Source organism: Paenibacillus sp. FSL H7-0735 (genome assembly GCF_038008505.1).
Taxonomy (GTDB): Bacteria; Bacillota; Bacilli; order Paenibacillales; family Paenibacillaceae; genus Paenibacillus_AQ; species Paenibacillus_AQ odorifer.
The window spans coordinates 5824825-5882495 of record NZ_JBBOZH010000001.1; the positions used below are offsets into that span (position 1 = coordinate 5824825).

General features: G+C 44.9%; 41 protein-coding genes, 2 tRNA genes, 1 pseudogene and 1 other annotated feature (2 of these 45 only partly in view). Of the genes and pseudogenes, 12 read left to right on the plus strand and 32 right to left on the minus strand.

All coding sequences use genetic code 11. From position 1 onward, the window contains the following. The 8 genes from lonB to NSS82_RS26470 all read right to left on the minus strand — a co-directional run. Window positions 1-1406: the 5' portion of an ATP-dependent protease LonB gene (lonB, locus tag NSS82_RS26435; protein ID WP_076224629.1), read on the minus strand. 304 nt of this gene lie to the left of the window's left edge; 1406 of the gene's 1710 nt are visible here — the first part of the coding sequence; its start codon is at window positions 1404-1406; its stop codon lies off the left edge, out of view. A 1303-nt stretch (window positions 1407-2709) separates the two neighbouring features. Then, window positions 2710-2985: a hypothetical protein gene (locus NSS82_RS26440; protein WP_340960845.1), complete on the minus strand. Its 276-nt coding sequence runs from the start codon at window positions 2983-2985 to the stop codon at window positions 2710-2712. Beyond that, window positions 2963-3634, minus strand: a complete 672-nt coding sequence (locus tag NSS82_RS26445; RefSeq protein ID WP_076272805.1) for a BlaI/MecI/CopY family transcriptional regulator — start codon at window positions 3632-3634, stop codon at window positions 2963-2965. The genes NSS82_RS26440 and NSS82_RS26445 overlap by 23 nt, the downstream gene beginning before the upstream one ends. 202 nt (window positions 3635-3836) lie before the next feature. Continuing rightward, a complete protein-coding gene (ispG, locus tag NSS82_RS26450; RefSeq protein ID WP_036685055.1) occupies window positions 3837-4964 on the minus strand; it encodes a flavodoxin-dependent (E)-4-hydroxy-3-methylbut-2-enyl-diphosphate synthase in 1128 nt (375 codons plus the stop codon). Window positions 4965-5076: 112 nt separating this feature from the next. Continuing rightward, entirely contained in the window at window positions 5077-6333 is a 1257-nt protein-coding gene (clpX, locus tag NSS82_RS26455) for an ATP-dependent protease ATP-binding subunit ClpX (RefSeq protein WP_036685052.1), read from the minus strand. 12 nt (window positions 6334-6345) lie between these two features. Further along, on the minus strand, window positions 6346-6936 hold the full coding sequence (gene clpP / locus NSS82_RS26460; RefSeq protein ID WP_036685049.1) for an ATP-dependent Clp endopeptidase proteolytic subunit ClpP: 591 nt from the start codon (window positions 6934-6936) through the stop codon (window positions 6346-6348). A 386-nt stretch (window positions 6937-7322) separates the two neighbouring features. After that, window positions 7323-8657, minus strand: a complete 1335-nt coding sequence (gene tig, locus NSS82_RS26465) for a trigger factor (protein WP_036685045.1) — start codon at window positions 8655-8657, stop codon at window positions 7323-7325. A 98-nt stretch (window positions 8658-8755) separates the two neighbouring features. Then, window positions 8756-9601, minus strand: coding sequence for a hypothetical protein (locus NSS82_RS26470; protein ID WP_038573064.1), 846 nt, complete (start codon window positions 9599-9601; stop codon window positions 8756-8758). Between the two features lie 279 nt (window positions 9602-9880). Between NSS82_RS26470 and NSS82_RS26475 the strand changes: the two genes are divergently transcribed. Further along, window positions 9881-9954, plus strand: a tRNA-Arg gene (locus NSS82_RS26475). Window positions 9955-10956: 1002 nt separating this feature from the next. Here the strand turns inward: NSS82_RS26475 and pstA are convergent. From pstA to NSS82_RS26495, 4 genes are all read right to left on the minus strand, one after another. Continuing rightward, the gene (gene pstA / locus NSS82_RS26480) at window positions 10957-11838 is read right to left on the minus strand and encodes a phosphate ABC transporter permease PstA (RefSeq protein WP_036685040.1); all 882 of its coding nucleotides are present in this window, start codon (window positions 11836-11838) and stop codon (window positions 10957-10959) included. Next, window positions 11835-12782, minus strand: a complete 948-nt coding sequence (pstC, locus tag NSS82_RS26485; RefSeq protein ID WP_036685038.1) for a phosphate ABC transporter permease subunit PstC — start codon at window positions 12780-12782, stop codon at window positions 11835-11837. The genes pstA and pstC overlap by 4 nt, the downstream gene beginning before the upstream one ends. An 82-nt stretch (window positions 12783-12864) precedes the next feature. After that, complete coding sequence (locus NSS82_RS26490) at window positions 12865-13725, minus strand: phosphate ABC transporter substrate-binding protein (RefSeq protein WP_076272808.1); 861 nt, start codon at window positions 13723-13725, stop codon at window positions 12865-12867. A gap of 54 nt (window positions 13726-13779) precedes the next feature. After that, window positions 13780-15216, minus strand: a complete 1437-nt coding sequence (locus tag NSS82_RS26495; protein ID WP_076272809.1) for a stalk domain-containing protein — start codon at window positions 15214-15216, stop codon at window positions 13780-13782. 957 nt (window positions 15217-16173) lie between these two features. Here NSS82_RS26495 and NSS82_RS26500 point away from each other — a divergent pair. The 5 genes from NSS82_RS26500 (at window position 16174) to NSS82_RS26520 (ending at window position 22958) form a co-directional block, all read left to right on the plus strand. Then, entirely contained in the window at window positions 16174-16611 is a 438-nt protein-coding gene (locus NSS82_RS26500; protein ID WP_076272811.1) for a hypothetical protein, read from the plus strand. Window positions 16612-17007: 396 nt separating this feature from the next. Beyond that, complete coding sequence (locus NSS82_RS26505; protein ID WP_076129437.1) at window positions 17008-17739, plus strand: ABC transporter ATP-binding protein; 732 nt, start codon at window positions 17008-17010, stop codon at window positions 17737-17739. After that, window positions 17736-18785, plus strand: coding sequence for an ABC transporter permease (locus NSS82_RS26510; protein ID WP_036685018.1), 1050 nt, complete (start codon window positions 17736-17738; stop codon window positions 18783-18785). Before NSS82_RS26505 ends, NSS82_RS26510 begins: the two co-directional genes overlap by 4 nt. 57 nt (window positions 18786-18842) lie before the next feature. Beyond that, complete coding sequence (locus tag NSS82_RS26515; RefSeq protein WP_076272812.1) at window positions 18843-19532, plus strand: TetR/AcrR family transcriptional regulator; 690 nt, start codon at window positions 18843-18845, stop codon at window positions 19530-19532. Between the two features lie 81 nt (window positions 19533-19613). After that, entirely contained in the window at window positions 19614-22958 is a 3345-nt protein-coding gene (locus NSS82_RS26520) for a DEAD/DEAH box helicase (protein WP_076272813.1), read from the plus strand. A gap of 73 nt (window positions 22959-23031) precedes the next feature. Here NSS82_RS26520 and NSS82_RS26525 read toward each other — a convergent pair whose 3' ends face one another. The 3 genes from NSS82_RS26525 to NSS82_RS26535 form a co-directional block, all read right to left on the minus strand. Continuing rightward, a complete protein-coding gene (locus tag NSS82_RS26525) occupies window positions 23032-24450 on the minus strand; it encodes an exosporium glycoprotein BclB-related protein (RefSeq protein ID WP_076272814.1) in 1419 nt (472 codons plus the stop codon). Window positions 24451-24881: 431 nt separating this feature from the next. After that, a complete protein-coding gene (locus NSS82_RS26530; RefSeq protein ID WP_340960841.1) occupies window positions 24882-27266 on the minus strand; it encodes a collagen-like protein in 2385 nt (794 codons plus the stop codon). A 45-nt stretch (window positions 27267-27311) separates the two neighbouring features. Next, window positions 27312-27671 (minus strand): hypothetical protein, encoded by a 360-nt coding sequence (locus tag NSS82_RS26535; RefSeq protein ID WP_076099427.1) that lies wholly within the window; start codon window positions 27669-27671, stop codon window positions 27312-27314. Between the two features lie 570 nt (window positions 27672-28241). On the opposite strand from NSS82_RS26535, the gene NSS82_RS26540 reads away from it, so the two are divergent. Continuing rightward, on the plus strand, window positions 28242-29780 hold the full coding sequence (locus NSS82_RS26540) for a class I SAM-dependent methyltransferase (protein WP_076106016.1): 1539 nt from the start codon (window positions 28242-28244) through the stop codon (window positions 29778-29780). 138 nt (window positions 29781-29918) lie between these two features. Here the strand turns inward: NSS82_RS26540 and NSS82_RS26545 are convergent, their stop codons facing one another. Genes NSS82_RS26545 through NSS82_RS26555 form a run of 3 tightly spaced genes read right to left on the minus strand, consistent with a single transcriptional unit; the run spans window position 29919 to window position 32614 of the window. Continuing rightward, window positions 29919-30572, minus strand: coding sequence for an acetyltransferase (locus NSS82_RS26545; protein ID WP_076106018.1), 654 nt, complete (start codon window positions 30570-30572; stop codon window positions 29919-29921). Continuing rightward, a complete protein-coding gene (locus NSS82_RS26550; protein WP_076106021.1) occupies window positions 30569-31705 on the minus strand; it encodes a DegT/DnrJ/EryC1/StrS family aminotransferase in 1137 nt (378 codons plus the stop codon). Before NSS82_RS26550 ends, NSS82_RS26545 begins: the two co-directional genes overlap by 4 nt. Window positions 31706-31753: 48 nt before the next feature. Further along, a complete protein-coding gene (locus tag NSS82_RS26555) occupies window positions 31754-32614 on the minus strand; it encodes a glycosyltransferase family 2 protein (protein WP_076099423.1) in 861 nt (286 codons plus the stop codon). Window positions 32615-32750: 136 nt separating this feature from the next. Between NSS82_RS26555 and NSS82_RS26560 the strand changes: the two genes are divergently transcribed. Together NSS82_RS26560 and NSS82_RS26565 are read left to right on the plus strand one after the other, a co-directional pair. After that, window positions 32751-34277 (plus strand): glycosyltransferase, encoded by a 1527-nt coding sequence (locus tag NSS82_RS26560; RefSeq protein WP_076106023.1) that lies wholly within the window; start codon window positions 32751-32753, stop codon window positions 34275-34277. Beyond that, window positions 34276-34437, plus strand: a pseudogene (locus NSS82_RS26565) (transposase); the annotation flags it as partial. The gene NSS82_RS26560 and the pseudogene NSS82_RS26565, both read left to right, overlap by 2 nt. 119 nt (window positions 34438-34556) lie before the next feature. Here the strand turns inward: NSS82_RS26565 and NSS82_RS26570 are convergent. Together NSS82_RS26570 and NSS82_RS26575 are read right to left on the minus strand one after the other, a co-directional pair. Further along, window positions 34557-36203, minus strand: coding sequence for a hypothetical protein (locus tag NSS82_RS26570; protein ID WP_340960840.1), 1647 nt, complete (start codon window positions 36201-36203; stop codon window positions 34557-34559). Between the two features lie 493 nt (window positions 36204-36696). Further along, window positions 36697-37050 carry a hypothetical protein gene (locus tag NSS82_RS26575; RefSeq protein ID WP_076101005.1) on the minus strand — a complete coding sequence of 118 codons (354 nt, stop codon included), beginning with the start codon at window positions 37048-37050 and terminating at the stop codon, window positions 36697-36699. 272 nt (window positions 37051-37322) lie between these two features. Continuing rightward, window positions 37323-37541: a binding site (T-box leader), on the plus strand. Between the two features lie 40 nt (window positions 37542-37581). Here NSS82_RS26575 and NSS82_RS26580 point away from each other — a divergent pair. Continuing rightward, the gene (locus tag NSS82_RS26580; protein WP_076273629.1) at window positions 37582-39447 is read left to right on the plus strand and encodes an arginine--tRNA ligase; all 1866 of its coding nucleotides are present in this window, start codon (window positions 37582-37584) and stop codon (window positions 39445-39447) included. A 62-nt stretch (window positions 39448-39509) separates the two neighbouring features. Here the strand turns inward: NSS82_RS26580 and NSS82_RS26585 are convergent, their stop codons facing one another. From NSS82_RS26585 to NSS82_RS26615, 7 genes are all read right to left on the minus strand, one after another. Further along, window positions 39510-42854: a GH36-type glycosyl hydrolase domain-containing protein gene (locus NSS82_RS26585; RefSeq protein ID WP_076273628.1), complete on the minus strand. Its 3345-nt coding sequence runs from the start codon at window positions 42852-42854 to the stop codon at window positions 39510-39512. A 46-nt stretch (window positions 42855-42900) separates the two neighbouring features. Then, entirely contained in the window at window positions 42901-45069 is a 2169-nt protein-coding gene (gene bglX, locus NSS82_RS26590) for a beta-glucosidase BglX (protein ID WP_076273627.1), read from the minus strand. Between the two features lie 109 nt (window positions 45070-45178). After that, window positions 45179-46783: an extracellular solute-binding protein gene (locus NSS82_RS26595; RefSeq protein WP_076101011.1), complete on the minus strand. Its 1605-nt coding sequence runs from the start codon at window positions 46781-46783 to the stop codon at window positions 45179-45181. A gap of 57 nt (window positions 46784-46840) precedes the next feature. After that, window positions 46841-47740 (minus strand): carbohydrate ABC transporter permease, encoded by a 900-nt coding sequence (locus NSS82_RS26600; RefSeq protein ID WP_036686985.1) that lies wholly within the window; start codon window positions 47738-47740, stop codon window positions 46841-46843. A gap of 17 nt (window positions 47741-47757) precedes the next feature. Next, window positions 47758-48681: an ABC transporter permease gene (locus NSS82_RS26605; protein WP_036687012.1), complete on the minus strand. Its 924-nt coding sequence runs from the start codon at window positions 48679-48681 to the stop codon at window positions 47758-47760. 62 nt (window positions 48682-48743) lie between these two features. After that, window positions 48744-49493, minus strand: a complete 750-nt coding sequence (locus tag NSS82_RS26610; protein WP_076273626.1) for an alpha/beta hydrolase — start codon at window positions 49491-49493, stop codon at window positions 48744-48746. Window positions 49494-49517: 24 nt separating this feature from the next. Continuing rightward, window positions 49518-50531 carry a LacI family DNA-binding transcriptional regulator gene (locus NSS82_RS26615; RefSeq protein WP_038573079.1) on the minus strand — a complete coding sequence of 338 codons (1014 nt, stop codon included), beginning with the start codon at window positions 50529-50531 and terminating at the stop codon, window positions 49518-49520. Between the two features lie 443 nt (window positions 50532-50974). Here NSS82_RS26615 and NSS82_RS26620 point away from each other — a divergent pair, with 443 nt between their 5' ends. Next, complete coding sequence (locus tag NSS82_RS26620) at window positions 50975-51883, plus strand: serine hydrolase domain-containing protein (protein WP_076273625.1); 909 nt, start codon at window positions 50975-50977, stop codon at window positions 51881-51883. Between the two features lie 1451 nt (window positions 51884-53334). Here NSS82_RS26620 and NSS82_RS26625 read toward each other — a convergent pair. Further along, window positions 53335-53408, minus strand: a tRNA-Arg gene (locus NSS82_RS26625). Between the two features lie 209 nt (window positions 53409-53617). Continuing rightward, window positions 53618-53974: a hypothetical protein gene (locus tag NSS82_RS26630; RefSeq protein WP_036686975.1), complete on the minus strand. Its 357-nt coding sequence runs from the start codon at window positions 53972-53974 to the stop codon at window positions 53618-53620. 144 nt (window positions 53975-54118) lie between these two features. Here NSS82_RS26630 and asnB point away from each other — a divergent pair, with 144 nt between their 5' ends. After that, a complete protein-coding gene (gene asnB / locus NSS82_RS26635; protein ID WP_076129204.1) occupies window positions 54119-55963 on the plus strand; it encodes an asparagine synthase (glutamine-hydrolyzing) in 1845 nt (614 codons plus the stop codon). Window positions 55964-56076: 113 nt separating this feature from the next. Here the strand turns inward: asnB and NSS82_RS26640 are convergent, their stop codons facing one another. The 3 genes from NSS82_RS26640 to NSS82_RS26650 form a co-directional block, all read right to left on the minus strand. Continuing rightward, window positions 56077-56913, minus strand: coding sequence for an aldo/keto reductase (locus NSS82_RS26640; protein ID WP_076225256.1), 837 nt, complete (start codon window positions 56911-56913; stop codon window positions 56077-56079). A 155-nt stretch (window positions 56914-57068) separates the two neighbouring features. Beyond that, window positions 57069-57524: a cupin domain-containing protein gene (locus NSS82_RS26645; protein ID WP_036686965.1), complete on the minus strand. Its 456-nt coding sequence runs from the start codon at window positions 57522-57524 to the stop codon at window positions 57069-57071. Window positions 57525-57626: 102 nt separating this feature from the next. After that, window positions 57627-57671, minus strand: partial view of an SPFH domain-containing protein gene (locus NSS82_RS26650; protein WP_036686962.1) — the 3' end only. 891 nt of this gene lie beyond the right edge of the window; 45 of the gene's 936 nt are visible here — the last part of the coding sequence; the start codon falls outside the window, past its right edge; the stop codon is at window positions 57627-57629.

Sequence of the window (57671 nt, forward strand, 5' to 3'; positions counted from 1 at the left end):
GCTACAGTGTTATCCACGGGAAGTCCACGAATAGCAGATACGATTGCTACTGCCATCGCCACCCCTGCCGAAGGCCCGTCAATCGGTGTTCCACCTGGAAAATTCACATGTAGATCATAACGATCGGGCTCCAGATTCATCGTACGCAGTACGGTCAATACATTCTCAACCGAGCCCTTTGCCATACTTTTTCTCCGAATCGTGCGGGAGCCTCCACCGATCTCTTCTTCATCCACCACACCTGTCACGTTCAGTCTGCCCTGGCCGTTCACAGCAGGCGCTGCGGAGACTTCGATTTCGAGCAGAGTACCCATCCCCGGTCCATACACGGCAAGACCATTGACTAATCCAATCTGCGGTGCCGAAGGAATCTTGCGTTCCGTACGCAGCGGAAGCTGGCTGCTGCCCGCTACCCATTCCACATCAGCAGCATTTAGTGTATCTCTCTGTTCAGTTAAAGCTAATCCGGCAGCCAGTTGAATCATATTAACTGCTTCCCGGCCGTTGGTTGCATACTGCTGCACCACAGTGACAGCTTCCGGACTTGGTTTAAGCCCGATTTTCTGTATCGCGTCACGCGCGATGACGGCAATCTCATCCGGCAGCAGCGGGCGGAAATAAATCTCCATGCAGCGCGAACGCAATGCAGGTGAAATCTCATCCGGAGAACGCGTAGTAGCGCCAACTAGCCGGAAATCAGCAGGCAATCCATTTTGAAAAATATCATGAATATAAGCCGGAGTATTATTATCCTCCGAATTATAATAAGCGCTCTCTAGCAGTACCTTCCGGTCCTCAAGCACTTTAAGCAGCTTATTCATCTGAATGGGGTGAAGCTCTCCTATCTCATCCAGAAAAAGAATCCCGCCATGCGCCTTAGTCACCGCTCCCGGTTTCGGCTGTGGCACGCCCGCCACCCCCATGGCTCCTGCACCCTGATAAATAGGATCATGCACGGATCCGATCAACGGGTCAGCAATACCACGCTCATCAAAACGAGCGGTTGTGGCATCAATCTCTGTGAATTTGGCGTCACTTTTAAAAGGAGAAAGCACATTCTTTTTCGCCTCTTCCATGACAACACGCGCTGCCGCAGTCTTGCCGACTCCCGGCGGACCATAAATAATCACATGCTGCGGATTAGCGCTGCAAAGTGCGGCTTTCAGGGCGCGCAGCCCATCCTTTTGCCCGACAATATCTCCAATAGAAGCCGGACGTGTTTTCTCCGACAATGGTTTAGTTAATGTAATCATCCGCATTTTCCGTAACTTGTCCAGTTCCTTGCGCGACTCTCGTTCTACCGCTGACTTATTTGTCTTCTGACCCCGCAGCAGATTCCAAAAGTATACGCCGATAACCAGCGCGAAAAAGAGCTGCACGATCATCACAACTATACTTAATTCCATAGGTCATCCTCCTGTTTCGTTCAGTCTACCTTTCCACCCTTGGCTACTATTAGGTAGTATAGCCGTTTCGGTAATTAGTAAACGCGAATTTGCGGATTTGTTGAATTGTTGCCGTAGGATAGACTCTGATAATTAACTATAAGGGCAATAATGAGTGTGGGGAGTGCAAATGTAGCTTATGTAAATTTAAAAAAGGAGATTGTTGAGGTGGTTAGAAAGGAGATTGGAGAAGAAGGAATGCGGAGGAGTGCGGAAGTAAAGGAGGGATGAAGAGGAATGCGGAAAATCGCGGAGAAATACGGGAGAGATTAGTGGAAAGGGAATTTGAGGAACTGTGGTGATATGTCGAGCCGTTGAACTTAGTAACTGAGGATCGTGATCGATGCTATGTAGGGTGAGGAACCTAATTCTGCGACTTTACAGCTAAGGGTGAGGAAGTTGGGAGTTTCCTGTAGATGTTAGTTAGTTAGTTAGTTAGTTAGTTAGTTAGTTGAGTTCGTCGAGGTACTTTTAGAAGCTGAGTTACTCTAGAAACTGAGTCAACTGGGACGGTGAGCTACTTCTAGAGGTTGAGTCAGCTGGGAATGGTGAGCTACTTCTAGAGACTAAGTCAGCTGGGCACGGTGAGTTACTTCTAGAGGCTAAGTCAGCTGGACACGGTGAGTTACTTCTAGAGGCTAAGTCAGCTGGACACGGTGAGTTACTTCTAGAGGCTAAGTCAGCTGGGCACGGTGAGTTACTTCTAAGACGCAGAGTTAACTTAGTTTGCTGAACGTATGAGTTTTTATCTTCTATGTTCGTAGAAACAACCTATTTAGTACAAAATCTAAGTATCATTGGTACCCAGCCAAATAATTAGGGAAATACTCCCTATTTATCAGTGATTCACGACCTTTCAACTGCTAATTAGGGAAATACTCCCTGATTATCGGTCGAATCACACATAAATGGGAGAAATGCTCCTTTTATTAGGGAGTTTTTCCCTAAAAAGCTTGATTTCGAGCCATAATCGGCTTATTTCAGGGAGAATTTCCCTAATTGTTGGGTTTCAATTCATAACCGATTTCACATCAAGCTCCTTCACATACCTTCTTTTCAAATTCCCACTTTCAGCAAAAGTCATGGCCAAAATTGTTACGCCTATATGATCAGTCCCATCAAACTACTTCAGCTACACCTGCTCCATCAGCCACTTTTACTACTTTATCCATTTCAACATTAGCTACGTCATCTACACCAGTTACATCAGCTACAATAGCACCAACAACTCCATAAGTTCCACCAGATACATCAATTACATAGGCTAAACTGTTACATTAATTACTCCTACATAAACTACTTCAATAATATAGCCTCCATCAGCCATTAGCCACCAGCCACCAGCCACCAACCACCAACCACCAACCACCAACCACCAACCACCAACCACCAACCACCAACCACCAACCACCAACCACCAACCACCAACCACCAACCACCAACCACCAACCACCAACCACCAACCACCAGCCACCAGCCACCAGCCACCAGCCACCAGCCACCAGCCTTTACAATTATCAATCCCAGTAATAAAGAACATCACGAGCCAGCTTATACTCAACATTTTTGACGCCTATCCCCCTTCTTATAGGGGTTAGCCAGCCTTTTTCACAGAGATTCTTTAGCATCATGCGTACTGTTTTGGGATCTAGCGTGAAATAATCAGCGACTTCTTTAGGGCGTATCACCCCAGCTTGACGCACCACTAAACGCATGATTTCCTTCTCAGCGATTAGCAGTCTGTCACGTGGCGCATCTAAAATTTGGTAGCGGCTTAACGCCAAACGCAGCAGTGTAACACATAACTCAGGGCGCTGTTCAACATCATCGTAAGCAAATGAAATTACTTGATAACCCATTCCGTACAGAAAAGTTTCACGATTTAGCTCATTACAATACTTCAGCCTATCCATGTCTCTTACATGAGCTGCATACCCTTTAATCTCAAACAAGAGCTTGATCGGCCCCGGCAAAAAAGCAAAATCAGCAAAATAAGCCCGTCTCTGTAAATCCAGCACCTCATACTCCGGATGAAGATCATTGAAGTCACCACGAAGCGGCCACCAGACGTTCTGCAAAAATAATTTTTCTGCGTGGCCATGACCTCTCTCTAGCCTCCCCCACCGTTCGCCCGTTCTGCTTGCAAGATGCTGCGCAATAAATTTTTCATGGGCTTGTTCATAGTTCATGTTTACTCATCCCTTCCTCCAAAATGGAAATAAACGCAAAAAAAAACGCCCCATGGACCCCAGATTTACCGGAGCTGCACAGGGCGTTCTTCGCCACTTAGATCACCACTTACCTAACGTCACCCAAAATTACTATACGATGCTAAGAAGTGTTTATAATATTATGAGATTGAAAATTCTTATAAATACCATTCAGACCAAGTTACTTCGACTGCACCGGAGGTGCAAGGTTAGCGTGGGCGCGGCCTGGGATTTCGCCCGTTGCCTCGTAAGCCACCACGATCGCATCAATTTCCTTTTTCAACTCGTTTACGAGTTCTGCTTCAGGCACTTTACGGATCATTTGTCCGTAACGGAAAAGCAAACCTTCCCCACGAGCGCCAGCAATACCGATATCTGCTTCACGTGCCTCACCAGGACCATTAACAGCACAGCCAAGGACAGAAACTTTAATAGGCACCTTAAGCTTCGAAATGTATTCTTCCACCTCATTAGCGATGGAGAAAAGATCGATATCCAGTCGTCCGCAAGTCGGACAAGAGATCAGCGTCGCCGCGTTAGAGATCAGACCAAACGTCTTCAGCAGCTCACGCGCCACCTTAACCTCTTCAACCGGATCGGCACTAAGCGAGATACGCAGGGTGCTGCCGATGCCCATAGAGAGCAGTGCACCGATACCAGCGGAGCTTTTCACTGTACCCGCAAACAATGTGCCGGATTCTGTAATCCCCAAGTGTAGCGGATAAGGAATGACTTCCGCAGCCTGACGATAAGCTTCGATGGCCATTGGCACATCTGATGCTTTTAGAGAGACGATAATGTCGTGGAAATCCAGTTCCTCCAGAATACCAATATGGTATAATGCACTTTCTACCATGGCTTCTGGGGTTGGGTATCCGTATTTCTCCAAAAGGTGATTCTCCAAAGAACCGGCGTTTACACCAATCCGAATCGGAATTCCTTTTTCTTTACATGCTTTAACTACCGCTTCTACCTTTTCGCGGCGACCAATGTTCCCCGGATTAATCCGTACCTTATCGATGCCGTTCTCAATAGCCATCAACGCTAGCTTATAGTTGAAATGAATATCCGCTACGAGTGGGATATGAATCTGTTTCTTGATCTCCTTGATTGCGGCAGCCGCCTCTTCATTGTTGACAGTTACGCGTACCAGCTGGCAGCCTGCTTCCTCAAGCCGCAATATTTCAGCTACAGTAGCCTCCACATCAGCGGTTTTGGTTGTACACATGCTTTGAATCGCAACCTCGTTGTTTCCCCCAATAATGAGCCCGCCAACATTGACAGGACGGGTTTGGTGTCTCAAGAACATGATTTTTCTCCCCCATAACGCCAAAGCTCCACCCCTTCGCTCCCGCTAATGTGAAGCGGGATAAGCGGAAGAAAGGTGGAGACTGTGACATGTATTGTTAAGGAAAAGCGGCTTACGCGCTTTCCTCTTTCTTCTTGTCTTTCTTAAGGTTGAGCTCAGGCAAAGCTTTCTCCTGAACGACCTGTTCCGTGATCACACAATCTTTAATATCATCGCGTGAAGGAACTTCATACATCACATCGAGCATGATGCTCTCAATAATCGCGCGCAGTCCACGGGCTCCCGTATTACGCTTGATCGCTTCCTTGGCAATTGCTTCGAGTGCCAATGGTTCGAATTTCAACGCTACGTTGTCCATTTCCAGTAGCTTGATATATTGCTTAGTGAGTGCATTCTTAGGCTCGGAAAGGATACGTACAAGCGTATTCTCATCAAGCGGCTCCAAAGTCGAGATGACTGGCAGACGGCCTACAAATTCAGGAATAAGACCGAATTTGAGCAAATCTTCAGGCAATACCATCGACAAATATTCGCCAGGCTTAAGATCCTTTTGTCCTTCAACTGCTGCGTTGAAGCCAATGATTTTTTTACCGATACGGCGTTTAATCATTTGCTCCAGACCGTCAAAGGCACCGCCAACGATGAACAGGATGTTCGTCGTGTCGATCTGAATAAACTCCTGGTGAGGGTGCTTACGTCCGCCCTGCGGAGGCACAGAAGCAACAGTTCCTTCCAGAATCTTCAGAAGCGCCTGCTGTACACCTTCGCCGGAAACGTCACGAGTTATGGACGGATTCTCGGATTTACGTGCTACTTTATCAATTTCATCAATATAGATAATGCCGCGTTCGGCTTTCTCCACATCGTAATCTGCAGCTTGAATGAGTTTGAGCAGAATGTTCTCAACATCCTCGCCGACATAACCAGCTTCCGTCAGGGAAGTAGCGTCTGCAATAGCAAAAGGAACGTTGATAATCTTCGCCATCGTTTGTGCTAACAAGGTTTTACCAGAACCTGTTGGACCAAGCAAAAGGATATTACTCTTCGTCAGTTCAACATCTTCGATCTTGCTTTGGCTGTTCACACGCTTGTAGTGGTTATACACCGCTACAGAAAGAGATTTCTTCGCTTGCTCTTGACCGATTACATATTGATCCAAAATATCGCGAATTTCCTTTGGTTTTGGAATATCCTTCAGATCAAGCTCTTCCTCATGACCGAGCTCTTCTTCCACAATTTCCGTGCAAAGCTCGATACATTCGTCACATATATAAACGCCCGGTCCTGCTACAAGCTTACGAACCTGCTCTTGTGATTTACCGCAAAAAGAACATTTCAATTGCCCTTTTTCATCATTAAATTTAAACATCTAACCACCCCTTTAAGATTTCATCGGTGAAGAAAGAACTTGGTCAATAAGCCCGTATTCCTTGGCTTCTTCCGCGCTCATGAAGTTATCGCGGTCTGTGTCCCGTTCGATTTTTTCAAGGGGCTGACCTGTGCGATCTACATAGATTTGATTCAGCTTCTGTTTCGTCTTAAGGATCCAGTCAGTGTGAATCCAAATATCAGACGCTTGACCCTGAACACCGCCGAGCGGTTGATGAATCATAACTTCGCTGTTGGTCAGCGCATATCTTTTGCCCGGAGCCCCAGCTGTTAGAAGGAGCGATCCCATGCTTGCTGCCATCCCTACACAAATGGTTGAAACATCCGGTTTGATATATTGCATCGTATCGTATATACCCATGCCGGCTGTTACTGAACCACCGGGTGAGTTGAGGTACAAGTGAATGTCCTTCTCGGGATCATCTGCTGCCAAAAACAGCAATTGAGCAATAACCAGATTGGCGACATCATCGTCAATCGCACTGCTTAAGAAAATGATGCGATCCTTGAGCAATCTGGAATAGATATCGTATGAACGTTCTCCACGACTTGTTGATTCCACAACCATTGGTACCAGACTCATGCCACCAACCTCTTTTCTCTGTACAGATTAGTCTTATCGTTTCAGAAATATTTTAACACGTTCAAGGCGCGATGTCATTTTTTCACTACAGTCGACTGTCTGCTGCTTGTGATTTGTGACGTTACTACCCCTATTACCTTATTGCCATACGTTCATACGGATACCTATGTAGTCACATATATTTGCGGCCGAGGATAAAAATAAGGCACGTAACGAAACTTACGTGCCTTATCATATCTGTATGGAGGCCGTGTAACTTGGCCGTTCTAGGTAGTGTCAAGCTAAAACGCCTTCGGCGTCCTTTTAAGGACGATAAGCGTTTATGCGAGAATTATAAGAATAAAGTATAAAGTGAAACTTATACCTTCTTATAATTTTAAAATATCCTACTCAGCTTTAGTGTCTTCAGCAGCTGGTGCTTCTTCCACTGCTTCAACTTCTACACTATTGCTAACAAGGAAATCAATGGTTTTACGCAACGAAAGCTCTTCGCTCAAGCTGCCCAGTGAACCGTTAGCTGCCAAGATGCTGCGGATTTCTTCTGGAGTACGTTTGTAAGCTTCAGCCATAGTAGCCAACTCTTCGTTAACTTCTTCTTCGGAAACTTCAATGTTCTCTTGTTTTGCGATAACTTCCAATACCAGGTTGTTGCGAACGCGTTTTTCAGCATCGCCTTTCATTTGGTTCTGCAAGTCTTCACGAGTTTGGCCGGAGAAGCTAAGGAACATATCCATGTTCATGCCTTGTTGACGAAGACGAGTGTCGAAGTCACGAACCATGTTCTCAACTTCACTGTTGATCATAGCTTCAGGGATTTCAACTTCAGCGTTAGCTGCTGCTTTATCAACAACTGCATTCTCACGAAGGCCTTTCAGTTCTTCCTCTTTACGGGATTCGAGCTGAGCTTTCAGATCTGCTTTGTACTCATCCAAAGTTTCGAATTCACTTACATCTTTAGCGAACTCATCATCGAGTGCAGGAAGTTGTTTGCGTTTGATTTCGTGCAGCTTCACTTTGAATACTGCTTTTTTACCCGCAAGGTTCTCTGCATGGTATTCATCAGGGAAAGTAACTTCAACATCTTTGAAATCTCCAGTAGCCATTCCTACCACTTGCTCTTCGAATCCAGGAATGAAGGAGTTGCTGCCAAGCTCAAGAGAGTGACGTTCAGCTTTTCCGCCTTCAAACGGTACATCATCTACATATCCGTCAAAATCGATTACAGCGATGTCGCCGTTAGCTGCTGCTTCTTCTTCAACTACTACAAGCTCAGCATGACGTTCTTGCAGACGAGCAAGTTCAGCACTCAACTCTTCTTCAGTCACTTCAGCTTTTTGTACTGGAACTTCCAGACCTTTGTAATCGCCGAGCTTCACTTCAGGTTTAACCGTGATCTTCGCTTTGAAGATAAAGGATTGGCCTTTAGCGAATTGCTCAATATCAACTTCAGGACGGTCTACAGGGAAGATGTCAGTTTGTTCAACTGCTTCACCGTAAGCTTCAGGAAGAAGAATGTCGATTGCATCTTGGTACAAGCTTTCTACACCAAAACGGGATTCAAAGATCGGCCGAGGTACTTTACCTTTACGGAAGCCTGGTACGTTAGCTTTTTTAACGACTTTGTTAAAAGCTTTATCAAGTGCTGCTGTTACGCGTTCTGCGTCTACTTCTACTTCAAGAACTCCAAGGTTCTTCTCTATTTTTTCCCATGTTGCTTTCATATTATACTTTTCCCTCCAAAATATAGGTTCACAAGTTTACTTCAAATAATGATACAATCCACGCACAGAATAACCATTATATTATATACAACATTACTTTATTTATCAAGTAGAGAAGTCTTTACAAAACCCTTGAGAGCACGATAAGCTCCCTCAAATTGAAAGCGCATGCCGTCTGTGATGCCATACATTCCACGTGTCTCTTCCTCTTGTCGGGAGCCGTTTAAACTTTCAGAAACAAATTGGTGCAAAGCTCCTGCCCAAATATCCAGCAAAACGTCTTCGCCTTCCAGCAATTTCCGATATTCGTCCGACCCATAAATCGACATGATGAACTGACCCCAGAGCTCTTGTGCAAAATAATACAGCGTAGGCTCATGCACCTCAGCCTGCTCGGCTACCCGCTCCAGCACATGACTCACCTCCGGAGGAAAATCCTCCGTCTGCAGTGGCACGCTCTCGATCTCTACGAGTACCGTTTCATGTCCGCGAATCAGCTTCACTGTTCCCTGCATCCCACGCCGCTTAAGCGTCTGCAAGGTCCGAAATTGCAGCAGTGGATGAACATTATCCCCCTGCAACCAAGTGGTCAGCTCCTCGTCAACGCCGCCACCTTCCAGATAGGATAGCTGCTCTAGTGCAAGTATTGTCGCCTCAGACAGAGGTTCATTCATCACCCGCTGCAGCAGCTTTTTGGGATACCCCGCATCCTCGTTCATTTTGGATTTGGCCAAAAAGCGGGCCATATCCTCTTCCCTTAAATCTTCGTCTTCGGGGTGAACAGCTCCCTCCGCATCTCCATTCTGGGACGCGTAAGGAAATGCCGTTTCGAGCCATTCCAGCAGGGACCGCCATTCCTCGTAATTTCGCTCTTCCTGTCCTTGACACTGCAGCAAAAAACGAAGCAGCTCCATCGCTTCCCCGTAGCGTTCACTTTCCAGCATCACCGTCAGCTGGATTTGATAATAGTCCAGTGTCTTGGGGAACAGGACGATATTCTCTTTGGTGGCGGGGGAATCCGAATGTTTAATGAGGGCACCTCCTTATGTCTACTTATGTGAATGGAATCCTAACCATTATAAAAGTTATTAATACCTTAAGCTTCTTCCGAAACTTAATAATTGTAGATTATAGCATACCCCGTACTCTTTTTAAAAAACAGCTTGAAAAAGATCGTCCCATATGATATGATAATTCCTGCTTGCTTTTCTGCCAGCAACCATGTCCCGGTAGCTCAGCTGGATAGAGCATGCGCCTTCTAAGCGCACGGTCGGGGGTTCGAATCCCTTCCGGGACGTCATATAGAAACAGCCTTCCTTCGGGAAGGCTGTTTCTATTTTCAGGGGAAGGGTTGGGCGGAGCTCAGGGAGTCACTACTGGGACGAATAGACGACTGAACGACTGAGCTTAAGATTCGCGGCTCTGGATTACCCGAGTTTCAGGGATTCATGGAGCTTGGATTCGAAGCTCAGAGCCTGATGAAAACTTAGCCTCGTCGGAGCTCAGGGTCCGATAAAGCTTAGCATTCGAAACTTAGAATTTGGTGAAAACCTGGGCCTCGTCGGGCTATGAGTCGATGGAGCTTAACTTTTGATGCTCGCTCGGACTTGGTCACACTTAGATCTCGTTGGGGCTCAGGGTTCTGTGAAGCTTAGCAATCGATGATCAGTTTCTATGAGTCAATACCACATCATACCCCGCCGCATATGAACATTACGGCTGCTCTTCCGTAGAAACGCAGCTACATGCTATCTAATTGCATTTTCTGCAACTAAAAGTACCCTTTTACCTCCAAAACTCGCTTTAGTTGCATTTCATACACTTATATTCTCAGATTTACGCCTAGAATGGTCTTTTCACCATTTTTAACTGCACAAAGTACAATTAAACCCAAACAAACCTATCACCATCAAAAATAAGTGCATAAAGTGCAATTAAAAACCACTCTTATCACCAGTACTCACAACTCATTACTCACCACTCACCACTCATTACTCACCACTCATCACTCATCACTCACTACTCACTACTCATTACTCCTCACTCATCACTCATCACTCACTACTCACTACTCATCGAATATTAATCTTCACATTCCCATTTCTGATTTTTAAATATGGGAACATTTTTAGCTCTCTATAAGCGTGGCCAATCTAATTACTCAAAAGACACGCGCATTAGCAATATTATCGAAGGATGAGACTATCCTGCTTATTTAATCGAGAATAAAAAAACTGTTCACGGCGTTTTCTTCCGCCGAGAGACAGTTTTTTATGCATGTTCTTCCTTTATAAGCGAATCAGCGCCCTTTGCGGCGATTTCCAAGCCAGAGCGGAAAACGGAAAGCAAAGTTAATAAACAAAACTACAAATACTAGTACTGCCGCTGATTTGTCAGCGATTTGCCGCGCATCTTCTACAATTGCCTCAGATTGTACATACCAAAGGTGTACGGCCAGGGTTTCTCCCGGCGAGAACAGATTAAAGTCCCACATTTCGCCCGAGGTACTGAGACCAGCGGTAAGGATAATAACCGCAGACTCCCCGAAGGCGCGTCCAGCAACGAGACAAATCCCAGTAACAATGGCAGACATTGCAACGGGTAGGACAACTGTGCGGATCACGTGGAATTTAGTCATGCCCAGTGCATATCCAGCTTCGCGCATCTCCCCAGGAACAGCACGGACCGCTTCCTCCGTCACACGTGCAAGCATAGGCAGATTCAAAAGCGCCAAGCTTACCCCACCGCCAAGAATCGTCAGACCGATCCCAAAATATTCAGCAAATATCGCAAGACCAAGCATACCGAATACAATCGAGGGAACCGAAGAGAGCGCCTCTACACATATACGCAGGCCACCTGTAAAAGCATTATCCGGAGCGTATTCCGCCATATAAATCCCCGCTCCTAAACCGATAGGGACGGAAATAAGCAGCGAGATGAACAAAATATAAAAAGAGTTGAAAAGTACAGGACCGATCCCGCCACCAACGTCAATCTCTTCAGGCTGTTTGATCAGGAAATCAGGCCGCAGCGCTGGCAGACCTTTACTAAGAATCGTGAAGAGCAGCCAGAAGATTAGCAGCATGACTAAAGCCCCAAGCGTATAAAACCCAATAGTCGCGAGCTTATTGCGTCTCTGAGCACGCGCTGTATGCTTTGTACTTGCGAATCCGTTCACGCTGCATCCCTCCTTTTTCTACCCAGCACGCGGATGATCAGAATCAGTACAAAGGAAATCACCAGCAGAAGAAAGGCCATCATATGTAGGGCATAATTCCAGGTTGACTCAAACTCTACATTCGAGATTTGCATAACGATGTTACTAGTCAAGACAGAAGCAGGTGTAAATAAGGTTTTCGCCAACTGTGGTGTGTTTCCGATAACCATAACTACAGCCATTGTCTCCCCCACAGCACGAGTCATCCCGAGGATGACTGCAGAGATAATCCCTCTGCTAGCCGCAGGCAAAACAACACGCATAATGACTTGCAGACGGGTAGATCCAAGAGCGTACGCAGCATCCCGATATTTGCGTGGAACAGCGACAATAGCATCATCACTGATTCGACAAATTGTTGGCAGGACCATTAATGCGAGTACGAGGGCCGCAGCCAGCAAACCATCACCCAAGCTCTCCCCACTAACTCTACGCAGGAAAGGAAGTAATACCGTTAAGCCTAAATAACCATATACTATAGAAGGAATACCAACGAGCAAATCGAGCACCGGGCGAATGAAGGTCTTCATCCACTTCGGAGCAATCTCCGCACAGAGAACGGCCATGCCTACCGAAATAGGAACTGCGATCAGCAGGGTCAAAGCTGTCAGTGAAAGTGTATTTACAATGAAGGCAGCAGCCCCAAAGGAGTCCTCTTCAGGCGTCCAGTTAAACGAAAAGAAAAAGTCCGCAGGCGAGAGATGACCAAACAGAAGCAGCGCCGTTTTGCCGATAAATAGGATTACAAGTCCAAGCACGAAACAAAGTGCAAGAATGCTGAATAAGAAATAAAAGCGGAATAATCGGTTGCTAAACATATGTCTACTGTGACGTTTGGAGTTGGCGCTAACTTCTGTAACGCCCTCCTTAACCTTAGTTGCCAGGTTGTGGACTGGTGCCCCCATACTTTCCCTCCTGTAAGCGGCCAACCCCGTATCAAAATCGGGGCTGGCCGCTGTTACCATTCAATATGATCTTCAGATGTTATTAACCCTTCATTGCTGCGATCGGAATGAATTTAAGCTTTTTCAGAGAACCTTGTTGGAACTTTTTGCTTTGTACGTATTCGATAAATTCTTTAGTTGCGCCAGTAGGCTGGCCTTTAGTCATGTAGTAACCATAAGCCCAAATCTTATAAGAACCGTTAATTACGTTGTCTGTAGTAGCTGCGATACCGTTGTGTTTCACTGCTTTTACGTCGCCACTTACATAAACAAGGTCGATATAACCGATGGAGTTAGGAGTAGTTCCTACTGCTGTTTTCATGTCGCCGGATGAACCTGTTTCTTTGTAGTTCTTAGCTTTTTTAACGATATCTCCGCCATCCAAAGCTTTAGCCTGATAGTTAACGCGGGTACCAGAACCGAATGAGCGAGTGATGACAACGATATCTGCATCTGCGCCGCCTACTTCTTTCCAGTTGGTGATTTTACCAGCGAAAATACCTTTAAGCTGCTCTGTTGTAAGGTTATCTACACCCACATTTTTGTTCACGATCGTGGCAAAAGGAATGACAGCCACTTTGTTTGCTACCTGTCCGTCAAAAGCTTTGAAACCTGGTACGTCCATGCTAGCATCCCAGTCGCAAGCGCCGATATCAGCGATGCCTTTTTTTACAGCTTGTGGTCCAGTTACAGAGCCTTTACCAGATGCTGCGATTTTCACTTTAGGATGCAGCTTTTGGAATTCTTTTGCCGCTTGCAACGTCAATGGAAGAAGTGCGGTCGAACCGTTAACGGTGATTTTGCCACTAAGTGAATCTGCTGCTGCTGCAATCCCTGCAAAAGATGCGGTTACCGCGATTACGGCTGTTAAAGCCGTTACTGTTAATTTCTTGAAGATTTTCATTGTACTATTTTCTCCTCTCGGCTCTAGGCCGTTAAAATATGTTTGAAATAATAATTATTTAGTCAGTTGCAGCCCTTTACCGCCTTGGATAACCCATACGCTGTCGCCGCTCACAATCGCAAGCTTGCTTCCGTCTTTAGATACAGATACTTCAGATACATCTTCAGCCGTACGGAACAGTTCGGTCTTTGCACCACTACCATCGATAGAATAGATCACTGTGCTTCCGTCTGCCGTAGTACCTGCCACTACCAAACCATTGCTAACGCCAGTGGACCAATTCACTTCGATATCAAGTGCAATATTAGTGCTGGTTGCGTCCGCTTTTACAAGCTTCAGGGTATTCTTCGCATTGCCGTCTGCATCTGCGCTCAGGTATGCCACATTTCCATCAGCCAAAATCTCAGGGTAAAGCTTGTTATCTGCTGTAGTTGTTAGTGCAGCTGGTTTAGCATCTTTTGTAGCCAAATCAAGCTTGTAAAGCTGCTCTCCTGCCGAACTAAAGTCAACCGTAAGAGAATCTTCTGTGCTGTCTGCATCATTTTTAGCAACACCCGTCAAATTAACGATATAAACGGCGCTTTTTTCGTCAGCAGAAATACGCAGTTCGGATTTATTCTCAACCTTGTCAGCCAGCACGGATTTAACATCACCAGTCTCTACTGAGATTTTAGCGATTTTTTCTTGCTTGTCTCCTTGGATGAAATAAATGCTTTTCCCATCTTTGGACCAAACCAGATCTGTCTTCACACTATTGTCGGTGCCTAGTGTTTTAACAGCTCCGCTAGACAAGTTAATCAGATTCAGCAAACCTTTCTCATCATTAAAAGCTCCCCACTGCTGATCCGGCGATACTGCAAAGTCCACTGCACTGTCATTTGACGAAAACACTTCATAGTTACCTGGTTCTGTACTGAATTTGATAAGCTGAGTAGTTTCAGCATCACTTTTGTTCGCAATCAGGTTGCCAGCTGCCGTCCAGTGCAAAGTATCAAACAAACCTTCAGGACGTGCAAAGCTCAAAATCGTGCTAGCATCAGCGTCCAGCTCTCCACCTAATGCGGTAACTAACTTAGTAAGCTCTACATAGGTTTTACCGTTATAAAATACTGGAGCCACTGTGAACGATTGGGAATTACCATCTACTTGATAGCTCTTTGAGCCTGTTTTGAGTTGCACATTATGTAGTCCTTTGCTGTCGTTAAGTTCAAACCCGCTTGTTCCCAGTACTACCTTAGCCCCAATTTCTCCAGCTACCTGAGTCAGCGAGTAAAGCTTGTAACCACTGCTGTTAATGGTGTTAAACACAATCGGCGTTCCGTTTACATTCCAAGTAGTTGTACCTTCTTTAACTGCTGTTGCAGCAGCGACTTGATTGGTAGCTACAGATTTTACATTACTGCCGGTGCTAGCTGCAGATACACTTCCAACGCCTACTGTTGCAAGAAGTGCTGAAGCCAACGTTGCGCTAATCCATTTACTGTTTTTCAATTAGATTCACCCTTTTCGTATAGGTAACTGCTAATGTCATTTTCGTCTACAATTGTCAATTCTGTTGCAGAGGAATGTAATGGAAATATTAACTAGTATTCTTTTTTAAAAAAAACCAGGTAACCAAATGAACTAAGCAGCAAAAACAGCCTCTTTTCGTAAAAAGGTGCTCGGTGCAGCTGCCTTATTTAGTTGGAGAATTGTTTGGGATCTTGGGGTGACGTAGGGACTAATTTGATATTGCAGGCGCATGGAGGGAACTTGTTGCTGAGGTGGGTGGGTGGAGTATATTGCGGAGGCAGCTTGGGTGTGCGGGGAAGCTTGTTGCTAAGGACGATGGACACTTGGAGTATATTGCGGAGTTCGCTTGGAGTGTGGGGGGAAGCTTATTGAGGAGGTCGCTGGGCCACGTGGAGTATATTGCGGAGGTCGCTTGGGTGCGTGGGGGAAGCTTATTGAGGAGGTCGATGGGCACGTGGAGTATATTTCGGAGGTCGCTTGGAGTCTGGGAGAGCCTTGTTGCTGAGATCGATGGGCACATGGAGTATATTGCGGAGTTCGCTTGGAGTGTAGGGGAAGCTTGTTGCTGAGGTCGATGGGCACGTGGTAGGGGAAGCTTGTTGCTGAGGTCGATGGGCACGTGGAGTATATTGCGGAGGTCGCTTGGTGCGTGGGGAACGTATTACGGTGGTCGCTTGGCGCGTGGGGGAAGCTTGTTATGTGGCTGCTGCTTACGATTTAAAAACTAACTGGTCTGTTGTGGCGCGTTCTGCGTAAGGGTCATCGTAGGAGATTCGGCTGATTGTAGGGGATTTATACCGTTCTTTTGCTGATTTTAGCGGGATTGAGCTCATCGTACGGGATTTATACCGCTCTTTTGCTATCTTTTGCTAGATTGGGTACATTGTGCGGGATTTATACCGTTCTTTTGCTAACTTCAGTAGGATTGGGCTCATTGTGCGGGATTTATACCGTTCTTTTGCTAACTTTAGCGGGATTGAGCCCATTGTGCGGGATTTATACCGTTCTTTTGCTAACTTTAGCGGGATTGAGCTCATTGTACGGGATTTATACCGTTCTTTTGCTAACTTTAGCGGGATTGAGCTCATTGTGCTGGATTTATACCGTTCTTTTGCTAACTTTAGCGGGATTGCGCTCATTGTACGGGATTTATACCGTTCTTTTGCTAACTTTAGCGGGGTTGAGCTCATTGTACGGGATTTATACCGTTCTTTTACTGACTTCAGCGGGATTGGGCTCATTGTACGGGATTTATACCGTTCTTTAACTGACTTCAGTCGGATTGAGCTCATTGTGCGGGATTTATACCGTTCTTTTACTCATTTTAGCGAGATTGAGCTCACTGTACGGGATTTATACCGTTCTTTTGCTTGATTTAATTAGACCATCCCTATTTAGTGGCATTTATGCCCTTCTTTTGTCTGGTTTAGGTAAACCCCCGCTATTTAGTGACACTTTTGCCTTTCATTCAAATCATCTCTATATACATAGTAAAAGGACAAGTTGAATTAACAAACCTCAATTGGGATTAAGCTAATACTGTGGGATACATTTGTATAAAATATATGGTTTACAATTCCTAACTTTTGATACAAGATAATGAGTGAGTACTCACTCATTATCTAATCAGAGTGTACAGAGCAGTATAATTCAGGAATATCTCAACACCTTCTACACCTTCTACACCTTCATCACCATCACCACCACCCTATCAGCAACATCTTCAACTCAAGCAAGTATCCCTGAACATTCAGAATCGAGGAGATAAAAATGGGTTCAGAGGTTCCAGTTATTTCAGTGAGCCATGTCGGGAAAGCGTTTGGAGAGAAACAGGTGCTCGAGGATATTTCGCTTCAAGTGGAACGTGCGGAAACCTTTGGCATACTAGGGCCATCCGGCTCAGGAAAAACAACATTAGTGAAGCTGCTTACAGGTATCGATGAGGTAACCTCCGGCGAGGTGAAAATACTTGGCGTGACGATGCCGAAGCTGACTATGCTGCAACAGATTGGGTATATGGCTCAGTCTGATGCCTTGTACACGGAGCTTAGCGCGAAGGAGAATCTGGAGTTTTTTGCAGCGCTATATGGTCTAAAGGGGGAGCAACGCTCCAAACGCATCACAGCCGTAATGGAGATCGTTAATTTACAAGATCATTTGCGAAAAAGAGTAGACCAATACTCCGGCGGGATGAAACGCCGCTTATCATTGGCGATCGCGCTGCTGCATGAACCGCCGTTGCTTATTCTTGATGAACCTACAGTTGGTATAGACCCGGTGCTGCGGCTATCCATCTGGAAGGAACTAAAAGCGCTGAACCAGAAAGGCACCACCATTGTGCTGACCACGCATGTCATGGATGAGGCTGAAAAATGTGACCGGCTCGGAATGATCCGTGATGGCAAGCTACTTGCCGCCGACACGCCTGCCGGACTGCTGCAAGCCACCGGTTCAGCTTCTATTGAAGAAGCCTTTTTATATTATGGAGGTGTGCGTTCATGAGAATCCGAGCGATCACCTTAAGGATTTTGCGGCAATTTATTCATGACAAAAGAACGATGGCATTAATGTTCATTGCACCACTCCTCGTTCTAAGCTTAATGAGCTTGGTCTTCAACGGTGACGCCTATGAACCAAAAATCGGTGTGTCCGGTGTACCTCTAAATATGTCAGCTGCGTTAAAAGAACAAAATGCCACCATCAAAGAATATGCCAGCGCAGAGCTGGGAAAAGGCGCTTTAGTAGAAGGAAAAATTGACGCTTTGATCACTTTGAACGGAACCGCCGGAGATTCGCAAGTTACGCCTCAAGTGCTGCTAGAAGGTAGCAACCCTACAGCAAACAAGGCAGTAATCATGACGCTGCAACAAATCTCCCAGAAGCTTCTTCCAAGCACAAAGGAACAATTACAGCCGCAGATCAGCTATCTTTACGGTTCTGAGAATATGAAGACGATCGACCGTTTCGGTCCCATTATGATTGGCGTATTTGTTTTCTTTTTCGTATTCTTGATTGCAGGTGTATCCTTCTTAAGGGAACGAACCACAGGCACGCTTGAACGCCTACTTTCGACTCCATTAAAAAGATGGGAGATTGTGCTCGGGTATGTATGTGGTTTCGGCATATTTACCGTTTTTCAGGCGCTATTGATCTCATGGTATTCCATACAGATTCTTGGCATTATGATGACAGGCAGCTTTGGTTACGTATTGCTGATCACATTACTCCTATCGATGACAGCGCTGACGTTGGGCACACTGCTGTCGGCTTTTGCAGCCAATGAGTTGCAGATGATTCAGTTCATTCCGCTCATTATAGTGCCACAAATCTTCCTCAGTGGATTATTCCCGCTCGATACCCTTCCACTGTGGCTCCAGCGCGTTGGCCTCGCTACACCGATCTATTACGGATCAGAAGCTCTGATGGACATTATGGTCCGTGGCAAAGGATGGAGCGCAATTGCACTGGATGTCTATGTACTAATAGGATTTTCGCTGCTATTTATGCTGCTGAATGTATTGGCACTGCGCAAGCATCGCAAAATGTAACTTCACAAAAACTATTATCATTGAAACAAATTGAATTAAGCATGGAGGGTTATTGTAATGAAAGAGCAAGTTTCTACGGAACAAAATATAGAAGAGCAGTGGATAGAAGAGCTGCTTACCCTTGGCAAAGACGAGAAACTGACACCGAAGCAGATTTCTATTCTACAAGCGGCGATTGAGGTATTTTCTGAAAAAGGATACTCTGCGACTTCAACGAGTGAAATTTCTCAGAAGGCGGGCGTGGCGGAGGGAACGATTTTTCGCTATTACAAGACTAAAAATGATCTGCTGCTTGCCATAGTAGGTCCTACCATGAGTCGCATGCTTGCGCCTTTTGTGCTGCGGAATTTCAACGGCGTGCTCGATATGCCCTACGACAGCTTCGAGGAGTTCCTGCGGGCATTTATGATTAATCGGCTGGATTTCGCCCGCAAGAATTTTAAAATTCTTAAGATTCTTATTCAGGAGATTCCTTTTCAGCCAAAAGTTAGAGCGCAGTTTGTAGAGAATATTCTTAGCAAAATACTTGAGCGCGTGATTGATATTGTTGAACATTTTAAGGAAAAGGGTGAAATCATCGAGGTGCCTACACCCACACTTATACGCTTCACACTCTCGTCTGTCGTAGGTTATTTGATGAATCGCTTGCTGCTCCAGCCAGATAAGGACTGGAACGACGAGGAAGAAATCAACCTGACGATCGCTTTTATCATGCATGGAATAAGTAAAGCAACACCCCCTATTTGATGCGCACGCCCGTTCTGTTATCATAAGTACTATATTAAATTCGGACTTTTCGAGATCAAGTTATGAGGAAGGAATTATGTTATGGGCTTTAGTGTATCAGAACGGGTAATCAAACTGCTGTGCGGCAAGTCTATTTTTGAAAAAGGATTAGCTTATTACCAAACTGAAAGTGTCGATATAATTGAAGTTGAAGAATACAATGTCTCCATTCCAGATCTGCCCCGCTCTCGATATGAAGCCATTGTTCAGGGGGCGATCGACTATGAAGTTATGGTGGTCATTGATATTGATGGGGACGTCCAGGCAGAGTGTAATTGTCCAGCCTACTCCCATGGCGGGCCATTCTGTAAACATATCGCGGCTGTGCTAATCAACGTTGACGCCCTTAAAAATGGCCGAGATCGTTCAGAGCTTACCGGAGCTTCGCACCTGTCTTCTATAGAAGATACTGAGATTCTAACCCCACGTATTTTTACAGATACTGCGCAAGACAACGGGGGAAAGTCCAGAGATCAACAGCTCGTGAGCAGCCTGCTGGGGATGTTCAGCAACCATACACCGCGTCCTAGCGGTACAGGGGCTTTTGTAGATAACAGACTTCCTCTAAATATAGAGTTTACATGCAAGCCCTTTACTTATAGTTACAGTCACACCATGCTGGGTATAGAAATGAAAGTCGGTCCAAAACGTCTATATATTGTTCAGAAAATAAGGGGATTTCTAGAAAGCGTACACCGCGGAGAATCCTTTGAGTTCTCGAAACATTTTATCTATGATCCTGCCATTTACAGCTTTCGGAAGGAAGATAATGTTGTTCTACAGAAGCTGATTGATATTGTATTAAATGAAAAAATGTACCGTGATAACGTCACTCCTTACTCACCTTATGGGGGGAGTATTGGGGGAGATCGGTTGCTGGCCGTCCCTCCTTTTTTCTGGGAGTCGCTTCAGCCTGCGCTTTCAGAGGTCTCTTCGGTATTTTTGCAACAAGAAGAGATGCTGTACGAAGGCATCCATGTGTCTAATGAGGCACCTCCACTCAGCTTTGAATTTGAACAGGCAGAAGAGGACGGATATCATCTGGATATTCAAGGACTTGAGCAGATTTCGGTCTTAGAAGATTACGGGATAGTACTGTCGGAAGGTAAGCTGCTGAAGCTATCCCCTCAAGAATGTATACGCCTTGCTGAAATGAAAAAAATGCTGGATTCCTCCCGCCGAAATGGTATCGATATTGCCCATGAGCAAATGGAGTCTTTTATGGACAAGGTTATTCCTGGTCTGAAAAAGCTGGGCAACGTCCATATCGCTGACTCCATTGCGGATCGGATTGTTCAGCATAGGCTTATCGCGAGACTTTATCTGGATCGTGTGAGAGATCGGCTGCTCGCCGGACTAGAGTTCCAATATGGTGACATTGTGATCAACCCTTTAGATGAAAAAGCCCATGTTCGCGGGACGAATTTGATTCTTTTACGAGACGGGGAGGGAGAAGCTCGCATTCTGGAGCTGATGGAGCACGAATCTTTCGCTAAAACCGAAGGCGGATTTATTATGACAGACGAAGAGGACGAATACGATTTTTTGTACCATACCATTCCGCTGCTGGAACCGCTGCTTTCGGTTTATGCGACCTCCGCAGTCAAAGCAAGACTGTTCACGAGCACTACACCCCCAAAGGTGAGCATTAGTTGGAATGAAAAGACGGACTGGCTTGATTTTAAATTCGATATGGGGGGGATTCCAGAAGCTGAGATTGTTATGGTTCTGAAATCCCTGCAGGAAAAACGCAGATATTACCGCTTGCCTGATGGGGCCCTGCTACCGCTGGAGAGCGAGGAGCTTCAAGAAATCATTACCTTTATGAATGATGTAGGCATCCGTGAGGGTGAGATCAAAGGGGTGGAATTTTCTCTGCCTGTTGTTCGTGGGTTACATTTGACCTCCACGGATGCTAAGAGTGACTCCATTAAGCTGGGCAGATCCTTTAAAAGGTTACTTGCGAACATGCGGAATCCTGAGAATCTTGATTTTCCTATACCTGACAGTCTGGTTCCTGTGCTAAGGGATTATCAACAGTATGGGTTTCAGTGGCTGAAGACGTTGGCCCATTACCGTTTTGGTGGTATTTTGGCGGATGATATGGGGTTAGGCAAAACGCTGCAAAGTATCGCTTTTCTCCTGTCAGAACTTCCAGAGATCCGCCAGAATGGACTGCCTGCCCTAATTGTCGCTCCTGCGTCCCTCACTTATAACTGGCTTAATGAGCTTAAAAAATTCACGCCAGAGATCAAAGCTGTCATTGCAGACGGTAGTCTAATTGAGCGCGGGCGGATTTTAAAAAATACAGCGAAAGCTGATGTAATCATCACCTCTTATCCGTTGCTCCGCAGAGATGTTCAGCTGTATGCTAAAAAGTCTTTTCATACCCTGATTCTCGATGAAGCACAAACTATAAAAAACCATACTACACAGACAGCCCAAGCTGTAATGGCGCTTCAAGCCCGGCACCGTTTTGCACTTACGGGTACTCCCGTGGAGAATGCGTTGGAAGATTTATGGTCCATTTTCGGCACTGTGTTCCCTGGGTTGTTTCCAGGCAAAAAAGCTTTTCATGATTTACCAAGAGAAACGGTTGCAAAGCGGGCGCGTCCCTTTTTGCTGCGGCGCTTAAAGAGTGATGTGTTAAAGGAACTTCCGGACAAAATTGAGTCCGTACAAGCATGTGAACTGCTGCCGGAGCAAAAAAAGTTATATGTAGCTTATCTCGCCCGTTTGAAAAAAGAGGCACTAAAGCATTTGACCCAAGATAGTTTCGGCAATAATAATCGGATCAAAGTTCTGGCTGGACTAACTCGTCTGCGCCAGTTGTGCTGCCATCCTGCTCTTTTTGTCGATGGATATGAAGGAAGCTCTGCTAAATTCGAGCAGCTGCTCGAAATCATAGAAGAATGTCGCAGTTCGGGTAAACGTATGTTAGTATTCTCACAATTCACAGAGATGCTCGGCCTGATTGGGCGTGAACTAGGATATCAGGGCATTCCATACTTTTATTTAGATGGCCAAACGCCTGTTTCTCAACGAGTAGATTTATGTAATAAATTTAATGAAGGAGAGCGGGATATTTTCTTAATCTCCTTAAAGGCCGGCGGGACCGGGCTCAACTTAACTGGGGCAGATACTGTAATCCTTTACGATTTATGGTGGAACCCTGCCGTCGAGCAGCAAGCAGCGGATCGGGCTCACCGGATCGGACAGAAAAATGTAGTACAAGTAATTCGTCTAGTCACCCAAGGCACCGTAGAGGACAAGATGTATGAGCTGCAGCAGAAGAAAAAGAACTTGATCGATGAGGTCATCCAGCCAGGTCAGGAAAGCTTGTCTACCCTCACAGAGCAAGACATCCGGGAGATTCTGATGATCTAAATAACAATGTTTGAGAAAAAATCAGGGATATCCTACAGCCTCTATGACTATCGGGATATCCCTTTTCTTCAGATTATGCAATTGTAACTCCTGCACTAGCGTAGCCAGCAACAGTAGTTGCAACGTCAATGCCAGCCGTGACCGTCGAAGTGAAGACCAACAACAAGCGTTCTCCCACAGTTACAGGAATGCTTAAGCCTGTGGTATTACCACTGCTAATAGTTCCAAGAGCAATTAATCCTGTAAGCGGAGGACTTAACGTAACTAAAGCCCCAGGTACTGCTGTGAAGGTATTGTTAGGTGTAGTAGATCTGTATAATTGAGCCGTGATTGTTACCGTAGAACCCACCAAACTAACGGAAGATGTCGCACTGAAATAGGCTGCCATAGACGTAAGCGTTCCTGTTCTAGGAACCGAGAACGCAAAGTTCAGCAAGGTTCCAGCCGCTCCAGTAAGATCTATAGTACCGCCTGTAATACTGATATTGGTCGCACTGCTACCAAAACCAACTGCACTTGAAGTATTCAAAAGACCCCCTAATACAGTGGTCATAGCAACTGGAAGTCCAGAAGAATATGGAATGATTGCGCCTGCGCCAGCAGCACCTGTTGCTCCGGTTACACCAGCACTTCCCGTGGCTCCCGTTACGCCAGCACCTGTCGCTCCGGTTACACCAGCAGTTCCTGTTGCTCCCGTTACGCCAGCACTTCCTGTCGCTCCCGTTGCTCCAGCGGTTCCTGTTGCTCCCGTTGCTCCTGCACTTCCTGTCGCTCCCGTTGCCCCTGCACTTCCTGTCGCTCCCGTTGCTCCAGCGGTTCCTGTTGCTCCGGTTGCTCCAGCGGTTCCTGTCGCTCCGGTTACACCAGCACTTCCTGTCGCTCCCGTTACGCCGGCAGTTCCTGTTGCTCCCGTTGCTCCAGCGCTTCCTGTTGCTCCCGTTGCTCCAGTACTTCCTGTCGCTCCCGTTACGCCAGCACCTGTTGCTCCGGTTACGCCAGCACCTGTTGCTCCCGTTGCTCCAGCACTTCCTGTTGCTCCCGTTGCTCCGACGCTTCCTGTCGCTCCGGTTACGCCAGCACCTGTTGCTCCCGTTGCACCAACGCTCCCTGTAGCCCCAGTAGCACCTGTAATTCCTATATTTTCTCCATATAATTCAGAGTAGACAAGGCGATGAGCAGTCACTAGTTGGCCTGTGCTGCTTTTTCCCCAAACTGAAATTTGAATGGGATCATCAATCATAGTAGGTGTTGTGAATAAAAATTCAAATGAATCAAAGTTTGCATAATAGTCATTAGTAATTACTTGATTAGGAGCTACATTAACCAGCTCACTTACATATAAAGTTCTTGTCCCATTCATATAATAACCTTCGACTTGAACCGTTGACGGAGTGTCATCGCTCTGATTAACAATTTTAAGAGTAATAAGCTGAGTAGGTCTTACGCCGCCTACCAGATTATTTTCTATGGGACCAGTAGATAGTTGACTCAATTTTCAACACCTCATTTTTTATGAAATTATAATACTCGTATTATTTGAATTTCGAAAATCAACTCACCTGAACAAAACTATCCTCAAGAGTTTCGTATAAACTAGGGTTTTATCTATAATCATTCCTCCCACCTGCTCTAAGTTGATAATCTATGAGCCTACAAATCAGTTCATATTTTTTGGCTCTTTATAGTATTATTCTTATTTTGAATTAAGGTGTGGACATCCATTTAAAAACTACCAATATATTTTAGAAACATTGAAGTCGCTTGAATTTTCATAATGGTAGTACAGTAAGATATAATTCTAAAAAACATTTTTTCGCTCCAGTCGACTCGCGACATATCCTTAACAAAAATAGAGATAACCCGGAAAGCCATACTAATAGCTACCGAGTTACCCCTATTGTATACATCTAACTTAGAGATAATTTAAGTTAATTCATGAATAGACCATACAATCCCTGATGTGTTGGCACCACCCAGATTCAAATTTAAGGTCAAGCCATTCGCTACATAGAACAATCCAATAACATCCCCAGTCGTCAGTGAAAATTCTCCAGCTAGCGTTACTGTTCCGCTTCCTAATATTGCTCTTAAACTCAATACAAGCGCAACATTCACGTCCAGTATAGGGAACAAACCAGTTATTAAGTTTGTTGCTATAGGGGTAGTTCTCTGAACTACGAAAGCAGGATTGACTCCTGCCCCAAGACTTATCGAAAGCGCAGCCGTTGTGGAATAGTTGATGGTCGCTTCAATAGAATATCTGCCTGTTGTTGGAACTGTGTAATTACCCGAAACTGGATTGAAGGACGGACTAGTAAAAGAAGGAGAAGTCACAGTCCATCCCGTAAGTTGAGAAGAAGCAGCAACTGCCAAAGATGACAGACGTGCAGAAAATCCCTCAGCTTGAACGTTCGGTCCGGTTGCTCCTGTTGCTCCTGTTGCCCCTGCTATCCCCGTTGCTCCAGTTTCTCCAGTTACACCTGTTACCCCGGTCACTCCAGCTACTCCTGTTGCTCCGGTTACTCCGGTTGCCCCTGCTACCCCAGTTGCTCCAGTCGCACCTGTTACTCCAGCCGCTCCTGTTGCTCCCGTCACTCCTGCTCCGGTGGCTCCCGTTACTCCATCCGCTCCCGTTACCCCCGTTACACCTGTTACTCCATCTGCTCCGGTGGCTCCTGTAGCACCCGTTGCTCCATCCGCTCCTGTTGCTCCAGTCACTCCTGCCCCGGTAGCTCCTGTTGTCCCCGTTACACCTGTTACTCCATCTGCTCCTGTTGCTCCAGTCACTCCTGCTCCGGTGGCTCCCGTTGCTCCAGCCGCTCCAGTTGCACCAGTCGCACCTGTTGCTCCATCTGCTCCTGTTGCTCCAGACACTCCCGTTGCTCCATTTGCTCCTGTAGCACCCGTTGCGCCAGTTGCTCCATCTGCTCCGGCCGCTCCTGTTGCTCCAGTCACTCCTGCTCCGGTGGCTCCTGTAGCACCCGTTGCTCCATCCGCCCCTGTTGCACCTGTTACTCCATCGGCTCCTGTTGCTCCAGTCACTCCTGCCCCGGTAGCTCCCCTTGCTCCATCTGCTCCTGTTGCTCCAGTCGCACCTGTTACTCCAGCCGCTCCCGTTGCTCCAGCCGCTCCCGTTGCTCCAGTCACTCCTGCCCCGGTTGCTCCTGTTGCCCCCGTTACACCTGTTACTCCGGCCGCTCCCGTTACTCCGGCCGCTCCTGTTGCTCCAGTCTCTCCTGCTCCAGTCGCTCCCGTTGCACCTGTTACTCCGGCCGCTCCCGTTACTCCGGCCGCTCCTGTTGCTCCAGTCTCTCCTGCTCCAGTCGCTCCCGTTGCACCAGTCGCGCCAGTTGCTCCATCAGCTCCTGTTGCCCCTGTCTCTCCTGCCCCGGTCGCTCCCGTTACTCCATCCGCTCCAGTCGCTCCAGTTGCTCCAGTCCCACCAGTTGCTCCGTCTGCTCCTGTAGCTCCAGTCACTCCTGCCCCGGTCGCTCCCGTTGCTCCATCCGCTCCAGTTGCTCCAGTCCCACCAGTTGCTCCATCTGCTCCTGTTGCTCCAGCCGCTCCTGTTGCTCCAGTCGCACCAGTTGCTCCATCGCCTCCAGTTGCTCCAGTCACTCCTGCTCCGGTGGCTCCTGTAGCACCCGTTGCTCCAGTTGCTCCATCTGCTCCTGTAGCTCCGGTCTCTCCTGCTCCAGTCACACCTGTTACTCCAGCCGCTCCCGTTGCTCCAGTCGCTCCAGTTGCTCCATCTGCTCCTGTAGCTCCGGTCTCTCCTGCTCCTGTAGCACCCGTTACTCCATCCGCTCCAGTTGCGCCAGTCGCACCTGTTACTCCATCGGCACCAGTTGCTCCAGTCACTCCTGCCCCGGTAGCTCCCCTTGCTCCATCCGCTCCAGTTGCACCAGTCGCCCCAGTTGCTCCATCTGCTCCTGTCGCGCCAGTTATACCTTGCGTTGCACCAAGTAACTCTGTATGCACAAGTCGATGAGCAGTCACGATTTGGCCAACGCTATTTTTTCCCCAGACTGAGATTTGAATCGGATCATCTTCCAGACTTGTAGTTGTAAATATAAATTCGAACGCTTCAAAATCAGCATAATAATCACGTGTTATGACTTCATTAGGTGCTACATTTACCAGCTCACTTACATATAAAGTTCTTGTCCCATCCATATAGTATCCTTGAACAAGAGCCATTGATGAATCAACGTCACTTCGGTTATCAATTTTGACAGTAACATGTTGAGTAGGTCTTACACCCCCTACCATACTATTGTCTATCGGTCCGGTAGATAAATAACTCAATTCCTCATCACTCCTTTAACGTTAACTGTTTCACTAAAAGAATTATTAAATTAATACTGCCTGCTTCTCCCATGCAACTATGCGATGAGGATCTACCAATGCTCCGGAATTCTGTTTTCCCCAGACTGAAATCCCAATCTCTGCTTCAACTTCTTCTACTGTTGTAAACACAAATTCAAATGCGTCTAAGTCGGCAAAATAGTTCTTAGTTAAGACTTGATTGGGTGCTAGATTTACTGTTTCATTCACATACATCGTTCTTACTACATCTAATACAAAACCTTGAATTACAAGGTTATAAGGATTGATAGCATCGCGATTTACTATGTTCACTGTTACGATTTGTGTCTCTCTAACTCCCATAAAAGAACTGTTATCTATAGGTCCTGTTGTATATATTGCCATCTTTTTTGTTCCTCCCCTCTATTACAAATTGAAAGTTTTGTACGGCAACATTAGTTCTATGATTCGAAATGATTAGCTATATACTGCTCTATACAGCTCTATACAGAAATATTCGTAGCTTAAAGTTACGTGTGGACGTTTTTACATAGAATTGTCAGATTTTTTTATTGAAGAACTCATTTCCTATACCCGCAATCTACTAAACTGTTAATTTACATGCTGTATACATTAGACAAGCAAGCTCAAAATCCACTGTTATTGTATCGCTATCCTTACAACGTTGCCGGAAGAAAGCATCACTGTTAAGATATACTGACTTTTGCAATCAATCAAAAGATGTGCCTTATAGCTAAACCAGAACATGTCTTCAGAGCTATTCTTCACTTATATTAATTTTCATGTCACAAAAATCCTCAGACGGAATAGAATAATTAGATAAATTCTTTTGAAGTACATCTTTCCAAAAAACTTCAAAAAAATGTGTAGATCACCTATAAAAAGGTGTACTGCTCAGGTTGGTGAAGCTAGACAGGTTGTACAACAATTGTCTGGATCATGAGGGGGTAAATAATGATTAACAGGAATAGTTTGTTTCAAAGAGTTATGGAAATACAAACTGATTCTTCCTTACATGATTTTGGAGGGGGGAGCCCTCTGAATAAATGTTATGTTATGGCATACTTAATCAAGAAATTCGACCTTAAGAATTATGTGGAGATTGGTGTTTATAAAGGAAGAAGTATCTTTTCTGTATCACAAGCTATTAAAGATAATACTGGAACTGCTTATGGAATAGACCCCTATGAGCTCAGTGAAGCCATGCAATACAATATTGATGAAAACTTAAGAGATCAAGTAAATCACTTTGTTGAAAAATTAAATTTCGAAGATCTATATATAAATTTTATTTTAAAGCGAGAAGCATTTGGACTTAAAAATGTAATTGAATTAATCCGAAAAACCTCATCCGAAGCTGTTATAGATTTACAACATATCGAAATTGATATGCTCCATATAGATGGCAATCATGAATATAAGCATGTTCTTGAGGATCTCACCAATTATGCTCCGCTTATTAAAGACGGGGGATTCATTGTTTTTGATGATATCCATTGGGATTCAGTAAGACAATGCTATGACGATATTAAACAGGATTATATTGTTTTATTCGAAACGATGTATTATGGAATTCTAATGAAAAAAGAAAAAACTCAAAAAAATGTAGACCTTGCAAATTTAACCTCAAAAAAGCTAAAAAGTCTTTATACTAAGCTCCGTAATATTGAACAACAAATACAAAAAAAGAAACCTACGGTTAACGTAGGTGTTCTTGCATATAACCATGAAAAATATATTCAACAATGTCTTCAATCTATTGTGACTCAAAAAGGTGACTTTAATTTAAAAATCGTTATCTGTGACGATAAATCGACAGACAAAACAGCCGAGTATATCGAGTCGTTTATTAAAAGCTCTCCGATTCCTAATGGAGTAAACCTTGTATTCTTAAAGGGTGAAGAAAATGTGGGAATGGTTAAGAATTTACAACGCCTATTGGAAGCTTGCCACGGGAGTGACTTTTTAGCATTAATCGATGGTGATGATTATTGGAATGAAGAACATAGGCTGCAAGAGCACATAGACTTCTTAGGAAGCCATCCAGAATGTGCACTTTCGTTTGATAGTATTATTTTATATTGGGAGAACCAAGGTGTATTTGGACCTCATCCCTTACAGCACGCTAAAACTAAAGAGATTTATACTACTGTAGATATCATTCAGTCTAATATAATCGGAAACATCTCCTGTTGTTTTTACGATGCGAGCTACCTGAATCAAATCCCAGATGATCTATTTACCTCCTCCTTTGTTGGGGATTGGATATTAAATATATTCTATTCTCAGTTTGGAGACATCGGTTATATTAATAAACCTATGACCGTTTATAGAAAGCACGATGATGGGATTTGGACTGGAAATAAGACATTTAATCAATTTGAGAAGAAGAAATATCTAATTGAAAGTGTAGATAAATGTAACCAGCTTTTAGATTTTCTTTATGATGAAGAGTTTACTAAAGTGAAAAATCAACTACCAAGATATCTTTGAATCTACCTAACACTTTAAACCAGTGATATGACCATAGGCATATCTCAAATCTAAGAGATATGCCTATGAAACACATTCAGGTGCACATCACCGGATCGATTGTATCGTGAGAAATTTGTCCGAGAAGCTCAAACGCCCCTAAGGTTCATAATAAGTTGAGTTAAATCTTTTCTTAACGACTGCAGGGATACCAGCAGCCAAAGTAAAATCGGGAACGTCGTCTTTGACAAACGCTCCTCCACCAATCGTAGACCAACAACCAATATGGCGTTTCTCACGGACCGAAGCAGCGATACCAATATAAGCGCCTTCATCAATGGTTACATTACCGGCTACATTAACACCAGGAGATATAGTTACGAAATCACTAATTATTACATCATGACTGAGACTAACGCCTTGGTTAATAATAACATGCTGGCCGATCCTGATATTTCCAGATAAGATAGCCCCTTGAAAGATCATACTTCCTTCTCCGATGATGTTACTTTGAGAGATTCGAACACGGGGATGTATCAAAGGGGATGCAATACGGAATCCTGATTGGATGGTTTCATGAACGAATCTTTTTTTCAAACTCGTATCACCCACCCCGGCGCATACTAGCTCTACCTCGTTTTTTAATAGCTCAATATCAACCAAAGTTCCCAGAACGGGAACGCCATCGACAATCCGGCCTTTGAATTCAGGTCGTTCGTCTAAAAATCCCATTACTTGAACGTCTAATTCTTCGCATAACCAGTTAATCTCTCTGGCATGACCACCAGATCCCCAAATGACTAGTTTTCTCATCGGTTAGCTTCTCCCAAGTTTCCAAGAAATTTAGTAATTCTTCGAATCTTAACCTCATCCAGTTCCTCCCACAAGGGTAAGCTGACAATATGTTCGGCGGTATATTCGGTAACCTTCACGGATGCTCTGGGATAACCTTGGAATTGCTTATGTTGATGACATGCCGGGGAAAAGTAGGTTCTGGCTTCAATGGAGTTAGAGGATAACCTTTCGACTACTTCACTGTTGCTATGGGACTCTGGACTGAGGATGGAAATAAATTGATGAACAACAGATCCTTGTGATTTATGCATGGACCAGCCCTGTTCAAATAAACCTTCTTTGTCCAGTTCTTGAAGATACATTTCATAAATCGCCTTTCGATTCTCCTGTATGGAGGGGAATTGATCTAGAGTAGCTAAGGCAATAGCTGCGGTGTACTCTGACATCTTACTGTTTAACCCTTGGATAACGGACTCTCTGTTGCTGGAGAAGCCAAAATTCCCTGCTTGACGTATTCGCTTAATAAGATCCTGGTCCATACTGTAGACCAATCCACCTTCTCCAATTCCGAATGATTTGGTGGCATGAAAGCTGAACACTACCGCTCCTCCGAAACCTTTGCCAAAATGAGTGGCCTCCTCTAAGGTTTTAGTGCCAAAACTAGAAGCAGCATCAATAACTACTGGAACACCTTGCTGCATTAGCCTATTATATAACGATAAATCTATGGCTGTACCAAATGTGGCATAAGGAACAATAACCGCAACCTCATCTCCAAGCTGTTTGACGGTATGTTCTAATTGCTCCCTATTCATTTGTAAATTGTCCGGTTCAATGTCTAGGAAATAAGGTTCAAGTCCACACCATTGTGCGGCAAGGGGGGTGGCAGCAAAAGTGAAGCTTGGCATAATTGCATATTTTCCTTTGGAGCGCTTGGATTGAGAAATTGCTACCATAAGTCCGACAGTAGCATTATGAACGGTCACAGCGGAACCGGTCCCTCCGAACATTTCCGTAATGACACGTTCTTCAAATAGGTCGTTTAAGGGTCCATAATTAGAATAGATTCGGGTTGCCTCAATCTTCTCATAGTAAGTAAGAAATTGTTCTTTTTTTACTAAGTTAGGTCGTAAAAAGGGGATTTCAAACATGAACGGACCCTCCTTCATTTGTAACAATTAAATCTAAGATAGGAGTTTCTATAAGGTGGTTAATATCATTTCAATTCGCTTGATATCATTAAAAAATTGATGATGATCTTTTACACGATTAAGATAAGAATGGAGGGCAGCTTTATATAAATCATTTGTCTCTAGAAATCCATCATCTCTAGCGGCGATAATAATATCCAACCATTCAGAGAATACATTAGGACCAAGTGTTTGATTATTTTGATTAGGATGTATGCGGAAATAGCTTAGAGGTTCTGGAATATACACTGCTTTTCCTTTGGATAGTAAGTTTAACCAAGAGGCTAAATCATTGAGAAGAGAATACTGTTTTCCTGAATACACTCCAAATCGATCGATAAGATCGGCTTTTTTGAATAATACCGTTGTAGGTTCACCTATTACATTTAAGCAACGACTTAATGCAATATTTGCAAGCTGCTTACCGTCCATGATCCTTGTTTCTTGATATAACCTATTCGTTGCATAGAGAGGAGGGATAATTACACCTGATTCATTAATCGTTTGTCGGTATGAGGTAACCAGCGTAATGTTTTCAAATTCTCGAAAATAGCAGATCATCTTTGCAATTTTTTCTTTATGAAATACATCATCATCCATTAAGTAATTGATATATTCCCCGGATGCCAAGTTATAGCACTTATGCCAATTTTCAAGAAAAAGATTTTTTTCATTTTTGAAATATTTTATTTGAGGAAACGCATTTAAATAGGGAACTAGCATCTCTTGTACATTATTATTCGAGCTATCATCACAGATGACGATTTCTATATTCGGATAGGTCTGTTCGAGTACACTATCAATGGCGATTTGAAGCGTATGCGGTCGGTTATAAGCAGGTATTACTACACTCACTAAAGGGTATTTCACATGAATCCACCTTTCTAATTCGGCAATGTGGATTTTTTTCATTTGCTAACATACACATAAACACTCCCATATATATATTAATGAGGCATCGAAATGATGATAAAAATGTCTTCACAACTAGTAAAGGGGAATGTTCATGTCACTCGATTTCACTCCATTATTGACAGCTCATCTTTTTGTAGCTGATACGGTGTTAAAGAAAGAGCTTGAAAGGTTTGTAGAGAGAATGGAAGAAAGCCATATTACCGTAAATCAGTATGCAGCAGGCCATCCTTTACAAGAGACTTTTTTCCAAGGACCTCACATCTATATTTCTTTGGGTGAGGGTTGGGGCGCGTTTAGTGCTCTTATTGAATTGCCTAAGCATGAAAAAAAACGCTGGTTGCACTTTCATTCACCTAACGAAATTCAGCCTGAACATTTATTTTTCTGCTGGCTCAAAGCTACAGACCCTCTCCCAGAGAATCGGATGATTCCTCCAACTCGTTTTTCATCAGGCACACCCTTAATATCCGTATTTACTGCCGCCTACAGATCCAAAGAGAAAATTGATCGGCCTTATCAATCCTTATTGAAACAGACATATACAAATTGGGAATGGGTAATCGTAGATGATTCCGGTGATGATGATGAGACATATAGACAATATTTACTTCCACTAAATGACTATCGTGTTCGCAGATATCGTCAAGACTCACGTAATGGTTATATCGGGGCAAATAAAAGGTATGCTGCAGGGCTATGCAGAGGAGAAATATTAGTAGAAGTCGATCATGATGATGAGCTGACAGCTGAATGCCTTGAGAAAATCGTCAGTGCGTTTAAGCAAAATCCAGATTGTGGGTTTGTATATGGGGATTGTGCCGAGGTGTTTGCAGAAAGTAACTATGCGCATTGGTACGGTTGGGACTGCGGCTTTGGTTACAGTATTCATTACCGGGTCTGGCTGCATGACATGAACCGGTGGCAAAATGCTCAGAAACATACAACTATTAACGGGAAGACCATTTCTCACCTTGTCGGTTTGCCTAATCACCCTCGTGCTTGGACAAGAGATTGCTACCATCTAATCGGAGGACATCGAGATGAATTATTGGTAGCAGATGATTACGACATGCTGGTACGTACATTTCTTTGTACTAAAATTGTACAGATCCCTGATTTGTTATACATCCAATATCGCAATGAACATGGGAATAATACCACTTTTTTAAGGAATAAACAGATTCAAATTCTGGTTCGGCAATTAATGAGAGCATACAATCAAAGAATTACAATGAGATTAATCGAGCTTGATTTACCGGAAAAAATACCGTATAACCGCATATGGGAGACCTCCGTTAATGATCCTGCCCGGAAATCTGCGCATGTGATTCATGAGGATTCTTCCCGTTACTCAATACTGTTTCCGATTCCATATAGTTGTCCTAAAGAGCACATCCAATTAATGAAAACACTCCAAAGGGCTGTTGAAAACAATTTTAAGAACACAGAGATAGTGGTTGTTGGAAGAATTCCGGAGGAAGTTGAAATCTATGCCTCTAAAGCTCCTACCGGTGCCATACGATGGTGGCCGATGCAGCAAAAGGATTCACTCGAAACTTGTATACAATATGCCAAATACATTGCTTCGTGTAAGGAAAAGGTGGTTGTATTACCGTAAGCCGGAGCCTGTGTTTGGCGATATAAAGAATAACCGTGGTTTTAAGAGATTCCTACTTCGTCGCTTACCAAAAGTAAGTATAGAAGTCGGGTGGCTTTCTCTTGCCCACAATCTACTAAAGAAGGCTTCAGTGAACGCAAAAAAAACACGAAGGAGCTAAGCATCTACAAACCGCTTAGCTCCTTCGTCCATTCGTATTTCAGTAATGTTTGGCACTTAGGTTATTCCAAAGATACTTTTGGGACAGCCCCATTAAAGTACACCATTAACTTGAATCCCTCAGGATCTATTATAACACTGTAGGTCCTTGAGGTCCTTGATCTCCTTGTGGTCCTTGTACGCCTTGAGGTCCTTGATCACCCTGTGGTCCTTGTACGCCTTGTGGTCCTTGATCTCCTTGTGGTCCTTGTACGCCTTGAGGCCCTTGATCACCTTGTGGTCCTTGTACGCCTTGAGGTCCTTGATCACCCTGTGGTCCTTGTACGCCTTGAGGTCCTTGATCACCTTGCGGTCCTTGTACGCCTTGAGGTCCTTGATCTCCTTGCGGTCCTTGTGCGCCTTGAGGTCCTTGATCACCTTGCGGTCCTTGTACGCCTTGTGGTCCTTGATCACCTTGTGGTCCTTGATCACCTTGTGGTCCTTGATCACCTTGTGGTCCTTGATCACCTTGTGGTCCTTGTACGCCTTGAGGTCCTTGATCACCTTGTGGTCCTTGTACGCCTTGAGGTCCTTGATCACCTTGCGGTCCTTGTACGCCTTGAGGTCCTTGATCACCTTGCGGTCCTTGTACGCCTTGAGGTCCTTGATCACCTTGTGGTCCTTGTACGCCTTGAGGTCCTTGATCACCTTGCGGTCCTTGATCTCCTTGCGGTCCTTGATCTCCTTGTGGTCCTTGTACGCCTTGAGGTCCTTGATCTCCTTGTGGTCCTTGATCACCTTGAGGTCCTTGATCACCTTGTGGTCCTTGTACGCCTTGAGGTCCTTGATCACCTTGTGGTCCTTGTACGCCTTGAGGTCCTTGATCTCCTTGTGGTCCTTGTACGCCTTGAGGTCCTTGATCTCCTTGCGGTCCTTGTACGCCTTGAGGTCCTTGATCTCCTTGCGGTCCTTGTACGCCTTGAGGTCCTTGATCACCTTGTGGTCCTTGTACGCCTTGAGGCCCTTGATCACCTTGTGGTCCTTGATCACCTTGTGGTCCTTGTACGCCTTGAGGTCCTTGTACGCCCTGAGGTCCTTGATCACCTTGCGGTCCTTGGTCTCCTTGCGGTCCTTGATCACCTTGTGGTCCTTGTACGCCTTGAGGTCCTTGATCACCTTGTGGTCCTTGATCACCTTGCGGTCCTTGATCACCTTGCGGTCCTTGTACGCCTTGAGGTCCTTGATCACCCTGTGGTCCTTGATCTCCCTGTGGTCCTTGATCACCTTGCGGTCCTTGGTCTCCTTGCGGTCCTTGCTCACCTTGTGGTCCTTGATCACCTTGCGGTCCTTGATCACCTTGCGGTCCTTGTACGCCTTGAGGTCCTTGATCACCTTGCGGTCCTTGGTCTCCTTGCGGTCCTTGATCACCCTGTGGTCCTTGATCACCTTGCGGTCCTTGTACGCCTTGAGGTCCTTGATCACCTTGTGGTCCTTGGTCCCCTTGAGGTCCAGTATCACCCTGAGGGCCTTGAACACCTTGCGGCCCTTGAACGCCTTGAACTCCTTGAAGTCCTTGAACGCCTTGAGGTCCTTGGTCCCCTTGAGGTCCTTGTACACCTTGCGGTCCTTGGTCTCCTTGCGGTCCTTGGTCCCCTTGAAGTCCTTGGTCACCTTGCGGTCCTTGATCACCTTGCGGTCCTTGTACGCCTTGAGGTCCTTGATCACCTTGCGGTCCTTGGTCCCCTTGAGGCCCTTGAGGTCCTTGGTCTCCTTGCGGTCCAGTATCACCCTGAGGGCCTGCGATCTCGGTTCCTAAAAGTTCATCAGAGACTAATCGATGGGCAGGCACGAATTCCCCAGCAGCATTTTTACCCCATACAGAAATTTGTGTTTCATTCTCAGCTGGTCCACTTATGGTAAAGACAAACTCTATTGCATCGAAATTAGCGAAATAGCTTCTAGATAATACTTCATTAGGACCTATGGTTACTAATTCTTGTACATATAATATTCTGGTACCATTTAAATGAAAGCCCTCGATAACAACATTAGAAAAATTTACAGGATCACGATTATCCAGTTTGATTAACACGGTTTGAGTGGACCTAACACCACTAACCGGATCATTAGCAATAGGTCCTGTTGATAGTACTGCCATTACGGCACTCCCTCCTTTCTGGAAAATACAGTTAATCAAGATTTCTTGTTAAACTGCTCTTTTTTATAATATGTTTCAACTATCTATTAAGAATGTGGTTATTACCCTGCATATATGTTGAATTTATGTTTCTGACTGCTCCTCTGCAACAACTCGTTGAACATCGATAATTGCACCACTTTCGTTTCTCCCCCAAACTGAAATCTCAGTGCTTATTTCAGCAAAACCGTCTGTGGTGAACACGAATTCATATGCATCAAAGTCTGCTCCAAAATTTCTCGTAATAACTTCATTGGGTGCAATAGATATTTCTTCTAGTACGTAGAGTGTTCTGAGACTGTTTAATTTGTAACCTTGAATATGAACAGAAGAAAAATTGATAGAATCACGGTTTACAATTTTGATAATAACCGTTTTAATTGTTCTGACACCACTAACAGGATCATTTGCAATGGGTCCTGTTGATAATACTGCCATTGAGCTATTCCCTCCTTTATTAAGTATTTTTCAAAAATTCAGATTAAAAAAATACAAAATTTAAAATTGGGAAAAGGTTAATAATTCCCCTTGTATTGTATTAATGATTGGTTTCATTTGATTGTTTGAATGCCCAAAAATTTTATATTGATTTAGCTATGATTTGATAGTTTTTGAGACTTCTAAATCCCTGCAAGATGCTCAAGGAAATTGGGATTAGCTCCACCACCCTTGCTTTTTTCGAAATATTAGTTATACTGATAAAAATTATTCAAGCATCGATGAGCGGGAGAGTAGTTAACGAGATCTAGTCCTCAGCGAGCCGGGAGAGTGTAAGCCGGTACAGATCCCTTTAATGAAGCGCACCCGTGAGATGGACTTCTGAACCTTAGTAGGAAGTCCCGGCTGAAGGCCGTTATCCCGTAAGGTGGCTGAACAACTTGTTCAGCAACGAGAGTGGTACCGCGAGCGCTAAAGCCCTCGTCTCTTTTGAGACGAGGGCTTTTTTGTATTTTCAAAGGAGGGTATACCATGTTAAATCAAATCATCAAAGACGGAATCGAGCACAGTGTACAACGTGTATTCAATACCTTAGGAGCTGACTATCCAGAGGACATTGCCGTTCTGATCGAACAGCCAGCAAATCTAGAACATGGTGATTATTCATGCAATATCGCTATGCAGCTAGCCAAAACTTTACGAAAATCCCCAATGGTCATAGCAGAATTAGTGAAAGCAGAACTTCAATTCCAAGGGCGCTTCGCCGGTCTTTTACAAAAAGTTGAAGTCGCTGCTCCCGGATTTATCAATTTGTATATGAATTGGCAAAGCTGGGCTGAACATTCCTTTGAACTGCCTGCCAGCACTGGGGAAAAAGTCATTATCGAGCACACTTCTATCAACCCCAACAAAGCCGCTCACGTAGGTCATCTAAGAAACGCCTGTATCGGCGATACTCTAGTCAGAATTATGAAAAGAACTGGGTATAACGTAGAGGTTCATAACTACATTGATGATCTCGGCAATCAGCTGGCGGATACAGTTGTTGGATTATTAAATATACCTTTAGAAGGGGAACACCCACGTTTCGGTGATTTTTGCTGGGATCTTTATGCCAAAGTGAACAAAGAATATGCGCTGAACCCAGAGATGACACACAAGCGCACAGATATACTCCACTCACTTGAACAAGGGGGCGGTAACGAAGCCTGGCTGGGCAACCTTGTAGCTGAACGCATCGTTAGAGAGCATGTAGAGGAAATGAAACATTTTGGGATTTATTATGATTTGCTGGTATGGGAGAGCAGTATTTTAAAAGAGGGATTTTGGGCAGCCGCAGCTGAGCTACTGAAGCAGACAGCCGTTTTTGTACAAGAGACTGAAGGTAAACTCGCAGGCTGCTGGGTGCTGAAGCAAGGAACAGAGGCTAACATTGGAGCGGATTCAGAGGAGCATCATCTCGATAAGGTGCTGGTGCGTTCGAATGGGATTTTAACGTATACAGCCAAAGATATTGCCTATCATCTCTGGAAATTTGGTCTTTTGACCAAAGATTTCTCCTATAGCGAATTCTCGTCCGGTTTATGGACAACTGGATTAACTGGAACCCAAGAATCTTATGGGCAGGCGGACAGAGTCATCAATGTGATCGATTACAGACAGGAATATCCACAACAGATGGTTAAGCAAGCCTTAGGGGCACTAGGTTATAACGAGCAAGCAGACAAACTCCATCATGTGAGTTATGGTGTTGTATCTCTTAGTCCCGCCTCGGCGGCCGAGCTGGGTATAGATATTTCAGAAGGCAAAACTTCTTATGCTATGTCCGGACGCCAGGGAATCGGGATTAAGGTAAGCGATCTGGTGGAGCTTATGGAACAGAACATTGAGCACTCACGTTCCGATAAAGACGGCCTCTCCAGCCGATTGATTGCCACTGCTGCGATTCGCTACTATCTGCTACGGTTTAATTTGGGAACGGAAATCGTGTTTGATTTCAAACAGGCTACCGAAATATCCGGCAATACCGGAGTTTATCTGATGTATACTTTTGCGCGTGCGACAAGTGTTTTGAGTAAAGCTACGATCCCAGTCCTTACAGCTGCCGCACAGCTTCAGTTCCCTTCCGAATTGGAAAAAGCAGAGCTTGCGCTGCTAAGACAGCTAAGTCTCTGGCCAGAGATATTACATTCAGCAAGTATAGAGTTAACGCCAAATACGCTCTGCACTTACGCACATACCTTAGCTACACTGTTCAACAACTTCTATTCTGTATGTCCGATTCTAAAAGGTGATCCAGCTACGATCGAATTCCGCCTCTGGCTTACTTCAAGATTCAAGGATACCCTGGGAGATGTGCTCGAAGTGCTTGGGTTACCGACACCGAATCGAATGTAGAAGATACAAAAAAAAGGGCAATTTCCGCGCTTAACGCGGAGATTGCCCTTCTATATATAATGTTACTTATAAATCTCTATCACATTTCCAGCTTCCGTGCTGAGACGATCAAAGTCCGCACGTTTGATGCGAACACCACCGTTACGATAGCGGTTAGGTGTACCTTCTGTTTGCACTTCCGTACCGTTGATAGTAATTCGACTGATCTCACGACCTGTAAGGTGATAGATAAAATCTACCTTAGTGCCTGCATATTCAAAGCTAAAATGCATTCCATCCAGCGATTCTGGCAGGATAGGGTCAACAATTAAGTCTCCACCTTCCGTACGGATCCCCAGTGCATTCGAGATTAACTGGTTCATATAGATCCCAGGACCGCTGGAATAGATTCTCCAGCCACCTTTAACAGCTACGTCACCATTGCGCAGTTTATCGAAATTCTCCTGTGCCTCATAACGGGTGTTAAATTTACCATCCGAGCTACTGAAATAGGAGTTAGCTTGACGTAGTTCAGCGTTTGGCACCACATCGCGGATTCCGATCGGATTAATCGCTGCCAGACCCTTCCAGACCTGATCAGTTTTACCGAGCTTGGCCATAGCCTCTACATAACGGATATGTGCATGCACATATTGAAGTCCAATTTCCCGGCCAAAGTTAGCCGCTTGCTCCGCACGTTTGAAATGAGTGCTGACCCCGCCAACATATTGAGCTGGACGATTCATCAGACGTACACCGTCAGGACAGAATAGTTTATCCTGAATGACATCATAGTGTGCTTCGGCCTGTTCCGGAGTAAGCAGCTCACTGATCATACTGCGCGTCATTGGCAGCAGACGGTACTGAATACCTGTTTCTGTGTCACTTGGGTGCACCATAAGCTTAATCTGCTCAGGGTCCTCCATATACAGGAAGCCAGGAATCACTTCGGATTGAAGCATATGAGTATGGAAATCCTTACGGATTCCTTCCACCATCGCCTTCAGCTCCTCTGCCTCAGCTTGATCAACTGAACGAAGTACCTCTGAGAACTGATTAAGTGTCTGATAGGTAAGCGCTACTGTCCAGCTGCTAACCATATACTGCTTCAGCTGTGGATTTGCAGGCTGGAGCGTATCATCCCAGTCTCCATCACCGTAAGAAGACAGATGTGTGTCATGCAGGAAATGATCCTTAATATAAGCAATTTCCTTCCGTGCGTGATCCAGCAACGTCGCTTTTTCTTCTGTAAAGTCAAAGCTGTGCTTACGGGTATACGGTACTGTTGCTCCCAAGATGCTGTAATCCTGAGTTACTGCCAAGTAGTCTCCAAGCACCTTAAGCGGCCATACAATAATATCTCCATGACTTTCTTCTTGTTGTATCTTCGTGTATTTATCAAACATGAACCACTGTGGCCAGTTGCCATCATCTTCATATTGATGACTGTACAGCGTCAGCAAAATTTCACGAACCTGTTCGTATTTTTGCGTAGCCATGAAATATTCCACAGGCCCCTGACATACATCCCGTGTTCCCCAAGCAGCGCCACCATATTGCTCTAAACCATGTGGAACCGAATAGTGAACCAGCATGTTATGTGTGTACCACCAAGTCAGAGCGTTAACCTTAAACAGTTCACCCTCTGTTCCGTCCCCAAGCGTCAGGCGGAAGCCATTCATCACACCAGCATAAAATGCGCGATAAGCAGAAATCTCTTCCTCAGCTGAACGATTTCTTGGAGCAAGTGACTTACCATCCAGAAGGCCTTGAATATTCAAGGTCCATTCACTGCTGGCAGACAGCTCCAGTACTGCTAACGGTGCTTCAGTTGGTTGAACAGGAGAGACAAGTCTACCTTCATCCTGCAGAGTTAACTCCGCACCCTGCACCTGTAATTTATACTGTAAGTCAGGATATTCACCAGCACTTAGTGCGCTTCTGTCAGCCGAGAAGATTACTGCTCCACCTTCTTGCTTGGATTGATATGGAAGCTCGTATTCATTAACGTTCATGGTGATTTGATTAGTGACTAAATAACGATAAGCTCGTCCGCTTTCCGAACGCACATTCAGGAATATCTCTGGCGAATCTTCGGTGGTGTAGTTCGTAATAATGAAGCATTCACCATCTGTTCTGTAATACCAACGAGCATAGTTGAAACCAACCTCAAATAGAGAAGGCATAGTCAGCAAACGATATTCACCGTTCCACTCTACATAAATGCGTTGTCCTGAAGCTTTTGGAATGTTAAGCGCATTTCTTGGATTGGACATTAGCTTGTTGAAATTGGTATTTCCAATTACCACTTGGGAGTTAAAGATCCCGTACATATAAGAAGTTGTTGTGATGACCTTATCATTAAGTCGAGCGTTATCCCCACTCATCAGGATATGGCCGTGTGGCCGTTCTACGCGCATTTCTTTCTCTTTTAATACTACGTGCTCATAATTCTCCGTGAAAAAGGAAAGTAGTGTGTCTCCTTCTCTCTCCTCCTGATAACGAACCGGAAACAAGACCCCGATCTCTTTCTCTGTCAGCGAATCTGCAGCCAGCGGTGCTCCCAGCTCCTTCGAGAAGAAAGAACGTTCAAGTGCTGCTTCAGCTTCTAAAGGTAAATCTTTAACAGCATCCCAAGCCGCAGCAATATCATTAGCAAATTCTAGCGCAGTGATCGCTTCTGGATGATCTTGCTTAAACAATCCGTAGAACACAAACCGTGTTTCACCGCTCAGCTTCACCCGTTCCGATTGCAGCGCAGTATATGCGAATTCATATTGATAGATCTCATTACTTAATTGCTCACGACCCAAGCTCTCTGGTTGATTGGTTTCTTTATAGGACAGTCCAAAGAATTGAAAACCGTCTGTTGAGAAGCTTGTTGCCTTGGTAAGTGAACCCTGTTGCAGATATGGGAATTTCCCGCCCTGCGGCTGATTCTGTCTAGAGCAAACAACGTACCCGTTGGATTGATCCTCAAATACCGCATGATCGATATACTGTGACAGGTAAGCTTCATTACTGCGGACAGCGGCGATATCAGCAATCCCTACATCCTGTCCGTACACGAGATCTACCTCTGCATTTTGTCCAGTAAGCTTCACATCCCAGAACCAAGCTCCTCCTGCAGTAGGGGTGAAAATAACTTGATATTCTATATTTTCCGCAGTACCTTCCCAAACCAAACGGTTTCCAGCCTTACGTACAGTGCTTGAAGAATGAATGCCAAGCAAAGGAATGGCTTGAATGTTTCCATCATTGTGCACTCGCAAATATAGATTGGATAATGAACCATCCACAATGCTTGGCAGCAATTGATTGATCATTGTCCGTTCGTAGAGGACTTGGAACAAGTCCCCGCTGTTTGTAAAAGTGAAGGATAGATCCCCGGCGTTTAAACGGATGTTAGTATTCAAATTAGTAGTCATATTATACACTTCCTCCATTACGGCGTTACTGCCGTATATATTCTACTTATGCTAATGTTAAGCAAAAATCCCGTTCTTTAACCTCATTGCTGTTCGAACCGACGAATAATTTAAATCGTCCCGGATCGCTGCTAAAGCTTAGATCGCTATGATAGTAACGAAGCTGCTGTTCGGTAAGGGTAAAGGTCACTTCACGACTTTCCCCTGGTGAGAGGTTGATCTTGGCAAAATCCTTCAGTTCCTTCATCGGTCTGACGACTTCTCCGGAAATGTCTCGGATATACAGCTGCACTACCTCTTCCCCATCTACTTCTCCAGTATTGGTCACCGTAACTTTTATTTCAATAGGCTGATTTTCAGTCATGATTTCACCGGACAGAATTGGTTCACTATAGCTAAATGTCGTATAGCTCAATCCAAAACCAAATGGCAAAAGCGGCTCATTAGGAATATCCAGATATTGCGAGACATAACGTTTGTCGGCACCCGGAGCATGTAAGGGGCGTCCAGTGTTGAAATGATTGTAATAGACTGGAATCTGCCCAACGGATACCGGGAAAGACATCGTTAATCTTCCTGAAGGATTCTCATCTCCATAAAGTAGACTGGCAATTGCCGCTCCGCCTTCACTGCCAGGGAACCACGCTTCCAGAATAGCATCTGCATGCTCGTACACACCGGCCAAGTCTAGTGGACGTCCATTAAACAACACCACCACGATAGGCTTATTCAGCTGTTTCAGACGTTGTAAAAGCTCAAGCTGCGCTTCCGGCAAACGGATATCTGAACGGCTGCCCGCTTCTCCACTCATCTCTGAATGTTCACCAAGCGCCAGTACAATCACATCAGCTTGCTTAGCAGCCGCTTCCGCCTCCAGCCACTGTTCCTCTGTAAAGCTATCGACTCCAGAACCTTCTGCAACAGTAATCTTACCCGCACCTGCGCGAGCTTGAAGTGCCGGTGCAAGACGGCTTGCCTCTTCCGTTGAACCCAACCACGACCACGGTCCAAGAATATCTCCGCTAGTAGCAAACGGTCCAATTAGCGCAATCCGTTGCTCTGCAGCAAGCGGCAGAACCTGATCATTCTTGAGCAGTACGCAGGATTTAGCCGCCAACTCACGCGCCGCATTTCGATGATCTTCACAGAAGATTACCTCACGCTCTTTCTCGACGTCAGCTCCGCGGAACGGATGCTCGAACAAGCCCAATCTTTGCTTCAATTTCAAAATACGAAGCACAGCTTCATCAATAATCTTTTCATCTACTTGTCCATCTGCAACAAGCGCCGGAAGCTGATGAACGTAACAAGCCGTCATCATCTCGATGTCTACACCAGCTTTGATGGCTTTAAGTGCTGCCTCAGCCTCATCCTCAGCGACACCATGTGGGATCAGTTCCTTCACTGCACCCCAATCCGAAATCAATACGCCATCAAATCCCCATTCTTCACGAAGCAGCTGGCGAAGCAGCTTGACGTTGCCGCTTATCGGAATCCCATCAATCGTATTAAATGAAGTCATGACCATTTCTGCACCTTCATCCAGTGCTGCACGATAGGCTGGCAGATAATATTCACGCAGCTGCCGTTCCGATAAATCCACCGTATTATAATCACGACCGCCTTCGGATAGACCATAGGCAGCAAAGTGCTTGATACAAGCCGCCAGACGATCCACATCACCAGTCAAGTCGCTTCCTTGAAATCCGCGCACAAACGCACGGGCAAACCTACCATTCAAATATGGATCTTCTCCTGTAGATTCCATTACTCTTCCCCAACGTGGGTCCCGTACAAGATCCGCCATTGGCGCATAAGTAACGTGCACACCGGAGACTGCCGCTTCTTTAGCCGCAATCTCGGCGCTCAGCTCTGCGCGATCCATATCCCAAGAGCAGCCAATTGCCAGCGGGACCGGAAAAATCGTCTTGAAGCCATGCACAATATCCGCCATCATCAGCAAGGGAATGCCCAATCTATTTTTGCGTAAATGGGCTTCCTGAACCGCAATGACTTGCGCTGCACCTGATAGACCAAGTACAGAGCCGCTGCTCTCGATCATGTGGACCGTAATTCCCATCGATGCCATAGGGCCAGTGATTTGTCCTCCATCCTCTGCCCCTTCATAGAAATTAGCGGCTAGCTGCTGCAATTGTGCAATCTTTTCTTCAAGCGTCATCTGGTTCAACAAGGTAGTCAGTTGCTGCTCATTCATTTCAAATCCTCCATTGTTCAATTCTGCCGATGCCTATGAATGGAAAAACCCGTGTGCAAGAATTGCACGCGGGTCCTGTAGGTTCATTCCTACATGCATAGGGCGAAAGCTATTTTTTTAGATTGTTTAGTTCATCTAGAACCGGCTGAACGAGGGATTGTTTGCTCTTAACCCATTCTTTCCAGTTCGTCTCTAGATCGCCTGGTTTCAAAATCAGGTTAGTGTATTCTGTAGCATAGTCAAAGGAAGCCTGATTTTTAGCCTTGGAATCATACAACTGGTAATCCCAGTCATATTCAGCCGTTGCTTTGTCTTTTAACGCAAGCTCAGCTTTTTCTTTGAACAGTTCTACAGAACGATCGCGATATTCTTTTTTGATCGCAGGGTTCACGACACTAAAGTCATCCGCCAAGACATACAGTCCTTCAAAACGGTTCGGATATTTCTTATCCAATGTTGTTCCTTCAGGGAGTAGGCTGATTAATTCGCCATTTTCGCCTTTTTTCCAATCTGTTCCTTCAAAGCCCAAGTTAACGGTCAATTGACCTTCTTTACTTGTTGTATATTCCATGAAGTCCATAATCCGTTCAAATTTCTCTTTGCTAATATCTGGCGAAAAGATTACAGCAGACCAGAAGTTAACTTGATCAAGGTTACGATATTTACCGTCATCGCCAAGTACAATAGCTGTGTGTACTAGGTCATCACTATTTACACCTAGGTTATCTTTCATTTTAACGTCCATGTCTTTTCTGTAAGAAGCCAAACCACCTAGACTCGTAATACCGGAAACACCGTTAACTGTGAACTTTTGGCCAGATTCGCCATTTTTCCAAGTATAAAACTCAGGGTGCAGTAATCCTTCTTTATAAGTAGTTTGAAGTTCTTTCAGTGCCGCTAACGTTTCATCGTTGGCTGGACCCCATTGGTATTTTCCATCTGCATCTTTATAGAATGCTGACTCTACTCTGGAGTGCACGCTATTAGCCATTACAATATTAGTCAAAGCATCGTTGATGTCATAAGAAATAGGAATGAGTTTATCTCCTACCTTGCCAGGGTCTTTCTCTTTAAGCAATCTAGCAAATTCCATCAGTTCTGTAGTAGTGTAAGCATCCTTCAATTCAAAACCAACGGCTTTAGCCCAGTCAGAACGCAGAGCAATTACTCCGATTTGGTTAATGAGCGGATCTGCCGGCTTGTTCTCAAAGTATACCGGTCTTGGCAGAACATAAGTGCCACCTACCGCTTTCTCCAATTCATCGCCAAGTCCTGTCAGCTTATAAGCGGCTGCCACATTCGGCCAGCGTTCTTTCCAGTCATCTGGCAGCTTGTACAGGAGCCCTTGATCAATGTAATTAAGCGCATCACCGTGAACATAGTTCCAGCTTGCTACGTCAGGAAGATCACCAGAGTTAATCCATAGGCGAAGCTTCTCAGCCCATGAATCCCATTCAATATAGTTGTAATCCCATTTAATATTGAACTTATCCGTAAAATATTTATGATACACGTTATCAAAATCAGATTCTGTTGTCTTAATGGTACTGGCTAACGAAATCTTCAACTCATCTTTATATCCATCTGTTGGATTGCCTGAATTTCCGCTATTAGCATTGTTGTCTGAGCTTGAGCATGCTGCCAACATGATTGGAGTAAGACATAAAACACCGGCAAGGATTGACTTTACAGATTTTCTTTTTAAAATATTCATTTTGTCCTCCTTAAATTGTGTGACTGACCCTCTTTTATATGGATAAATCATAAACCACTAGGTCTTGATAGCCCCTGTAAGTACCCCTTTGGCAAAGTGCTTTTGGAGCATTGGGAAGAAACACATAATAGGAACCATGGTAACGAATACTGCCGCCATTTTCATACCCATAGAGAATGATTGCTTACCCACTGCGTCAACACTTGTGGCATTCGATGCATTCACTTGGGCTTCCATAATGATAGATCGCAACACGTTCTGCAGTGGCATCTGATCCGCTTTCCGCAGGAAGATCATGGCGTCATACCATCCATTCCAGAAGGCTACTCCGTAGAACAATGTGATGGTAGCTACGATTGGAGCAGATAATGGCAGGACTACAGAGAACAGGATTCTCCATTCCCCAGCACCATCAAGTCGCGCAGATTCCATCAGGGACTCAGGCAGACTGCTAAAATAGTTCGACATCAGAATCAGGTTAAACGCACTGAAGCTTCCAGCCAGAATAACTGACCAAAGGTTGCCTGTCAGATGCAGATCCTTCATCACCAGGTACAAAGGTACAATCCCGCCATTAAAAATCATTGTGAACAGGACAAGCATAAAAATGAGCTTTTTACCCGGGAATTTATTGCGGCTAAGGCCGTAAGCCATACTTGTCGTTAAGAACAAGCTAAGCGGGAGTCCTAAGATTAAGATCTTAAAGGTATTCCAATACCCTGTCCCGATCCGCCCATCAGCAAAGAGTGCCCGATAGGATTCCAGTGTTGGGTTCTTCGGAAATAACATCATAGGGTTATCAGCGTATTCCTTTTGCGTAGAAAAAGAAATCATAATGACATTCCAGAATGGAATAAGAATGGCCAAAGCGCCTACACTCAGAATTACGAAAATCACATAATCCATAGCGGTCATTTTTTTATGGTCTTGCATAATGGTCAGCTTTTTTTTACTCATACATTTGCACTCCTTTCTTACCGGAATAAACCGTCTCCGCCCATAAGTTTGGCAGCTCTGTCTGCCAGAATCAGCAGAATCATATTAACAAGTGAACGGAACAAACTGACTGCAGTGGAGAATGAAAAGTCTGTTGAAGACTGGAACGTGATTCGGTAGATATACACATCTAGTACTTCTGAGACGTTTTTCGTTGCAGCGTTGCTCAAGTTAAAGATTTGGTCAAATCCAGATGACATCAGGCCACCGACGGAAAGGATAAACATGATCGTAATCGTCGGAAGAATGTTAGGCAGAGTAATGCGGAACATTTGCTGCAAGCGTGTGGCACCATCAATCTGTGCGGATTCATATTGGTCTGTATCAATACCAGAGATAGCGGCCATAAAGATAATGGCTCCCCAACCTGCTGATTTCCAGATATCCGTAAGATACAACATCGGAACGAACATTTTTTCAGAACCTAGGAAGTTAATGCCTGTCCCGCCAAACATTTGAATGAGGCTGTTGACCAGACCATCATAGGAAAGCACATTGATAACAACCCCGGATACTACGATCCATGACAGGAAGTTCGGAAATGTAAACACCGTCTGTAAAGCTTTTTTGTAACGATTCATGCGCAGTTCATTCAGCAGCAATGCCAATATGATTGGAAAAGGGAACTGAATAATCAGCTTACCGATGTTAATGGTTAACGTTCTCCATACGGCGTCAATAAAAGCTGGGTCACGGAACACATAGGTGAAATTCTCGAATCCGCTCCATGGGCTGCCCCAAATTCCTAAATTCGCTTTAAAATCTTTAAAAGCCAGAGATAGACCACCCATCGGCAGATAAGCGAATAGGAAAAGCCACACTAGTCCAGGAAGCACCAGAGTATAGACCATTCTGTTCTTCCAGACTTCTCTTAGGAACAGTTGGAATCTGCTGTCGTTCATTTTTTTAGCCGGTATTGCAACTTCGGATTTCAATTTGCATCTCCTCACTCTGCTTATGTCTTTTAGTTGTACAAGAAATCAAAGGTTGTCTTCAGATGTTCCTCCCAGAATCGCCATTCATGAGTTCCAGGGGTCTCAACATACTGAAATTCATAAGGGGTCGTCTCCAGGTAAGCTGCGAATTCCCGATTCATCTCCACAAACGGATCTTCCGAACCACAGCAAGTCAGAATCGAAGGCAGGTTACGTCTATCGTCGACCAATTTAGCGGCTAAAGCGTACAGATCCTGATCCGGCTTAATTTGTAAGCGTTTTCCAAAAGTACCCGCCATCTCCCTCGCCATGTCCTTGGACATTTGCGGATCGTTTAATCGTTTCTGAAGATCGGTAACCCCTGATAACGAAACCACTTTGCTGTAACGCTCGGGATAGGTAAGTCCACATTTCAGAGCGCCATACCCGCCCATCGATAAACCAGCGATATACGTCTTCTGCGGATTATCATCCAACCTCATCATTCGACCACAAAGCTCGGGAAGCTCATGGGTCACATAGTGGAAGTAGTCCAGTCCGTACTCCATGTCTGTATAATAGCTCCTGTTTACTTGCGGCATTATGACTGTACAACCATATTGACTTGCATACTGCTCAATAGTAGTCATCCTGTGCCAAGTACTGGCGTTATCACCAGCACCATGCAGCAGGTAGAGCGTTCCTCCAGACATGTTGCCTGAATCGACGGGGGAGATAATACTGATGGTCGTTGTCATTCTCAAAGTAGGAGAGCCTGTCTCAACTGTTAATAATGCCATGAGTTATCTCCTTTTCGTTCTTATTCATTTGTTTATTTTCTTGCAAGATCCCCGCTTAACCAGTACGGATTCGAATACCATATGTTTGTTTTGCGAATCACCTGTGATCAGGTCAAACAAAATTTCAACACTGGCCTTCGCCATATCCACTCCGGGTTGGCTGATCGTATCCAGAGATGGATGATAATATTCTGCCATTTCAATCCCGTCGAATCCGATAATCGAAACATCATTTGGAATTGATAAGCCCAAAGACAATAACGCCTTAGCAGCCCCAATGGCAATCGTATCTGATGCAGCAAAAACAGCAGTGATATCTTTTTTCTTATTGAGCAGACGTTTGGTAGCTGTAAAGCCAGAGCTTGGACTATATTCACAATCCTCTACCATTGAAGGGTCGTACTCAATTCCATGCTCCTCAAGCGCTTTGATATATCCCATAAGCCGCCGGTTGCCTGTCGTATTTTGTACCAGAGGAAATCTGGCCAAAAAGCAGATATTGCGATGTCCTAATGAGATTAAATAGCTGACAGCCTTATAAGATTCCTGAAGATCATCAATGATCACGCTTGAAAAAACAGCAGGATCGACTTCTTTTGTAGTCGTGATGGTAGTCAGAACAAATGGAACTTTTAATTGTTTGAATTTATCTTCGGAATGATCATACGTTCCGCCCATAAAAATTACGCCATATAGATTTTTTTCTTTTACAAGCTGTAGAGCGATATCGATCTCATCTACTCCATCTTCTACATGCTGGATCATAAGCGGACATCCCCGCAAGTTCACCTGGCGTTCAACTTCCTTGATCATGTCTGCAAAAAACGGGTTTGAGATCCCTTTTACCATTAGCGCTATGGTATTAGATCGCGTCTTTTTCAAGTTGCTCGCATTACCATTTGGAATATAGTTATGTTCTCTAACAACCGCCATTACTTTAGCTCTAGTTGTATCGCTTACAACACCGCTATTATTGATTACTCTGGAGACTGTGGCGATACCCACGCCTGATAGCCTTGCAATATCTTTGATATTCATATTTACCTTGCTCCACTCCTATGATGAGTCCCCCCTTCACCCGATGAAAATCAGGTTGTGGAAACGCATGAAATGATGGGAAACGTTTCCCACGACATCATTTTGAGTCCTTAGCGTGTTTTTTCCGCTTACTTCGTCCATTATGAACAGGTAATTTTTATAAGTCAACTAAAAACACAAAAAAAATTGTGATTCATCACTTTTTATTTGGTTAAAATTACAATAAGTCTATAGTTACTCAATCTAGAAATTAGAAGTAATTGGTATTTATATATCAAACAATAGTTTTCCTTACTTTATTGACTTTAAAATAAGAATGGAATACCATCAATTTAGTGATTTTTATCGTTTTAACAGAAAACGTTTCCACTCATTTTTCTAGTTTTTCTTTTTGTCACTTCGCTACCTAGCTAGGAATATCAAGAGAAAGAAGGACTCTTTTTATGTTGAACATGGCTCAATTCGCAGCTAAGGCTCGTGAACGAAACCTGAATATCTTCAATGTTCGTGTGCTTCAAAACGGAAACCTTGTGGGAAAACTGGATCTCACGGAGGATATTCGGCGCTTGCAGCATTCCGTCAGCAAGTCTTTTACTTCTATGGCAGTAGGTCTTGCCATTGATGAAGGGAAGCTGACACTGGAAACAACGCTTAAAGATGTTTTTCCGGAGTATGTCTCTCCTCTTAAACAAACACCTCCTTCCATGCAGCCCGGAGATATAACTTTGTTCGATTTACTGCGAATGAGTACAGGGCACGATTCCCCTCCATTTTGGGCTGAAGAGAGATTAGCCTTGAAGGATAAAAATTGGGTGCAGCATTATTTATCTCTGACTTTAGACAGAGCTCCCGGAGAGAAATTTACATACAGCAGCGGAGATACCATTATGATCTCTGCAATGGTGCAAGCCCGCGTCGGGCAAACCGTAAAGGATTATCTGGTACCTCGTTTGTTTGCACCTCTGGGCATAAACAATGTCGATTGGGAAACAACGCCTCAAGGGATCACCCTTGGCTGTGCCGGACTTCAGATTAACACGGAAGAGTTAAGCCGGTTTGGACAGCTGCTTTTACAGCAAGGAAAGTGGCAGGGCCAGCAACTGATTCCCGCAGCATGGATCGATTTTGTTACACAAAAACAGATCGACAATGATGGAAACGGTGACTGGGGAGAAGGATACGGCTGCCAATTCTGGCTCTGCTCCCACGACGCTTACCGTGCCGATGGCGCTCATGGACAATTCTGTCTTGTGGTGCCGGACGCTCAAGCAGTCATTGCAATTAACAGCATGGAAGATAACATGCAGGGCATCCTGGACACCGTCTGGGAGGAAATCTGGCCGCTTCTTTAGGAGCGGTCTTTTTTATGGCTTGAGGTTAGCGTGCGCATAATGGGTAATTTACATTCTTCGGCGATTAGTACATAACACCGCCAAGTAACCAGCACTTGCTGTTGCTGAGGAGGCTCGCGGACTCAGATGACCTTATTTGCTCATTTATCGCCTTTTGAGCAACGTTTCGGACTCCAGTGCAGCTATTCCTGAGAAAGCGGCTCTTTTGGGACACGTTTGGCACCAATAGCGACGATGGAGTCCGATAACATCGCAAATGTGGCACTTTTCAGCATTTAAGGTCATCTGGGTCCGATAGCTACTGCGTATGTGCAAATATGGTCTAGATGTTCGAAGTTTGATGTTCAACGATGATTAGTAGCTAAACACGCCCAAGCGTTCACACCAATCGATGCTCAAACCGTAAGTCCCCACCATCAAACTCGCCATGCAGTCAACAACAATAGATGCACAACACCAAGTAACCAGCATTACTCAGACCGAGGAGGCTCGCGGACTCAGATGACCTTATTTGCTCATTTATCGCCTTTTGAGCAACGTTTCGGACTCCAGTGCAGCTATTCCTGAGAAAGCGGCTCTTTTGGGGCACGTTTGATACCAATAGCGACGATGGAGTCCGATAACATCGAAAATCCCACACTTTTCAGCATTTAAGGTCATCTGGGTCCGATAGTTGCTGCATATGTGCAAAATAAGTAACTCATCACACCAAGTAACCATTTACTTTCTGAGGCTGAGGAAGCTTGCGGACTCAGATGACCTTATTAGCTCATTTATCGCCCTTTGAGCAACGTTTCGGACTCTAGTGCAGCTATTGCTGAGAAAGTAGCTCTTTTGGGGCACGTTTGGCATCAATAACGACGATGGAGTCCGATAACATCGCAAATGTGGCGCTTTTCAGCATTTAAGGTCATCTGGGTCCGATAGCTGCTGCGTATGTACAAATGTGATCTAGTCGTTCGAAGTTTGATGTTCAACGATGATTAGTAGCTAAACACGCCCAAGCGTTCACACCAATCGATGCTCAAACCGTAATTCTCCACCGCCTACAAGTAGCTCATCACACCAAGTAACCAGCACTTTCTGTTGCTGAGGAGGCTCGCGGACTCAGATGACCTTATTTGCTCATTTATCGTCTTTTGAACAACGTTTCAGACTCCAGTGCAGCTATTCCTGAGAAAGCGGCTCTTTTGGGGCACGTTTGATACCAATAGCGATAATGGAGTCCGATAACATCGAAAATCCCATACTTTTCAGCATTTAAGGTCATCTGAGTCCGATAGCTGCTGCGTATGTACAAATGTGATCTAGTCGTTTGAAGTTTAATGTTCAACGATGACTCGAATTTCGACGTTTAGTTCAAGAAGGAAGACAAAGGTATCCCGTGTGTGACCTCGAACTAAAACTCGCGCACGCAAAAACAGCCTTCCCGAAGGAAGGCTGTTAATTGACGTCCCGGAAGGGATTCGAACCCCTGACCGTGCGCTTAGAAGGCGCATGCTCTATCCAGCTGAGCTACCGGGACATATAAGAAATAAATACTATGTATTGACGCAACGATATTTATTATACCTTATTCAGCGGATTTTTCAAGTCAAAACAACTTAGAAAAATAATAAAAGAGTTTTCGGTGCGGTTTTTTTACACGTCAGTATAACCACAGGAAATGAAAAGAACGGCATTTCTGCCGTCCTTTTCAGCGATTCCAGTGTACACTTTACAAGCCTTCGTTATTTACTCCAGCTTTCGAAAACGCTTCTCCAGCTGCTTTTTCAAATCCCCAAAAGTGAGTAATTCTCTTTGAAACTTGGAATGCTCATCTTCTGGCGACATGAAGTTGCTGCCTGTAAATGCACTCGAGGTCACATCTTGAAAAGCGTCATGCATATTGTTATCAAACCAATCGGTAGAGGTATCAGCATCATTAGTCAGAATACGGACAATCTCATATCCCTCTTCACGCCGATCCTCAACGATATACACCAAAAGCGCAGGATCACTAACAGCACCCGGCAAAACACCCACTTCTGCACAAGGCGCACCATCGTACTCCATCATTCTGCGAATTTTGGCGTCTTTAATATAATACACCTGTCATCCTTCCCTCCTGGCAAATTCCCCTCTCCCCTAGTGTTCGGATAAGGACATACATTTTATGCCTTCCTTCGGCATATATCTGTATTACTTGGCAAAAAAGTAAGGACAACAATCGCACAAAAGAGAGGATGAACCATCATGTGCGGAATAACCGGATTTATCCAGTGGCGCGGAGATCTCACTCAGCACTCGCAGCTGCTGGTCAAAATGACTGAAACTTTAGCAAACCGCGGCCCCGATGCAGCCGGAACCTGGATCTCAGGCCCCTGTGCTTTCGGTCACCGCAGACTTAGCGTTATCGATCCGGAGAACGGTGCCCAGCCCATGATCACCCGCCATGAGGAACAGGTATACGCGATTGTTTACAACGGCGAATTATATAACGCCCTCGAACTCAAACAAGAACTTAAGCAGCGAGGGCATCAATTCCGCACCCAGTGCGATACAGAAGTGCTGCTGCATTCCTATATCGAATGGGGGCCGGATTGCGCAGAGAAGCTCAATGGAATCTTTGCTTTTGCAGTATGGGACGGTCTTCGCGACCAAGTCTTTTTTGCACGTGACCGTTTAGGTGTGAAACCCCTGTTCTATAGCAAGGTTGATGATGTGCTAGTTTTTGGCTCAGAGCCTAAAGCGTTGCTGCAGCATCCTAAGGTACAACCAATCGTGGGTCCTGAAGGTCTCGCAGAAATCTTCATCATCGGTCCAGCGCGTACACCGGGTCATGGTGTTTATAAGGATATGCAAGAGCTTCGTCCAGGTCATGCTATGATCTATAGCCGTGAAGGTCTGCGCAGTTATGCCTATTGGAAGCTGGAGAGCGCAAAGCATACTGACAATGAAGCAGAGACAGCCGCTAAGGTGCGTGAACTGCTCCAAGATACACTCGAACGCCAACTGGTCTCAGACGTCCCTGTTTGCTCTCTTTTGTCGGGAGGGCTGGATTCCAGTGCGCTGACGGCACTTGCAGTGGATTACTACAACCGGAATGGTCAGGGACAAGTGGATACTTATTCTGTAGACTATGTAGATAACGACAAACATTTCAAAAGTCATACTTTCCAGCCGGGAGCAGATGGACCGTGGATTAAACGAATGGTCGATGAATTGAATACAAACCACCACTACATCTCGTTCGATACCCCGGAGCTTGTAGAAGCGCTGGATAATGCTTTGTACACTAGGGATTTACCAGGGATGACCGATGTGGACTCTTCCTTGTACTTATTTTGCCGGGAGATTAAAAAAAACGCGACAGTAGCTATTTCCGGTGAAGCTGCGGATGAGATTTTTGGCGGATACCCTTGGTTCCACCGTGAGGAAATGCTCTCCTCAGGCACTTTTCCTTGGTCAGTTGCTCCGAAAATGCGTGCAAGTCTACTTTCCCCAGAAATTAACGAGTGGATCCGTCCACTGGAATATTTGGGTGACAGATATAGCGATGCGGTGGCTGAAGTTCCGAAGTTGGATGGAGAAACGGGAAAACAAGCACAAATGCGCGTAATGTCCTATCTGAATATCACCCGCTTCATGCCTACTCTGCTAGACCGTAAAGACCGAATGAGCATGGGCGCAGGGCTAGAGGTACGTGTTCCTTATTGTGATCACCGACTCGTTCAATATGTATTTAATATTCCGTGGGAAATCAAAAATCTGGGGGGCCGTGAAAAAGGGATTCTACGTAAATCTCTTGAAGGCATTCTTCCAGACGATGTGCTCTACCGCAAAAAAAGCCCTTACCCCAAAACTCATAATCCTGCCTATTTAAATGCGGTACGAACTCAGGTATTAAACATTCTGGATGACTCTACTTCACCCCTACTTCCGTTAATTGATGCTGCCAAAATCCGTGAGATCGCCGCTTCCCCGGAATCCTCAACCAATCTGCCTTGGTTCGGCCAGCTCATGTCCGGTCCTCAGCTGTTTGCTTACCTCGCCCAAGTGGATCTCTGGCTGCGTAAATATAACGTCTCCATCCAATAAGCGCGTAGAGAACTGAGATAATCGACAAGCCAAACAGCAAGTCCCCGTATCCGGTGACTTGCTGTTTGGCTTGTATTTGCAATAATTACTCTACGATCTTATCTGAACGATCCTTAAAAGTTAAAGTTGTCCGGGTCCGGGCCAAATCGATGGTCTTTGTTCAAGCCCTCGATAGCTTTGACATCCTCATCACTAAGCGTAAAGTCAAAGAATCCCGCATTCTCCTTGATTCGATCCGCATGTACGGATTTAGGTATCGTAATGACACCTTGCTGCAAATCCCAGCGAAGTACAATTTGAGCAGGGGTCTTGCCATACTTCTCAGCCAGCTCGTTTAAGAGCGGTAGATCAAGATTCCCTTGCATTAATGGACTCCATGCTTCAAGCTGAATGCTCTGTTCATTGGCATATTTCAGCAGCTCACGCTGAGTCAACAGCGGATGGAATTCCACCTGATTCACCACTGGTACCACTCCGGTATCCTCGATGATATCTTTCAGATGATGAACCTGAAAATTGCTCACGCCGATAGATTTGATGAGGCCCTCTTTTTGCAGATGAATTAAGGCCTTCCATGTCTCACGATATTTTCCTGCCACCGGCCAGTGTATGAGATACAGATCTAGATAGTCCAGACCTAGCTTGCGCCGGCTATCCTCGAACGCTTTTAGCGTAGACTCATAACCTTGATCAGGATTTCGTACTTTAGTCGTAATAAACAGCTCATCCCGGGCCACTCCACAATCACGAATAGCTTGTCCTACGCCTTCTTCGTTATTGTATCCGGCTGCCGTATCAATACTTCGATATCCTAATTCCACTGCGGTTTTGACCGCATGAATAACCTCTTCGCCATCTTTAGTCTTATACACGCCAAGACCCAGCCACGGCATGGTCACCCCATCATTTAAAGTAGGACCACCCGAGAACGGTGCATTCAATTCACTCATCACTTAACCCTCCAAGCTTATTGTTATTTCGTTAAACATACTTAACCTTTTTACCCACTTAAGAAGCAAACGCTACCATAAAAAGTATAGCAGATGGCTTCATCATTCCCCAAATCCTTATAAAAAAACGGAGGCGTAAGCGCCCCCGCTCTTCTTTATTTCTCAATTAGTTTGAAATCATCAAAATGGAATTCAGGAGAAACAATACAGGATACCAGTGTCGGCTCTTTGCCTAACGAACGCGCGGCCTGCCATACTCCCGCTGGAACAACCACTTGTGGCTGCTGGCCTGCAGCAATATCGAGACCCAGAATAACTTCCTGCACATCCTCAGGCTTATCTCCATTACCTCCGAGACTAAGCACGATTGGACTACCGGAATGCCACAACCAAACTTCATCGGACAATACAGTATGCCAATCAGATTGTTCGCCTTCGTGAAGCAGAAAATAAATTGAAGATGCCGAATGACGTGATCCAGAATAGCTATCGCCTAACACTTCCTGCGAAATTTCAAATTCCGAATTCCAAAGTCTTTTGTACCAACCACCCTCAACGTGAGGCTGTAATCCAAGCAGTTCAACTAGCGGTGAAATTTCTTTTTGCGTCACAGTAGCTTCTCTCCTTCAAAGTTAGCATGAACAACAATAGCTTCATATGCATAAGGTTGTTTTTGCTTTTTACTTTAACGGAATAAGCTCGAATTGTAAAATCTATTTACTGTCCTTGCTCGCTTTGAAGACTTCCGCAATCGCTCC

Coding starts and splice junctions, on each gene's coding strand:
- NSS82_RS26440 (WP_340960845.1), bottom strand. CDS start 2,985: ATGTTCTTTATTACTGGGATTGATAATTGTAAAGGCTGGTGGCTGGTG.
- NSS82_RS26445 (WP_076272805.1), bottom strand. CDS start 3,634: ATGAACTATGAACAAGCCCATGAAAAATTTATTGCGCAGCATCTTGCA.
- ispG (WP_036685055.1), bottom strand. CDS start 4,964: ATGTTCTTGAGACACCAAACCCGTCCTGTCAATGTTGGCGGGCTCATT.
- clpX (WP_036685052.1), bottom strand. CDS start 6,333: ATGTTTAAATTTAATGATGAAAAAGGGCAATTGAAATGTTCTTTTTGC.
- clpP (WP_036685049.1), bottom strand. CDS start 6,936: ATGAGTCTGGTACCAATGGTTGTGGAATCAACAAGTCGTGGAGAACGT.
- tig (WP_036685045.1), bottom strand. CDS start 8,657: ATGAAAGCAACATGGGAAAAAATAGAGAAGAACCTTGGAGTTCTTGAA.
- NSS82_RS26470 (WP_038573064.1), bottom strand. CDS start 9,601: ATGCTGGAAAGTGAACGCTACGGGGAAGCGATGGAGCTGCTTCGTTTT.
- pstC (WP_036685038.1), bottom strand. CDS start 12,782: ATGGGGGCACCAGTCCACAACCTGGCAACTAAGGTTAAGGAGGGCGTT.
- NSS82_RS26490 (WP_076272808.1), bottom strand. CDS start 13,725: ATGAAAATCTTCAAGAAATTAACAGTAACGGCTTTAACAGCCGTAATC.
- NSS82_RS26505 (WP_076129437.1), top strand. CDS start 17,008: ATGGGTTCAGAGGTTCCAGTTATTTCAGTGAGCCATGTCGGGAAAGCG.
- NSS82_RS26510 (WP_036685018.1), top strand. CDS start 17,736: ATGAGAATCCGAGCGATCACCTTAAGGATTTTGCGGCAATTTATTCAT.
- NSS82_RS26515 (WP_076272812.1), top strand. CDS start 18,843: ATGAAAGAGCAAGTTTCTACGGAACAAAATATAGAAGAGCAGTGGATA.
- NSS82_RS26520 (WP_076272813.1), top strand. CDS start 19,614: ATGGGCTTTAGTGTATCAGAACGGGTAATCAAACTGCTGTGCGGCAAG.
- NSS82_RS26535 (WP_076099427.1), bottom strand. CDS start 27,671: ATGGCAATATATACAACAGGACCTATAGATAACAGTTCTTTTATGGGA.
- NSS82_RS26540 (WP_076106016.1), top strand. CDS start 28,242: ATGATTAACAGGAATAGTTTGTTTCAAAGAGTTATGGAAATACAAACT.
- NSS82_RS26545 (WP_076106018.1), bottom strand. CDS start 30,572: ATGAGAAAACTAGTCATTTGGGGATCTGGTGGTCATGCCAGAGAGATT.
- NSS82_RS26550 (WP_076106021.1), bottom strand. CDS start 31,705: ATGTTTGAAATCCCCTTTTTACGACCTAACTTAGTAAAAAAAGAACAA.
- NSS82_RS26560 (WP_076106023.1), top strand. CDS start 32,751: ATGTCACTCGATTTCACTCCATTATTGACAGCTCATCTTTTTGTAGCT.
- NSS82_RS26575 (WP_076101005.1), bottom strand. CDS start 37,050: ATGGCAGTATTATCAACAGGACCCATTGCAAATGATCCTGTTAGTGGT.
- NSS82_RS26580 (WP_076273629.1), top strand. CDS start 37,582: ATGTTAAATCAAATCATCAAAGACGGAATCGAGCACAGTGTACAACGT.
- NSS82_RS26585 (WP_076273628.1), bottom strand. CDS start 42,854: ATGACTACTAATTTGAATACTAACATCCGTTTAAACGCCGGGGATCTA.
- bglX (WP_076273627.1), bottom strand. CDS start 45,069: ATGAATGAGCAGCAACTGACTACCTTGTTGAACCAGATGACGCTTGAA.
- NSS82_RS26595 (WP_076101011.1), bottom strand. CDS start 46,783: ATGAATATTTTAAAAAGAAAATCTGTAAAGTCAATCCTTGCCGGTGTT.
- NSS82_RS26600 (WP_036686985.1), bottom strand. CDS start 47,740: ATGAGTAAAAAAAAGCTGACCATTATGCAAGACCATAAAAAAATGACC.
- NSS82_RS26605 (WP_036687012.1), bottom strand. CDS start 48,681: ATGAACGACAGCAGATTCCAACTGTTCCTAAGAGAAGTCTGGAAGAAC.
- NSS82_RS26610 (WP_076273626.1), bottom strand. CDS start 49,493: ATGGCATTATTAACAGTTGAGACAGGCTCTCCTACTTTGAGAATGACA.
- NSS82_RS26615 (WP_038573079.1), bottom strand. CDS start 50,531: ATGAATATCAAAGATATTGCAAGGCTATCAGGCGTGGGTATCGCCACA.
- NSS82_RS26620 (WP_076273625.1), top strand. CDS start 50,975: ATGTTGAACATGGCTCAATTCGCAGCTAAGGCTCGTGAACGAAACCTG.
- asnB (WP_076129204.1), top strand. CDS start 54,119: ATGTGCGGAATAACCGGATTTATCCAGTGGCGCGGAGATCTCACTCAG.
- NSS82_RS26640 (WP_076225256.1), bottom strand. CDS start 56,913: ATGAGTGAATTGAATGCACCGTTCTCGGGTGGTCCTACTTTAAATGAT.